The 57671-nt window shown below is 59.6% G+C and carries 56 protein-coding genes and 1 pseudogene (1 of these 57 running past the window's edge); 35 read left to right on the forward strand and 22 right to left on the reverse strand.

All coding sequences use genetic code 11. From position 1 onward, the window contains the following. Window positions 1-129 precede the first annotated feature (129 nt). Together QMG56_RS06085 and QMG56_RS06090 are read right to left on the reverse strand one after the other, a co-directional pair. Window positions 130-1037: pseudogene (locus QMG56_RS06085) on the reverse strand (IS3 family transposase); the annotation flags it as partial. A gap of 31 nt (window positions 1038-1068) precedes the next feature. Further along, window positions 1069-2091 carry a TonB-dependent receptor gene (locus QMG56_RS06090; protein ID WP_281821699.1) on the reverse strand — a complete coding sequence of 341 codons (1023 nt, stop codon included), beginning with the start codon at window positions 2089-2091 and terminating at the stop codon, window positions 1069-1071. A gap of 649 nt (window positions 2092-2740) precedes the next feature. Here QMG56_RS06090 and QMG56_RS06095 point away from each other — a divergent pair. The 3 genes from QMG56_RS06095 (at window position 2741) to QMG56_RS06105 (ending at window position 6601) form a co-directional block, all read left to right on the forward strand. Continuing rightward, window positions 2741-3496, forward strand: a complete 756-nt coding sequence (locus tag QMG56_RS06095) for an IclR family transcriptional regulator (protein WP_281821700.1) — start codon at window positions 2741-2743, stop codon at window positions 3494-3496. A 263-nt stretch (window positions 3497-3759) separates the two neighbouring features. Further along, the gene (locus tag QMG56_RS06100) at window positions 3760-5094 is read left to right on the forward strand and encodes an MFS transporter (RefSeq protein ID WP_281821701.1); all 1335 of its coding nucleotides are present in this window, start codon (window positions 3760-3762) and stop codon (window positions 5092-5094) included. A 145-nt stretch (window positions 5095-5239) separates the two neighbouring features. Next, a complete protein-coding gene (locus tag QMG56_RS06105; RefSeq protein WP_281821703.1) occupies window positions 5240-6601 on the forward strand; it encodes a DUF4185 domain-containing protein in 1362 nt (453 codons plus the stop codon). A gap of 83 nt (window positions 6602-6684) precedes the next feature. Here QMG56_RS06105 and QMG56_RS06110 read toward each other — a convergent pair whose 3' ends face one another. The 4 genes from QMG56_RS06110 to QMG56_RS06125 all read right to left on the reverse strand — a co-directional run bounded on the left by QMG56_RS06110 (window position 6685) and on the right by QMG56_RS06125 (window position 9865). Beyond that, the gene (locus tag QMG56_RS06110) at window positions 6685-7458 is read right to left on the reverse strand and encodes a hypothetical protein (RefSeq protein ID WP_281821704.1); all 774 of its coding nucleotides are present in this window, start codon (window positions 7456-7458) and stop codon (window positions 6685-6687) included. Between the two features lie 871 nt (window positions 7459-8329). Beyond that, window positions 8330-8707: a cytochrome c family protein gene (locus QMG56_RS06115; protein ID WP_281821706.1), complete on the reverse strand. Its 378-nt coding sequence runs from the start codon at window positions 8705-8707 to the stop codon at window positions 8330-8332. A gap of 196 nt (window positions 8708-8903) precedes the next feature. Further along, window positions 8904-9455 (reverse strand): hypothetical protein, encoded by a 552-nt coding sequence (locus QMG56_RS06120; protein WP_281821707.1) that lies wholly within the window; start codon window positions 9453-9455, stop codon window positions 8904-8906. A 185-nt stretch (window positions 9456-9640) separates the two neighbouring features. Continuing rightward, window positions 9641-9865 (reverse strand): hypothetical protein, encoded by a 225-nt coding sequence (locus QMG56_RS06125; protein WP_281821709.1) that lies wholly within the window; start codon window positions 9863-9865, stop codon window positions 9641-9643. A gap of 139 nt (window positions 9866-10004) precedes the next feature. Here QMG56_RS06125 and QMG56_RS06130 point away from each other — a divergent pair, with 139 nt between their 5' ends. From QMG56_RS06130 to QMG56_RS06170, 9 genes are all read left to right on the forward strand, one after another. Then, window positions 10005-11117 (forward strand): sensor histidine kinase, encoded by a 1113-nt coding sequence (locus tag QMG56_RS06130; RefSeq protein WP_281821711.1) that lies wholly within the window; start codon window positions 10005-10007, stop codon window positions 11115-11117. Between the two features lie 18 nt (window positions 11118-11135). Next, window positions 11136-11879 (forward strand): LytTR family DNA-binding domain-containing protein, encoded by a 744-nt coding sequence (locus tag QMG56_RS06135; RefSeq protein ID WP_230188800.1) that lies wholly within the window; start codon window positions 11136-11138, stop codon window positions 11877-11879. A 155-nt stretch (window positions 11880-12034) separates the two neighbouring features. Further along, entirely contained in the window at window positions 12035-13090 is a 1056-nt protein-coding gene (locus QMG56_RS06140; protein ID WP_230188799.1) for a substrate-binding domain-containing protein, read from the forward strand. A 4-nt stretch (window positions 13091-13094) separates the two neighbouring features. Beyond that, window positions 13095-14489, forward strand: a complete 1395-nt coding sequence (pstC, locus tag QMG56_RS06145) for a phosphate ABC transporter permease subunit PstC (RefSeq protein ID WP_281821712.1) — start codon at window positions 13095-13097, stop codon at window positions 14487-14489. After that, window positions 14486-15754: a phosphate ABC transporter permease PstA gene (pstA, locus tag QMG56_RS06150; RefSeq protein ID WP_281821713.1), complete on the forward strand. Its 1269-nt coding sequence runs from the start codon at window positions 14486-14488 to the stop codon at window positions 15752-15754. The genes pstC and pstA overlap by 4 nt, the downstream gene beginning before the upstream one ends. A gap of 1 nt (window position 15755) precedes the next feature. After that, window positions 15756-16547: a phosphate ABC transporter ATP-binding protein PstB gene (gene pstB / locus QMG56_RS06155; protein ID WP_230188796.1), complete on the forward strand. Its 792-nt coding sequence runs from the start codon at window positions 15756-15758 to the stop codon at window positions 16545-16547. 17 nt (window positions 16548-16564) lie between these two features. After that, the gene (gene phoU / locus QMG56_RS06160) at window positions 16565-17260 is read left to right on the forward strand and encodes a phosphate signaling complex protein PhoU (protein ID WP_281821714.1); all 696 of its coding nucleotides are present in this window, start codon (window positions 16565-16567) and stop codon (window positions 17258-17260) included. Window positions 17261-17271: 11 nt separating this feature from the next. Beyond that, the gene (gene phoB / locus QMG56_RS06165; RefSeq protein WP_230188794.1) at window positions 17272-17970 is read left to right on the forward strand and encodes a phosphate regulon transcriptional regulator PhoB; all 699 of its coding nucleotides are present in this window, start codon (window positions 17272-17274) and stop codon (window positions 17968-17970) included. A gap of 107 nt (window positions 17971-18077) precedes the next feature. Beyond that, complete coding sequence (locus QMG56_RS06170; protein WP_281821979.1) at window positions 18078-19922, forward strand: AsmA family protein; 1845 nt, start codon at window positions 18078-18080, stop codon at window positions 19920-19922. Here the strand turns inward: QMG56_RS06170 and QMG56_RS06175 are convergent. Then, on the reverse strand, window positions 19919-21316 hold the full coding sequence (locus QMG56_RS06175; RefSeq protein WP_281821715.1) for an OprO/OprP family phosphate-selective porin: 1398 nt from the start codon (window positions 21314-21316) through the stop codon (window positions 19919-19921). The two genes, QMG56_RS06170 and QMG56_RS06175, sit on opposite strands and share 4 nt — an antisense overlap. Window positions 21317-21502: 186 nt before the next feature. Between QMG56_RS06175 and QMG56_RS06180 the strand changes: the two genes are divergently transcribed. Further along, the gene (locus QMG56_RS06180) at window positions 21503-22564 is read left to right on the forward strand and encodes a hypothetical protein (protein ID WP_281821716.1); all 1062 of its coding nucleotides are present in this window, start codon (window positions 21503-21505) and stop codon (window positions 22562-22564) included. A 38-nt stretch (window positions 22565-22602) separates the two neighbouring features. Here the strand turns inward: QMG56_RS06180 and QMG56_RS06185 are convergent, their stop codons facing one another. Both QMG56_RS06185 and epsC read right to left on the reverse strand, forming a co-directional pair. Beyond that, on the reverse strand, window positions 22603-22962 hold the full coding sequence (locus tag QMG56_RS06185) for a DUF2794 domain-containing protein (protein ID WP_281821717.1): 360 nt from the start codon (window positions 22960-22962) through the stop codon (window positions 22603-22605). Continuing rightward, on the reverse strand, window positions 22962-23672 hold the full coding sequence (gene epsC, locus QMG56_RS06190; protein ID WP_230188790.1) for a serine O-acetyltransferase EpsC: 711 nt from the start codon (window positions 23670-23672) through the stop codon (window positions 22962-22964). Before epsC ends, QMG56_RS06185 begins: the two co-directional genes overlap by 1 nt. Window positions 23673-23832: 160 nt before the next feature. Between epsC and QMG56_RS06195 the strand changes: the two genes are divergently transcribed. Then, entirely contained in the window at window positions 23833-24618 is a 786-nt protein-coding gene (locus tag QMG56_RS06195; protein ID WP_230188789.1) for a sulfite exporter TauE/SafE family protein, read from the forward strand. A gap of 40 nt (window positions 24619-24658) precedes the next feature. Next, a complete protein-coding gene (locus QMG56_RS06200) occupies window positions 24659-25594 on the forward strand; it encodes a hydrogen peroxide-inducible genes activator (RefSeq protein WP_281821718.1) in 936 nt (311 codons plus the stop codon). Here QMG56_RS06200 and QMG56_RS06205 read toward each other — a convergent pair. From QMG56_RS06205 to pgsA, 3 genes are read right to left on the reverse strand one after another with little or no spacing between them, the layout of a single operon-like run. Continuing rightward, window positions 25591-26046: a molybdenum cofactor biosynthesis protein MoaE gene (locus tag QMG56_RS06205; RefSeq protein WP_281821719.1), complete on the reverse strand. Its 456-nt coding sequence runs from the start codon at window positions 26044-26046 to the stop codon at window positions 25591-25593. The two genes, QMG56_RS06200 and QMG56_RS06205, sit on opposite strands and share 4 nt — an antisense overlap. Further along, on the reverse strand, window positions 26043-26303 hold the full coding sequence (locus QMG56_RS06210; protein ID WP_230188786.1) for a MoaD/ThiS family protein: 261 nt from the start codon (window positions 26301-26303) through the stop codon (window positions 26043-26045). The genes QMG56_RS06205 and QMG56_RS06210 overlap by 4 nt, the downstream gene beginning before the upstream one ends. A gap of 7 nt (window positions 26304-26310) precedes the next feature. Further along, window positions 26311-26862: a CDP-diacylglycerol--glycerol-3-phosphate 3-phosphatidyltransferase gene (gene pgsA / locus QMG56_RS06215; RefSeq protein ID WP_281821720.1), complete on the reverse strand. Its 552-nt coding sequence runs from the start codon at window positions 26860-26862 to the stop codon at window positions 26311-26313. A gap of 187 nt (window positions 26863-27049) precedes the next feature. Between pgsA and QMG56_RS06220 the strand changes: the two genes are divergently transcribed. Further along, window positions 27050-28366 (forward strand): MFS transporter, encoded by a 1317-nt coding sequence (locus QMG56_RS06220; RefSeq protein ID WP_281821721.1) that lies wholly within the window; start codon window positions 27050-27052, stop codon window positions 28364-28366. Between the two features lie 3 nt (window positions 28367-28369). Here QMG56_RS06220 and QMG56_RS06225 read toward each other — a convergent pair whose 3' ends face one another. Beyond that, window positions 28370-28558 carry a hypothetical protein gene (locus tag QMG56_RS06225; protein ID WP_230188783.1) on the reverse strand — a complete coding sequence of 63 codons (189 nt, stop codon included), beginning with the start codon at window positions 28556-28558 and terminating at the stop codon, window positions 28370-28372. 96 nt (window positions 28559-28654) lie between these two features. Next, entirely contained in the window at window positions 28655-29167 is a 513-nt protein-coding gene (locus tag QMG56_RS06230; protein WP_281821722.1) for a S24 family peptidase, read from the reverse strand. A 487-nt stretch (window positions 29168-29654) separates the two neighbouring features. Here QMG56_RS06230 and QMG56_RS06235 point away from each other — a divergent pair, with 487 nt between their 5' ends. After that, window positions 29655-29828, forward strand: a complete 174-nt coding sequence (locus QMG56_RS06235) for a hypothetical protein (RefSeq protein WP_281821723.1) — start codon at window positions 29655-29657, stop codon at window positions 29826-29828. A gap of 228 nt (window positions 29829-30056) precedes the next feature. Here QMG56_RS06235 and aspS read toward each other — a convergent pair whose 3' ends face one another. Continuing rightward, a complete protein-coding gene (aspS, locus tag QMG56_RS06240) occupies window positions 30057-31841 on the reverse strand; it encodes an aspartate--tRNA ligase (protein WP_281821981.1) in 1785 nt (594 codons plus the stop codon). Between the two features lie 181 nt (window positions 31842-32022). On the opposite strand from aspS, the gene rnd reads away from it, so the two are divergent. The 4 genes from rnd to QMG56_RS06260 all read left to right on the forward strand — a co-directional run bounded on the left by rnd (window position 32023) and on the right by QMG56_RS06260 (window position 36324). Then, complete coding sequence (gene rnd / locus QMG56_RS06245) at window positions 32023-33264, forward strand: ribonuclease D (RefSeq protein WP_281821725.1); 1242 nt, start codon at window positions 32023-32025, stop codon at window positions 33262-33264. Between the two features lie 3 nt (window positions 33265-33267). After that, complete coding sequence (locus QMG56_RS06250) at window positions 33268-33561, forward strand: I78 family peptidase inhibitor (RefSeq protein ID WP_281821726.1); 294 nt, start codon at window positions 33268-33270, stop codon at window positions 33559-33561. Window positions 33562-33706: 145 nt separating this feature from the next. After that, on the forward strand, window positions 33707-35593 hold the full coding sequence (htpG, locus tag QMG56_RS06255) for a molecular chaperone HtpG (RefSeq protein WP_281821727.1): 1887 nt from the start codon (window positions 33707-33709) through the stop codon (window positions 35591-35593). Between the two features lie 191 nt (window positions 35594-35784). After that, entirely contained in the window at window positions 35785-36324 is a 540-nt protein-coding gene (locus tag QMG56_RS06260; RefSeq protein ID WP_281821728.1) for a cytochrome c family protein, read from the forward strand. Window positions 36325-36379: 55 nt separating this feature from the next. Here QMG56_RS06260 and QMG56_RS06265 read toward each other — a convergent pair whose 3' ends face one another. From QMG56_RS06265 to QMG56_RS06295, 7 genes are all read right to left on the reverse strand, one after another. Next, on the reverse strand, window positions 36380-36625 hold the full coding sequence (locus QMG56_RS06265; RefSeq protein ID WP_281821729.1) for a hypothetical protein: 246 nt from the start codon (window positions 36623-36625) through the stop codon (window positions 36380-36382). Between the two features lie 10 nt (window positions 36626-36635). After that, window positions 36636-37118, reverse strand: coding sequence for a TspO/MBR family protein (locus tag QMG56_RS06270; protein WP_281821730.1), 483 nt, complete (start codon window positions 37116-37118; stop codon window positions 36636-36638). Further along, window positions 37115-38326, reverse strand: coding sequence for a geranylgeranyl diphosphate reductase (locus QMG56_RS06275; RefSeq protein ID WP_281821731.1), 1212 nt, complete (start codon window positions 38324-38326; stop codon window positions 37115-37117). The genes QMG56_RS06270 and QMG56_RS06275 overlap by 4 nt, the downstream gene beginning before the upstream one ends. Next, window positions 38323-39672 (reverse strand): BCD family MFS transporter, encoded by a 1350-nt coding sequence (locus QMG56_RS06280; protein WP_281821732.1) that lies wholly within the window; start codon window positions 39670-39672, stop codon window positions 38323-38325. The genes QMG56_RS06275 and QMG56_RS06280 overlap by 4 nt, the downstream gene beginning before the upstream one ends. Beyond that, the gene (gene chlG / locus QMG56_RS06285; protein WP_281821734.1) at window positions 39660-40568 is read right to left on the reverse strand and encodes a chlorophyll synthase ChlG; all 909 of its coding nucleotides are present in this window, start codon (window positions 40566-40568) and stop codon (window positions 39660-39662) included. The genes QMG56_RS06280 and chlG overlap by 13 nt, the downstream gene beginning before the upstream one ends. Before the next feature lie 77 nt (window positions 40569-40645). Further along, window positions 40646-42067, reverse strand: a complete 1422-nt coding sequence (gene ppsR, locus QMG56_RS06290) for a transcriptional regulator PpsR (protein WP_281821735.1) — start codon at window positions 42065-42067, stop codon at window positions 40646-40648. Between the two features lie 34 nt (window positions 42068-42101). Then, window positions 42102-42998, reverse strand: a complete 897-nt coding sequence (locus tag QMG56_RS06295) for a B12-binding domain-containing protein (protein WP_281821736.1) — start codon at window positions 42996-42998, stop codon at window positions 42102-42104. Window positions 42999-43220: 222 nt separating this feature from the next. Between QMG56_RS06295 and bchF the strand changes: the two genes are divergently transcribed. The 14 genes from bchF to hemA all read left to right on the forward strand — a co-directional run. Then, complete coding sequence (bchF, locus tag QMG56_RS06300) at window positions 43221-43748, forward strand: 2-vinyl bacteriochlorophyllide hydratase (RefSeq protein ID WP_281821737.1); 528 nt, start codon at window positions 43221-43223, stop codon at window positions 43746-43748. Continuing rightward, entirely contained in the window at window positions 43745-45028 is a 1284-nt protein-coding gene (locus QMG56_RS06305; protein ID WP_281821738.1) for a ferredoxin:protochlorophyllide reductase (ATP-dependent) subunit N, read from the forward strand. The genes bchF and QMG56_RS06305 overlap by 4 nt, the downstream gene beginning before the upstream one ends. 139 nt (window positions 45029-45167) lie before the next feature. Continuing rightward, window positions 45168-46760: a ferredoxin:protochlorophyllide reductase (ATP-dependent) subunit B gene (bchB, locus tag QMG56_RS06310; RefSeq protein WP_281821739.1), complete on the forward strand. Its 1593-nt coding sequence runs from the start codon at window positions 45168-45170 to the stop codon at window positions 46758-46760. After that, entirely contained in the window at window positions 46750-50439 is a 3690-nt protein-coding gene (locus tag QMG56_RS06315) for a magnesium chelatase subunit H (RefSeq protein WP_281821740.1), read from the forward strand. Before bchB ends, QMG56_RS06315 begins: the two co-directional genes overlap by 11 nt. A gap of 12 nt (window positions 50440-50451) precedes the next feature. Then, complete coding sequence (bchL, locus tag QMG56_RS06320) at window positions 50452-51345, forward strand: ferredoxin:protochlorophyllide reductase (ATP-dependent) iron-sulfur ATP-binding protein (protein ID WP_281821742.1); 894 nt, start codon at window positions 50452-50454, stop codon at window positions 51343-51345. Further along, on the forward strand, window positions 51345-52031 hold the full coding sequence (bchM, locus tag QMG56_RS06325; protein WP_281821743.1) for a magnesium protoporphyrin IX methyltransferase: 687 nt from the start codon (window positions 51345-51347) through the stop codon (window positions 52029-52031). The genes bchL and bchM overlap by 1 nt, the downstream gene beginning before the upstream one ends. Continuing rightward, complete coding sequence (locus QMG56_RS06330) at window positions 52028-53455, forward strand: BCD family MFS transporter (RefSeq protein ID WP_281821744.1); 1428 nt, start codon at window positions 52028-52030, stop codon at window positions 53453-53455. Before bchM ends, QMG56_RS06330 begins: the two co-directional genes overlap by 4 nt. A 24-nt stretch (window positions 53456-53479) precedes the next feature. After that, the gene (gene puhA, locus QMG56_RS06335; protein WP_281821745.1) at window positions 53480-54256 is read left to right on the forward strand and encodes a photosynthetic reaction center subunit H; all 777 of its coding nucleotides are present in this window, start codon (window positions 53480-53482) and stop codon (window positions 54254-54256) included. Beyond that, entirely contained in the window at window positions 54253-54903 is a 651-nt protein-coding gene (gene puhB, locus QMG56_RS06340; protein WP_281821746.1) for a photosynthetic complex putative assembly protein PuhB, read from the forward strand. The genes puhA and puhB overlap by 4 nt, the downstream gene beginning before the upstream one ends. Further along, on the forward strand, window positions 54900-55385 hold the full coding sequence (puhC, locus tag QMG56_RS06345; RefSeq protein ID WP_230188760.1) for a photosynthetic complex assembly protein PuhC: 486 nt from the start codon (window positions 54900-54902) through the stop codon (window positions 55383-55385). Before puhB ends, puhC begins: the two co-directional genes overlap by 4 nt. Continuing rightward, a complete protein-coding gene (locus QMG56_RS06350) occupies window positions 55385-55678 on the forward strand; it encodes a hypothetical protein (protein ID WP_375713649.1) in 294 nt (97 codons plus the stop codon). Before puhC ends, QMG56_RS06350 begins: the two co-directional genes overlap by 1 nt. Then, window positions 55675-56736, forward strand: coding sequence for a magnesium-protoporphyrin IX monomethyl ester (oxidative) cyclase (gene acsF / locus QMG56_RS06355; protein ID WP_281821748.1), 1062 nt, complete (start codon window positions 55675-55677; stop codon window positions 56734-56736). Before QMG56_RS06350 ends, acsF begins: the two co-directional genes overlap by 4 nt. Next, window positions 56733-57536, forward strand: coding sequence for a putative photosynthetic complex assembly protein PuhE (gene puhE, locus QMG56_RS06360; protein WP_281821749.1), 804 nt, complete (start codon window positions 56733-56735; stop codon window positions 57534-57536). The genes acsF and puhE overlap by 4 nt, the downstream gene beginning before the upstream one ends. A 19-nt stretch (window positions 57537-57555) precedes the next feature. Continuing rightward, window positions 57556-57671 carry the 5' end (the start) of a 5-aminolevulinate synthase gene (gene hemA, locus QMG56_RS06365; RefSeq protein ID WP_230188756.1) on the forward strand. It continues 1105 nt past the right edge of the window, so 116 of the gene's 1221 nt are visible here — the first part of the coding sequence; its start codon is at window positions 57556-57558; the stop codon falls past the right edge of the window.

The following is a 57671-nucleotide window of genomic DNA, read 5'->3' on the forward strand; positions in this document are numbered from 1 at the left end:
GCAGGAGCCTTCACCGATTTTTTCAAGGAGGATTTGGGCTTCATCTTCGTTCCTTCGTCACTACGACGAAGCCCAAATCCTCCTTAATTCACAACCTCAAATCTGTGCCATTGGCGCTGACGCCGGACAGCTGATGCGGACCTCGGCGTCGCGCAGCACGTTGGTGAAGGCTTGCGACGTAAATTGGCTACCCTGATCGGTATTGAAGATCTCTGGCCTGCCGAAGCGGGCCAGTGCCTCCTCCAGCGCCGCGACACAGAAGCCAGCGTCCATCGTATTCGACAGCCGCCAAGCCAGCACCTTGCGGGTTGCCCAGTCCATGATCGCCACCAGGTAAAGGAAGCCCCGGCGCATGGGGATATATGTCACGTCGGCACACCACACATGGTTTGGCCGCTCGATTGCCAGCTTGCGCAGTAAATACGGATAGATCCGGTGCTGCGGGTGCGGATCACTTGTGCGCGGCCGCTGGTAGATCGGCGTCAGGCCCATCTTCGCCATCAACCGCCGTGCCCGACGGCGACCGATCTCGTGTCCGGCACGGCGTAGGTGCCGCGCCATCTGGCGGCTGCCGTACCAAGGGCACTCCATGAAGGTCTCGTCGATCACCGCCATCAGCGCCAGCGTCTCGCCCGTTTCCGGCACCGGCGCATAGTAATAGGACGAGCGGCTGATCCGCAACAGGCGGCATTGCGCTGCGATCGACAGGCGGTGGTGAGCAGCTTCAACCATCGCCCGCCTCCGGTCCACGCTCATCGACCGAAGGCTTTCGATAAAAAATCCCGCTCCACGACCAGTTGCCCGATCTTGGCGTGCAACTTCTCCACCTCGCTCTCACTGACAGCCTTGGTCGCATCGCCGGCGCCGGAGAAGGTGCCGGCCATTCCGTCGATGGCCTGGCGCTTCCAGGACGCAATCATCGTGTGGTGAACGCCGTGCTTGGCTGCCAGCTCCGCCAGCGTCAGGTCCCCGCGGATCGCCTCCAGTGCGACCTTAGCCTTGAAATCCGCGCTGTAGCGCTTCCTCGTCGTCTTCATTCCCATACCAATCCATCAGGTCGGGATTAGCTTAGCATCCTGTCCAGAAAACCGGCACCACCTCAAAGCCAGCGTTGATAACTGCGCTATACTGTTGCTGCTTCCCGTTGCCATGCCCGGCACCGATCTCGTCAGCCTGCAAAAAGCCGGAGCCAAATCCGAGGCGCGGATCCACGTTCGATGAACCGAACACATCCCGGTTTTGATATAATGCACCAAGCTTCACCGAGAAGGTTTCAGAAGGCTTCCACAAGGCCGACAGTCGCCCGCCCGTTGCCGTACCCGAATTGACGTTCTTTTCCCCGGAAACGACGTTGTCTATGTAACCAGGATCGTGCCGCGTAAACGCACTGGCACGAATTGCGAAAGTTTCTCCGAGAGGGAGGTTGATCGCTCCGCGGACATTATATCCCAGCGCCTGACCGGCACCACGAATTGTATTTGTCCCGACCGCCACCGTGCCTCTGACTTCCTTTAGATCAGGATCGGTGGTGATGTATTTTACGAGACCGCCGATGCTGCTCGCGCCATAGAGTGTACCTTGCGGGCCGCGCAGGACCTCGATCCGCTCCAAGTCGCTTGGGTCCAGATCTGGTGCTGAGCCGAAAAGACCACTCTGCCCTGTGGATGAACCGTAAGGAGCATCATCAACCGTGTAGCCGATGACGGGATTTCCGGTGACAGGACTTGTTGTTATGCCACGGATTGTCAATCGTGCGCGATTGTTCTGAAATTGAACGTTTACGCCAGGAACATTCGAGAAAAAGTCCTGCGCTCTGGTCTGGTTCTGATCAATCAGGGTGCTGGCACTGACGGCAGTAACGGGCACTGGTACATCCCGTAAACGCTCTTCGCGTTTCTGGGCGGTAACGATGATATCCCCACTCTCTAAAGCACCGCGGGCAGACTGGCCTGCCGTCTGCTGAGCGGACGCATATGCTGGCACAAGCGCCAGTCCAAGCGCGCACAATCCGCTGGTGTGCGTGCGCGCAATGGTGGCGAGCCGTGCACTGTTGGTCTGCGTAGCCGTCTTTCCCCGCATGTAAGCGTTCATGATGTATCTCCCCAATATGACCACCCCTGGCCGGCTTGGTGATGAGGCAGCTTCGGTTGCGCCGTATTGTGCGGCTTCAGGATTTTTTAGCTGTCCGAAGGCGTGCGACCACCAATATTGAGAATAAATCACATTAATTGCGTGTCATCAACCAGTAATATTCCGCTATAACCACATATATGAGAATTAATGACATTTTCTTCTGCGTGGCAGGTCTAGTAAACGCACTCGTGAAACAGACGGTTGCGCCCAAGCAGCGCTAGCTTGCGTTCCTGATAGTCTGTTTCGGGTCGATGCCTCGCAGCTCGTAGGCACGCCGGACCGCCCATTGATATCAGCCACTTAGAGCGAATAAAAAGGCGTATAAATTCGAAATTATTCACATTATACGAGAATATGGCGGGAGCAGATTGCTTACATCAGAAGGATTTCTCTTAACGCCAGGGTCGATGACAAGCGTTTGTCTGGGCCAAAACCGAATTTTGAATATTCGTCGGTACGTTTAAATTTTTGCCGCTGCACACAACCGAATAAATCAACAGAATCTGAAACTTATCGGAGAACCATGCCCCCGTTTTAAAAAATAAGACAAGTTAGAAACCGAAAATCGGCGCCCATCTCAGGAGACGTCATAAAGGTCTGCAGGAAAATGAGTACACTAAGCAAGATATTGGAAATCCTGGATTTCTTCGGCCCGGATTCTCTTCAGGTAAGCGCTGAAACTATTTTAGAACGGACAGGTCTGTCGAAAGCTACGGTCTACCGGCACGTGAGAGATCTTTGCGACGCTGGCCTCATAACCCGGGTGGGCAGTGGCAATTATAGCCTTGGGCCACGTATCATCGAACTGGACTGGATGATGCGGCAATACGACCCTATTCTCATCGCAGGACGGGAGGCGATGCACCAACTCGCTGAGGAAACGCGTCTCGCAGTGTTTTCCAGTGTGTTTTACGACGACCGGATCATCAACACTTACATCGTTGAACCTACGGAGAGCTTTGCATTCCATTTCGGACGAGGCCAGCCCATACCTCTATTCTCCGGCGCGCAATCAAAAGTCCTCCTTTCCTATCAAAAAGGTCGGCGACTCCATAAACTGTTCGAGGAGAAAATTGCCGGCAACGCCAATCATCCATATCATGACTGGTCATGGCAGGAATTTTTCCGGGCCACCAAAAAGATACGCAAGGACGGATATTGTGTTACCAGTAACGAACTGACAGGCGGCCTGAAAGGCATTGCCGCCCCCATCCTTCGGCCTGGAACCAAGGAAGCAGTTGGGAGCATCTGTGCGGTGGGGACGGAAGAAATGTTTGCCCTGTTGCGCGATGAATCTGTCATCGGAAGAGTCACCGAAACGGCTGATCGCATTGCCATAAATCTGGCGACTACAGCGTTCTAAGTCCTGACCGCTGACTGCTCCGTTAGATAAGCACTCCGACCTGTCCTTGGGCGCACATAGATTCGAGACCGCATAAATAGCCGGAATTTTGAACATAATCTCATAAAATGCGTATAGGTCATTTTATATGCTTTATCGTAGGATTTTTTTGTGATTAAATCGCATTATACAAGATTACTCGAAGCCCGCCAGCGATTGGTGGGCTAGCGTGGTGCGCGGGATTTGAAGTGGGGGTGACATAGTGCGCTCTCGGGGAGCAGAGCATGACGAACACCCTGACGGAACCATCGACGACCACGAACGCCTATCGGTGGTACGTCGTCATGCTCCTTACATTAGCCTATGTTTTTTCGTTCATCGACCGCCAGATATTATCGCTGCTTATCGAAGAAATCAAAGCAGACCTCGCCATTTCGGACACACAATTCAGCCTGCTCAGCGGGCTGGCATTTTCGCTATTCTATGCGATCATGGGTTTGCCGATCGCCTACTTCGCCGATCGCTTCTCGCGCGTACGTATCATCGCCGCGGGCATTGCTTTCTGGAGCTTGGCCACTGTCGCATGTGGGTTAGCCAGAAACTTCGCGCACATGTTTGTCGCTCGTGTTGGAGTCGGCGTCGGTGAGGCCGCACTGACACCTGCAACCTATTCGATGCTCAGTGACATGTTCCCACGAGAGAAGTTGGGTCGTGCACTGGGGACATACTCGATGGGCGCTTTTTTGGGCGGAGGGCTGGCCTTTCTCGTCGGCGGCTATGTCATCGCCCTCCTCAAGAGCACGCCGCTGGTGGACGTCGGCCTGCTTGGCACTATTCGCTCCTGGCAGTTCACGTTTTTTATCGTCGGCATCCCTGGCCTCCTGATCGCGCTCGCTGTGCTGATGACCATTCGCGATCCGCGGAGCCAAGCAGTGGTATCGACGGCACACTCCCCTGCGATCGGAGACGGGCTTCGGTTCGTCCGGGCACATGCCGGAACTTTCTTTTTCTTGTTCATCGGCTTTTCGTTCTTTGCGATGTGCCAATATGCGCTGATGAACTGGACGCCAGCGCTGTACATCCGCAAATTTGGGCTTAGCGCGACCCAAACCGGCTATCTTCTCGGCAGCATTCTGCTGGTCTGCAGCACTTCAGGCGCATTCTGCGGCGGCTGGCTGATAGATTTCCTGCAAAAGCGTGGTCGCACCGATGCAGCGATGCTCAGCGGGATCATTGGAGCGGCGTTCATGCTACCGTCGGCGGTCGGTGCGGCTCTGGCGAACAATTTGCAGCTATCTGTCGCGCTCCTCGTGCCGGCGATGTTTTTCTCATCGTTCCCGCTATCCACCTCAGCCGCGTCGATTCAGGTGCTGGCCCCGAAGCACCTTCGCGCGCAGATCGCCTCCTTCTTCCTCTTGGTCTCCAACATCATCGGCATGGGTATCGGAACGACACTAGTCGCACTGGTCACCGATCGCTATTTTCAGGACGATCGCGCTGTCGATTCTTCGCTGGCGATCGTGATCGGCGTAGCGGCAACCGCCTGCCTGCTGTTGCTCGGATTTGGCCGCAGATATTATCGCGCCAGCTTGGCAGCGTCGGTAAGCCGTGGGAGCTAGGAAACGCGCCTTTACTCGCTTCACTCAGCGCCATCCAGAAACGGGCGCGGAAGAACCTGTTCCCCGTCCCATGATGTCCCCAAAAGATCCGTACCACGCTGAATTTTGAATGAGATACCATCAGCCATCTGTGAGGATAAAGTCCATGCACTCTACATCGGATCGCACATGCAAAGTCGATTTTGAGTCGGATCGACGCAATATTCTAAAGCAGATTTTATCGTTGGGCGTAGGCGCAGGCTATGCGGCACACGCGTCCGGCAGCCTTGCCTCTGGCTTCCACGCTTCAGACGTCAAGGCTGCTATTCGGCGCGATGAAACCACTGCCCGGCTAGGCGGCATGGGCCATGGGTATCAGATGTCCTGGGGTGCCCAAGATCGCCAGTATGTAGCGGTGAATGGTGGCACCGGCTGGGCCGAAAAGCCGAAGAGTTTATATTACTCACGACTTTGGACCATTGACGGCAACTTGCAGAACGCCACGTTTTCCGATGTAAGCAACTATCCCGATTTGAACGAAATTTCACGTTCGGGGCAACTTCCCCGTTATGTCGGTGGCGGGCTGCTTGCGGTGCGTGGGCGCATCTACCATTTTTTAAGCACGCTCGACCGCGCCAAAGATCGCCCTCGGCATTGGACCGGATGCAAGCTCATTTACTCTGATGATGGGGGACGCACTTGGCACAACCAGGATGGTACCTCCCCCGTTCACTGGGAAGACTGGGAGGAGCAGTCACGCGATCGCTTGGCATTCTTTAATGAACCGGACGGCTGCTTTTCGCTGCTCTCGATCTTGCAGATGGGCCGGGATTACAGTGCCAACCGCGATGGCTACATATACGCCTATGGGGTCAACGGGAATATTGACGGGCGGATGAACGAGCTCGTGATGTTCAGAGTGAAAGTCGACAAAATCCTCGATCGACACGCCTATGAATTTTTCGCCGGCTCTGCAGGCGATGGCACGCCGCGCTGGATCAAGGACATCGCGGCACGGGCAGTCGTTCACAGTTTCCCTCGCGGCTGGATCAACCGCACGAACCTCATGCCGGGCGATCTCGTCGTGGAAGCGTGGCTTCCAAGCGTTGTCTTCAATGAGCCGCTTGGTCTTTATATGATGGCCAGCGCAGGCATAGGTTGCGCACCGGACGGCACCGAGTTCGGCAAACCCAGCTATCTGGGGTTCTGGGTCTCGACAACGCCTTGGGGGCCTTGGCGCCAGATACATGAGGACACGGCATGGATGCCCGGCGGCGATCGGGAAGCGCGCGCTTACCTGCCGAGAATTTCCCCCAAATGGATTTCTGCGGATGGGAAGTCATTCGCATTCGTTTGGTCTGACATCAAGGGCATCAGGGAGTTTGCCCGCGATGAATCCCTATTCACCGCCGCACTCGAGAAAGCTGCTACTGCAGAAGAACGCAATATGGTGTCGTTGGATTTTCTCCGGCGATATATGCCGGGGCTTTCCTTCAATGTTCAGCGTATCGACTTAGTTGTAAGTTGACTGCGAGCCTGCATATATCGCCGTTGCGGTGCGGCCTTCCTCGATAGCGCAGAAGATCGTGGAAATGCCCGCACCCCATCGGTTCACTCTTCGCCCTGATCCAATTTCATGGTTACAGTGCCATCCTTGTTCACCGTGGTGAGCGAATTTTCACGATCGCAAAAATACTCGGTCATCCGATAGTCATCGTTTCGTTTATATCCAAAAGCAAACTGGTACGGCTCCAACAACCTCTTGGGATCATCGATGGTGATCTGATCCTCGAGCAAGTCGGGTCCGTTAAGCTTGATGCGTTCGGTAATCGTCATTTCATCGCTGTGTGGGATGTCAAAGAAGGTAACGTCCTCACGCACACCCTTGGTGGTAACCACAAGCGTATCCCCTTCCCAATGTCCGGTAGAAAAACCATAATAGGAAGGCGCATTGTCATCCGGGGCCGGCATCGGCACGTCGAGGAAGATTCGCCGCGTCTGAGTCAGGAATTCGGCGAGCACAGTGACCTGACCCGGTGTCTGCAGAATTTGCAGCGGAAATGGAGCATACATGACCGCAGGCATCCCTTCCGGGAGGCATAATGTGCTTGAGTCCACGAGAGGTGTACCCGCCTTGAGTTTCGCCTCACGTTCGGCTCGAAATGCCTTCCACTGAGTTGAATATGGCTCCTTCAACTTGGGGCCACCGTTCGGCACTACGTACTCACCAAAAAAGTCATCGTTTGTGAATTTCTTCGTGTAGTTACGCCACACCCCGTTGATATTTGGGGTTTGTGCGTTGCTTTCAGCCATGGCGGGAGAGATAGACGGTGCACCGAAGCTCAAGGCAGCCAGAAGAGCAAATTTCGCGATCTTCATCTTCATACTCTCTCTCCGTGCTTTACCATGTAGCTCACGCTCCCACCATTTCTTTGCAGAGCTTCGTTCTGGTCGAACATTGCAAAATGGGAGACTGCCGATGGCCCTGCTACACCTGCCATGCGGAGCACGGCAGCCAACTCAACCTTCTTGCGCATTACTATCTTCCACCTTCGACACGGCATTGGCACCTTGCAGAACAAAGCGCCCATTCGCCAAACTCAAGTGACCCTCTATTTCCTGGATTGAGCCATCCGCGTTTCGTTCAGAGAGTTCACCCAGCGCCCCTCGCAACCAGGCCATCCACCCTAAGGGAAGACAAGCCAACTTGCGAAATAAATCACCCGCAGCACGCCTTGGCAAGCATGAATTATGCATAAAACTCTATATGAGAGAATTTTATGGCAATATTCCGATTTTTCGCTCCATCTTAAGCGATGACGATGAGCCTATTAGAGCAGTCATTTCCGGCAAAAGAAACGTTACGGGCTGGGCTGTTCTTATCTAGCCCTGCAGCTAAGCGTGTGCATGCGCCGATTTTGGCCGGTCACCAATATTGTTGTGCTACGTTACGGGGACGGAATGGCTTTGCAACAGTGTCGAAATAGGGAGGCTCGGCCATTCAGGGCACGGAAGCATCGACAGCCTGATGGTCAGAACCGGCGCAGCCCGCATATCTTGCCATTATGTCCACTGAAACCATCGACTGCAGCGCGCGCTGAAAGCCAATTTGGTCGCCCGGCATGCGCTTGGCTCGCCGGCCGCGACACAATTGCCGCTATCCGGCCAAGCGAAACCGCAAGGTCTATTTCGCCGGCAAGTACGCCATCTAGGGACGGAGCAACATCGTCGAACGCATGTAGCCCGACCCGTTTGTCTACTTCCCGGACAATGTCGAAAGATAAGCAACAATGTCAGCGCGCTGTGGCGCGACAGGGATCGCAATCACCATCCGAGTACCCGGCACGAGCTTGTTGGGCGCCGTAAGGAACGTGTCCAAGCTAGCCTTTGACCACACGATTGGCGCTTTCTTCATCGCGGGAGAATAAGGAAAGTCGCTCTGACTTCCAGCTTTCCGTCCTACAACCCCCAGAAGATTGGGTCCTATGGTGCCCTTCTTCCCCGGCTCTACCACATGACATATCGAACAGCGTTGCTTGAACAGAGCCGCACCCTTTGCAGCGTCCTGAGCTGAAGCCGCGGTAATCGTGCAGGCGACCGCAGTCATTGCCAACGCAGCTTTAAGAACGATCATGTGACACTCCCAATTTATGCTCTGGCATACCGAATTTAAGCCTTGGTTATCCGTGGCGAGAGATTCTCGTCAGCATTTCGGCCATGCTTCTCCGCCTCTCGATACAATCATCAAGATGAATATCAACTGTCGGACGATTCTACGATCACGGAAAAAGACACTCCGCACCCTGAAATAAATCAGGAGGGCCTTAGGCTCAATTAGGCGCCTTTGACGTATCCACCTTCTCTACCCATTCTGGATAGAAACTCGGCTCGCGATTCGACCAACCGGCGGCCGTAGCTGCTGCTTCGCTAATCGACTGCAGCAATACTCGGCGCTTTTCAGGATGAAGATGCGGTAGGCTGGCCGCCGCGCAAAATGCCCCGGGCAACCATGGGCGCGCACCTGCGCCGATCAGGCGCTCGTACAGAAAACGATAAGCCGAAAAGCTGATCAAACGGTCCTGCCCAAGATCGAACGCAGACACTGTGACGAGGGGTGCCATGAAAGGTTCGACCTGATCCAGGCCACTATCGTCAGGAACCATCGATTTGATCTGGTCCAACCGATCGTAGATACGCACCTGTGCCCGGATACTCGCCGCTTCGACGACATCACGCGACCACAATTCCATAGCGTCGCGACGGTGCAAGCCAACGTCCAGGGAACGACGGATATAGCGCTGGGTGGAGGAAGGAAAACTTGCGAACTCGCGCATTTCAGCAAGGGCCATTTGCCCATCAGCGGGTTTTGCATTCGTATTCATGTGCATGCCTCCAACCAGTTTAGGCCCAGACAAGCAGATCATGCGCCTCCCATAGTTACCGAAGGCTTAAGCGCATGTTCCACCGACATTCATATCCGAACATTCTTTTATGGCCGGATGGTGGCAAGGGATCAGATTTTGAATGTCGGCGCAACAAAATAATGCTGCAGTGCAGCAATGCGCAATTAGCGGTTGGCACTCTTATCGGTATCTTCTGGAAAGCCCGATGAAGGAACTGGGTCGCCCTTGTCACTGGGATGAGTTATCGACGGCGCATCCGATGCGTCCATGGAATCCTCAAGGGTCTCATCGAGATTTTCCTCGGTGGTCATCGGCCGATCCTGCGTATCGCTGGCGCGATCCTTGCCGTGTTCCTCATCGGCATGAACATTTGCGGTTACCGTTGTCATAGCGCTCTCCTTATTCTGACCGAACAACGAACAGGCGCACCGGCTGTTCCCCCACTTTATCGACCAACTTGCGCGGCATTTCGACGGGCGCCCAGTTGAACCCACGACAGGTTAAGGCTTGGCCACTAAGACAAAGCTCATGACACCTTATCCTGATGAGGACGAACGGGGCATTTCGCCGATCGTCGCACTCTATTCCATTCTCGGCTTTTGGCTGTTCTATATCGGCTTGGTGACGCTCCGGTCCTTCGTTATGGGATTCGAGGCTCAAGGGGCGATGGCGGGACGCCGGATCATCGTCACCGTGATAGGAATCGTGGTGACCTGGGGACTCTATCTGGTTATCCGGCGGTTTGACACGGCGACATTGACCAAGCGGACTTTGGTCGCGTTCGGGGCTGCCATACCCTGCTCGATATTGATCGCGCTAGCCAATTACTACGTATTTTATTTCTACGATCCGGCAGGCATTTTCCCAGACCTGGCCAAAGAAAAGATTCATTCCGAACAAGGCTACGCGCTGAAGGAAATCGCGGAATTCGCCATTGGCCGCTATTTCTTTCTGTCGGCATGGGCCGCACTCTACCTGGCTTTCTCCTATGCGGCTGAAGTGCGCCGCGTGGAGCGCAGGGCCGCACGGCTTGAAAAGACCGCGCAGCAGGCCGAGCTTCGTTCCTTGCGCTATCAGGTAAATCCGCACTTCCTGTTCAACACGCTCAATTCACTGTCCAGCCTGGTGATGAAGGACCGACGCGATGAAGCCGAGCAGATGATCATGTCGCTCTCCAACTTCTACCGTGCCAGCCTGACTGGCGATCCGCTGGAAGATGTGCCGCTGTCCGAGGAAGTGCAGTTGCAAAAGCTGTACCTCGATATCGAAGCGGTGCGGTTCCCCGACAGATTGCGTACGCTGATCGATATTCCGCCGCATGTCATGAATTGCTGCGTCCCCGGTCTCATTCTGCAGCCACTCGTGGAAAATGCCATAAAATATGGCGTCTCGCGCACGTCCCGCCCAGTGACCATTGCCATTTTCGCACGAGAGGAAGACAATATGCTCATGGTCAGCGTCCGCAACGATGGCGATGTCCTTCCGGAGGATCATGATCGCGGCAGCGGTATCGGTCTTGCTAACGTTCGCGATCGCCTTTCGGCACGCTTCGGCGCGAACGGGCGGATCAATGCTCGCGCACAAGAGGGCGGCGGCTTTCTGGTGGAGCTGACGCTCCCCATCGTACGACGCGCCTGCTGAAAGCGAGAGAAAGAAACCATGCAGATCCGGACCATGATCGTCGACGATGAGCCGCTGGCCATCGAACGCTTGCAGATGCTGTGCGCGCGCGAACCGAGAATCTCACTCGTCGGCACTGCCGGCGATGGAGAGGCAGCACTGCGCATGGTGGAGGGGTTGCAGCCCGATCTGCTCATGCTCGACATTGCCATGCCTTTGCTGGACGGCATCGGCGTTGCGCGCGCTGTGGGCAAGCTGGGCTTCCGCCCCGCGGTTATCTTCGTGACTGCATTCGAGGGATTTGCGGTCGAGGCTTTCGATCTTGCCGCCATCGATTATCTGTTGAAGCCAGTTGCCCATGACCGACTTGTTCGCGCCATCGATCGCGTAGAAAGCGTGCTGACGGCAGCACACGACGCCCCTGCCCCGCCATCGGACGTCGACCAGGGTGATAGCTGGGCCGAGGAATTCTGGGTTCCACATCGGTCCGAGTTGATCCGCATCGGTACCGACCAGATCGACCGCATCGAAGCCGAGCGCGACTATATGAGGCTGCATGTTGGGGCGCGGAGCTACCTATTGCACCAGACCATCACATCGCTGGAGCGGCGGCTGGACCCGGCGCAGTTCATCCGACTGCATCGCTCCCACATCGTCCGCCGCGAACATATCGACAAGTTGCGCCATGACGGCAGTGGCGTGTGGTTCGCTTGCCTTGCGCAAGGCGACGATATCCGGATCGGTCGCACCTATCTGGCCAACGCAAAGGCGATAGCGCGTTAAGCGCTGAATAAAATTTGGCCGTTTTGCTGGCTTCTGGAGCATTGTCATCAAACTGCAACGCAACTGTCACAATGGCGCGATGATCCGTCGCTAGGGCGCTGCCACGAGAAGGTCGCACCGGGGATTCGCGGCATCGTCTTTTGTGGAGGCTCCAAGTGAAGCAAATCGTTCGTCTCGCCGTTTCGGCGTTTGCGCTGTCGGCTACTCTGTCGGCATGTCAGGACAAGGCGGGAGGCGAGTCCGCCGGCCGCGATCAGATCCGCGCTGTGGGCTCGTCGACCGTCTATCCCTTCGCTACCGCCGTTGCCGAACAGTTCGTCAATGCAAACCCCGGCATGAAATCGCCAATCATCGAATCGACCGGTACAGGCGGCGGCATGAAGCTGTTCTGCGCCGGCGTCGGCTCGCAGTTCCCCGACATCGAAAACGCATCGCGCCGGATGAAGAAGTCCGAATTCGAAATGTGCGAGAAAAACGGCGTCAAGGAAATCGTCGAAATCCAGATCGGCGTCGATGGCCTGGCCTTTGCTGAATCGAAAAAAGGTCCCGGCCTGAAGTTGACGCCGGAGACCGTTTACAAGGCGCTGGCTGCCAATCCTTTCGGCAAGGGTCCGAACACGGCGCAGACGTGGAAGGATGTCGACCCGGCCCTTCCCGCCATCGCCATCTCCGTCTTCGGTCCGCCCTCGACCAGCGGAACACGCGATTCCCTCGCCGAGTTAATCTTGGAAAAGGGTTGCCAGTCGGACCCCGCCATGAAGGCGCTCAAAGACAGCAACGAAGACCAGTATAAGGCAGCCTGCACCAAGGTTCGCGAAGACGGCAAATATGTCGACTCCGGTGAGAACGACAACTTGATCGTACAGAAGCTGGGTGCCAATCCCAACGCAGTGGGCGTGTTCGGCTATAGCTTCCTCGAAGAAAATCTGAACTCGCTGAACGACATTCCGCTGAACGGCGTCGATGCCACTTATGACAATGTCGCGAGCGGCAAATATCCCGGCGCGCGTCCGCTCTACATCTACGTCAAGAAGGCGCATATTCAGGCGATACCCGGTCTGAAGGCCTATCTCGACACCTTCGCCGCCTCGTGGAACCCAGGTGGCCTGCTTGCCAAGCGCGGCATGGTTGCTGCGACAGATGCGGTTCGCAGCGCTGCTGCCGAAACCGTCAAGTCGTTGCCGGTGCTGAACGGCGCAGACCTGAAATAAGATCGTGACAGGTCCCGCCATTCTTTTGCTGCTGCTCGGCCTGGGCGTAGCGGCCTGGGTCAGCGCCCGTTCGCGCGCCACGCGATTGCAGACCGCCGCCAATGCGGGGCCAGCACGCGGCGCGATGCATAGCTTACCAAGCTACCATGGTTGGTATGTTGCGCTGTGGACATTGGTCCCCGCGCTGCTGTTTCTGGCCGTGTGGACCAATGTCATGCCGGGCCTCGTCACGGAGGCCGTGCTGGCTGACCCGGCCGCACAAAGCTTGCCGAGCGACAGCTTCGGACGGGGCGCGATCCTGAGCGAAGCGCGTAACATCGCCAGCGGCAAGCAGGCGATGGCTTTCAACCCGGCGGCTCAAGCGTTGGTAGAACCCTATCGGGCAGCGACCAGCAAGTTCGGGACCGGCGGCGTCGTTCTCGCGCTGATACTGGCCTTCGCTGGCGGCGCTTTTGCCTTCACTCGCATCCGCCCCGATTTCCGCGCGCGGACACGGGTCGAACGGCTGGTCATGGCGCTGCTGCTCGGCGCGTCGCTCCTTGCTATCGTCACCACGGTGGGCATTGTGGCTTCACTGTTGTGGGAATCGCTGCGCTTCTTCTCGATGGTCAATCCGTTCGAGTTCCTGTTCGGCACGAAATGGTCGCCGCAATCCGCCGCCATGGGCTTCGGCAATGAAGGCGCGTTCGGTGCGGTCCCGCTGTTCTGGGGAACGATCTTCATCGGCGCCATCATCGCAATGGTCGTCGCAATCCCGCTGGGCCTGATGAGCGCGATCTACCTGACGCAATATGCGCGGCCCAACACCCGCAAGTGGATGAAGCCGATCCTTGAGGTACTCGCGGGCGTCCCGACGGTGGTTTACGGTTATTTCGCCGCGCTCACCATAGCCCCTGCCCTGCGCGACTTTGCGGTGGCCGTCGGGATCAGCGGCGCATCTTCCGAAAGCGCGCTTGCCGCGGGGTTGGTGATGGGCGTGATGATCATCCCCTTCGTCTCTTCCATGGCAGACGACAGCATTGCAGCGGTGCCTCAGGCCATGCGTGACGGATCGCTGGCGATGGGCGCGACCACCAGCGAGACGATCAAGCGCGTACTCATCCCCGCCGCGCTGCCCGGCGTCGTCGGCGGTGTATTGCTGGCGGTCAGCCGTGCAATTGGGGAGACCATGATCGTGGTGATGGCCGCTGGCCTTGCCGCTAACATGACCCTCAACCCCTTCTCCAGCGTGACGACAGTTACGACCCAGATCGTCCAGTTGCTCACGGGCGATCAGGAATTCGACAGCGCCAAAACCCTTGCGGCGTTCGCCCTCGGGCTGGTGCTCTTCATCGTCACGTTGCTGCTCAACATCGTCGCCCTTCGCGTCGTAAAGAAATATCGGGAGGCCTACGAATGAACGCGCCTTCGACTACACTCGCCAGCCCCACGCGCAACCCCACCGACTGGAAGGGCGCCGCGATGCAGAAGCGGATTGCTGCCCGCTATGCGGCAGAACGCCGGTTCCGCCTGCTGGGCATGGGCGCGGTACTGCTGTCAGCCGGGTTTCTGGCGTTCCTGCTGTTCACCATGATCGGCAATGGCGCGCGAGGCTTCACGCGCACCGAAATCGCTCTGCCGATCGATTTCCAGACAGCGCCAATCCTGATCGATCCCGCTACGGTCAATGCTCAGTCACTGGCAGGCGCGAACCTTCAGGCTATCACAGCGCAGGCCGCCGATAAGGCCCTCGGCGCAGGGGGCGATGCATTGATCTCACCCAATGCCTGGCTGACCGTCCGCGACGCGATTCTGGACAATCCGAAGGTCCTTTCGCAGAAAATCACGCTGTCCCTACCGGCTTCCACCGGTATCGATCTGGCAGCCAAGGGCGATGCCAGCGAAACCGATGAAGCGGCCTATGCGCGGCTCCGGCAATCGGGCGTCGTATCCACTGGCTTTAACAGTGCCTTCCTCTCCGCCAGCGATGCAACCGATCCCACACAGGTCGGCATCTGGGGTGCGTTCAAGGGGTCATTGTTGACGATGCTCGTCACGCTGCTGCTGAGCTTCCCAATCGGTGTCGCTACGGCACTGTATCTGGAAGAATATGCGCCGAAAGCGTGGTGGACGGACATCATCGAAGTATCGATCAACAACCTTGCAGCCGTGCCGTCGATCATATTCGGTCTGTTGGGTCTGGCGATTTTCCTTAACCTGCTGGACTTCCCGCGCTCTGCCGCGCTGGTCGGCGGCATGACGCTGGCGCTGATGACCATGCCGGTCATCGTGATCGCCGGGCGCAACGCGATCAAGGCTGTGCCGCCTTCCATTCGTGATGCCGCGCTGGGTGTCGGCGCATCCCCGGTGCAAGTCGTATTTCACCATGTCCTCCCGCTCGCGCTGCCCGGCATCCTGACCGGCACGATCATTGGCATGGCCCGCGCGCTCGGGGAAACTGCGCCGCTGCTGATGATCGGCATGCGTGCCTTTATCGCAACCCCACCGGGCGGCATAACGGACCCCGCGACTGTCCTTCCCGTACAGATTTTCCTGTGGTCGGACGAAGTTAGCAAGGGTTTCATTGAAAAGACATCGGCAGCGATCATAGTGCTGCTGGCTTTCCTGTTGGCGATGAACGGTCTCGCCATCTATCTTCGCAACAAATTCGAGAAGCGCTGGTAATATGCTGACTGAAGAACAACAGGCGCTAAAGCCCAATAATCCGAAGATGACGGCGCGTGACGTCAACGTCTTTTACGGGGCCAAGCAAGCGATCAACAAGGTGTCGATCGACGTCGACATGGACAATGTAACGGCCTTCATCGGCCCGTCCGGTTGCGGCAAATCGACATTCCTGCGGACCCTGAACCGCATGAACGACACCGTCGCCAGCGCCCGAGTCGAGGGGGAAATCACGCTGGATGGCGAGAACATCTACGCCCCTTCGATGGACGTGGTGCAGCTTCGCGCGCGGGTTGGCATGGTCTTCCAGAAGCCCAATCCGTTTCCGAAATCGATCTACGAAAACATTGCCTATGGCCCGCGCATCCATGGCCTTGCCAGCGCGAAAGCCGATATGGACGTGATCGTTGAAAAGTCGCTGCGCCGGGCAGGTCTCTGGGAAGAGGTCAAGGATCGGCTTAACGAAAGCGGCACAGCCCTATCCGGTGGCCAGCAGCAGCGCCTTTGCATCGGCCGCGCGATTGCCGTGGAACCGGAAGTCATCCTGATGGACGAGCCTTGCTCGGCACTCGACCCCATCGCAACGGCGAAGATCGAGGAACTGATCCATGAGCTGCGGGGTCGCTATGCGATCGTGATCGTCACGCATAACATGCAACAAGCGGCGCGCGTGTCGCAGCGAACGGCGTTCTTCCATCTGGGAACGCTGGTAGAATATGGCGTAACATCCGACATCTTCACTAATCCGAAGGCAGATCGGACACGGGATTATATCACCGGCCGCTACGGCTGACCGGGGGAGAGAGAATAATGGTTGAACATACGGTCAAGGCTTTCGATCAAGATATCGATACGCTCCGCGGCTTGATCGCGGAAATGGGCGGACGCGCGGAAGCGAGCCTCGACAACGCGATGATGGCGCTGCTCCGCCGTGACAAGAACATGGCGCGCCAGGTCGTGCTGGACGATCCAAAGATCGACGCGCTGGAGGAACAAGTCGAGCGACTGGTGGTGCAGACCATCGCCCTGCGCGCGCCGATGGCGAACGATCTACGCGAAGTGGTCGCGGCGCTGAAGATCGCGGGCGTCGTCGAACGGATCGGCGACTACGGAAAGAACATCGCAAAGCGCGTGCCCTTGATCGTCGAAAATCGGAAGCTGGAACTGATGTCGCTGCTCCCCTCGATGGGGCAAATTGCGGGCGAAATGGTGCACGATGCACTTAACGCCTTTGCTGCGCGCGATGCTGACCTTGCGATTGCCGTCATCGAGCGCGACAAGGTAGTGGACGATTTCTACAATAGCATCTTCCGCACGCTGCTGACCTATATGGCCGAAAATCCAAAGATGATTTCGGAAAGCGCGCATCTGCTGTTCGTAGCCAAGAACATCGAACGGATCGGCGACCATGCGACCAATGTCGCGGAGATGGTCTATTATGCGGCAACCGGCCAGTATCTGCCCGACCGCGAGCGCGGCGAAGCCCCCGAAGACGCGGCCAAATAAGGACAACTGCCATGGCGCGAGCCAAAATGTTGCTGGTGGAAGACGACGCGGCCCTTGCCGAACTTCTGATCTGGCATTTCAAACGCGAAGATTTCGATGTCGCGCACACAGTCGACGGCGAAGAAGCGCTCATCATGGCGCAGGAGGAAACGCCTGATATCGTCCTCCTTGACTGGATGGTCGAAAGCCTGTCCGGCATCGAAGTCTGCCGCCGCCTTCGCCGCATGAACGGCACAGCCAATGTACCGATCATCATGCTCACCGCACGCGGAGAGGAAGAGGATCGCGTGCGTGGTTTGGAAACCGGTGCCGACGATTATGTAACGAAGCCCTTCTCGCCCCGCGAGCTGGTCGCGCGTGTCGGCGCGGTATTGCGTCGCGTGCGCCCTGCACTGGCGGGCGAAACCTTGTCCTTCGCGGATATCGAGATGGACACGGTCGGCCACAAAGTACGTCGCGCCGGTCAGACCGTCTCGCTTGGCCCCACGGAATTTCGGCTACTCAAGCATTTTCTGGAGCATCCGGGCTGGGTCTTCTCGCGCGAGCGATTGCTCGACAGCGTCTGGGGACAGGACAGCGATATCGAACTACGTACCGTCGACGTGCATATCCGTCGTCTCCGCAAGGCAATCAATGGCGAGAGCCATCGCGATATCATCCGCACAGTACGCTCGGCGGGCTATGCGCTGGATACCGACGGCCCCAACTGATCCGCGATTGAACCGCTAACGGAACGAATTTTCGTTTCGTGCGTCCTTATTTCATGCGCCTGCCCAAGCGGCGGGTCCAAGAGGGGCGAGGACTTCAATTGCGTACTATGTCATGGTGGGCGAAGGGCCTGCTCATTATTGGCACATTTGCGATTATATTGCTCATCGCACTGGCCGCCTTCCCTTGGGGAGTCCTGCGCGAAACCATAGAACACCGTTTATCTAAACGGTTGGGCCGACCTGCCCAAATCGCAGCAATGGAGCGTGCTGATCGCTTCTCCTTCCATCCCGAAGTTATCGCCCGTGGCATCACCATACCCCAGCCTGCATGGGCCGGAAAAGGCGGTCTCGCCCGAGTGGCGCAAGCACGGTTGCAGTTCAACGCACTCTCCCTTCTGACCGGAAAAATGTCTGTCGAGGCGTTCGATGTGGACGGCATGACGCTGACGCTCATTCGCGACAAAAACGGCCGCGAGAGCTGGAACGATGGTGACACATCGGACGGCGACGGGCAGCGCCCCCAGTTCTCGCGCCTTAAAATCGCCAATAGCCGCGTCCTGTATCGCGATGCAAAACGCGGCCGCAGCTTCGACCTGAAAGTCGAAGCCGATGTACGCCGCGGTCTCGCCATGCGGGGCACTGGGCAGTTAAAGGGCAATCCCGTCACCGTGTCCGTCGATGGCGGCCCCATTGCGGGCGATGCCGCCAGCAAGACATGGCCCTTCCGTGCGCAGATAAAGGGCCAGGCGGTCGGTGCCACCTTTGAAGGGACAATGGATCGCCCTCTCGACGTCGGCCACCTGACTGCCAGCGCCACGGCTTACGCCAACGATCTGGCGCTGCTGGATGTCATCATTGAGGCCGGGTTGCCGGGAACCCAGCCTGTGAAACTTGCCGCCAAAGTCCGCCGCGACACGCCCGACTGGAAGATCGCCAATTTGCGTGGAACGATCGGACGATCCGATATCGCAGGCAATGCGACGATCAAAAAGCGCGACGGTCGAACACGGATCGACGGCGAAGTAACCTCACGGCAATTTGATTTCGATGACCTGGCAAGCGTCGCTGGAAAGGCGCGCGGCAGGGCCATGGAAGCAAGGTTCGGTGACCGGCTTGTGCCTGCTACTGCCATCGATCTAAAGAACGTTGGCAAGACCGATGGAAAGCTACGGCTAACCGTCGGGAAATTGCTATGGCCTGGATCTTCCCCCTTTCGCAGCCTGCGTGCCACCCTGATGCTCGAGAGATCGCATCTCGTTATGGACCCGTTGGAATTGGGCCTGACGCGCGGCCGGTTCGCGGGCCGCTTGTCGATCGATCAACGTCAAGGCAAATCCATCGCGTCGTCCCCTATGTTGAATATCGCGATGAATGTGCGCGATGCCCGGCTGATAGACTTTTTCCCCCATGCGCAAATCGACGGACGACTTGAAGGAAAACTGCGCCTGGCCGGGCGTGGACGCACCATCCGTGGCGCCATTGCACGATCCAACGGCGTGGTCGCCCTCGTCGCGCGGGATGGCAAGATCCCTGCACGCACAGCGTCTCTGCTCGGTCAGGACGTAGGCCGTGGCATATTGACGGGGAAAGACGAAATGGCGTCCCTTCGCTGCATCATTGCACGGCTGGATGTGCGGAATGGGGTCATGCGTACCAATCCCGTCCTGATCGACACGACACGCGCACTTACAAAGGCGAATGGTACAATCACACTGAATGATGAACGAATGGCGCTGGCGCTTACCGGCGCACCAAAGACGCGAAGTATATTGCGGCTGGACGGATCGGTTCCAATACTGGGAACGATCAAGCAGCCCAGCATAGTGGTACCGAAGGAAACAAAGTCGGTCGGCAACGTGGTAAAAATGGTTGGCCGGGCCATCGCGGGAAAGCAGGGACCGACCGCATCGGACACCGATTGCCATGCTATGGCCGCAAATGTCTTGCGCTAAAAGTCGAGTTCCGCGCGTAGGCTCACCGTGTCTATACCGTAGTCGGCGCGTGTACCGGCCAGAATGGCTGCGTCGGCATAGTCCAGATGAGCGTAGTTCATGTTGAAGCGCAGATAGTTGATCGGAGCCCAGACAAGTGCGGCGATGTAGGCATTCTGCGTTCCGCCAACTATCGCACCGTCATTCAGATCGAGATAATCATACCGTATAGTAAGCTGTACAGCGCCAAGCCCGCCCGCCGTTACAGGGTTCTTTGGATCGGTCCGGCCGAAAATGCCGTCGGCCAGCGGTCGGCTGTCTCCTTTGGTCAGGAAATACCCCACTTCGGCATAGGCGCCGAAAAACTGCGGATCGGAAAGCCCCGACCGGACGCTGCGTAGCCAATGGCCTTCGCCTGCGAAGCTGAAACGCCCCTGGCTACCCGCCACTTCGAAACCGTAATGCCGCTCGCCCGTGGCGTTGATGGCGGGCGTCGAGAGGAAGCGGCTGTTCGAACTGTGGATATAGGGGCGCTGGCGATAACGGACCGGGGCAGCGGCCAGGCGGTTGAAATCGCGCCAATGGTACGAACCGCCAAAGTGAAGTTGCATATCGCCGACCTTCGGCATGACCACGATACGACCGTCCAGTCCGATGCTGTTGTTTTCGTCGCCTCCGGTCACACCGTCGCTGCTGTTGGTGAGCGAGTCAGCGCTGTCCGAAAAGATACCCCCCTGCACCAGCACCGCTTTGCCACGATACTGCGCCGAAAGGCCGAGGCGCCGCTCAAACGCGAAGGCATCGGTAAAAGCCGCGCGTTCCATGACCGAACCGGTAGTGTCCCCGGTTAACTCGTCTAGAGACTGGAACTCGTTCTGATTACCCAAGGTGATCAGCCATTTGCCACGCTCATAGGTTATGAAGGTGTCGACCAGATCGATGCTGTTATCGGATAATTCGGTTTCCAGCTTATACCCAAAACCACCGCCAAGAGTGCCTTCGCCGCCCAGCCGCAGGCGCCGCAGCTCGTTGGAATATCCTTTGGAAAGATCGGCCACATCCTTAGGCACCGATAGATAGCTGGCATCATACTGGATGCGCCCTTTGACCTTGAAACTCGCGCTACCCAAGCTGAACTGCGGCGACCCTTTCCACTTGATGGTAGTGGTCGGCTTGGCTGGTGCAGCCGCGACGGCGCTAACCGGCGCGGAAGTCGCCGACGGTGCAGATTGCGCCGCAACCTGCTGCTGCGTGCTGTCGAGCCGTGCTTCGAGGCGTTCGACCTGTGCCTTCAATGCCGACAGTTGCGCGCGCAGATCCGCCGCCTCCTGCGCAGTGAGCGCCTGAGCCGATGCAATGCTCGGCATTGCAACCATCACGAGCGCGGAAGCGACAGTCCAGGGTCGATAGGTCATCGGAACTCCGTGATTCCCCGCAGGGTCGCTTGTGTGATTGATCGAGCGAGCGGCAGTTATGACAATTATGTTTCAATTGCGCGGACTTTTTGTTGCTGTTTTGTGACAAAACGACGAGTCCGTATTGGCGTATTGCGATGGTAATACAGTTGGTGTAATTTATCTTTCGAATTTCAGGAGAGCGCAATGTACAGCGAGAGTGACCTACAAGCGGCTGTGGAAGCGGGCGCCATCAGCCAAGAGGCAGCCGACGCATTGCGCAGCCATGCGGCCGATAGGCGCGCCAGTCCCTTGGTGGACGAAGAACATTTTCGTTTGCTAACAGGATTTAACGACATCTTCGTGGCAATTGCCAGTGTCATTCTGCTGGTTGCGGTAGGCTGGCTCGGACAAGATATCAGCGGTGGCCTGGACTCAGGTAAACCGACGGTTCTTGCCGGGATACTTGTTACGCTGGCATCGTGGGGACTGGCCGAGTATTTTACCCGCGTGCGCCGTATGGCGCTGCCCAGCATATTACTTTTGCTCAGCTTTGCCGGCGGCTTTGCCTTCACCTTGTTTGCCGCCGCATTTCGATTGTTTCCAGATGCAGGATCGCGGATCGGCGCCCTCATCACAGCAGGCATCGCGCTGGCCACTGCCGTGGCGATCTGGGTGCATTGGCGACGGTTCATGGTGCCGATCACGGTGGCAGTGGGTGCCGCCGCAATGGCGGGCGTTGCCATTACCCTGACGCTTTCAGCGGCTCCCGACATCGGGGACACGATTTTCTGGGTCGTGATGGCGGCAGGCGTTGCAATCTTCGCTTTCGCCATGTGGTGGGACATGAGCGACCGCGCCCGCACTACGCGTCGGTCGGACGTGGCGTTCTGGCTGCATCTGGCGGCTGCCCCGATGATCGCCCACAGCCTGTTCCGCTTGCTTGGTGTGCTAAGCGGCACAGTTACGGCAGGTACGGCGGTCGCCGTTATTGGCCTGTACATCCTGTTCGGACTGGTCGCGCTGGCGATCGACCGTCGCGCCTTGCTGGTGTCGAGCCTCGCTTATGTGCTCTGGGCCTTGAGCGCTCTATTTCGGCAGGCGGGCGCAGTGGAAACATCCTTTGCGCTCACTGCATTGGTCATCGGGTCGGCCCTACTCCTGCTATCGGCATTCTGGCACAAAGCGCGCAAGCTGGTAGTCGAAGGATTGCCGCAGGACATAAGCGGTCGCCTGCCGTATCTCGACCGCGATGTCGTAACCGTCTGAATGCCACCTGCCTTCCCGCTTCCGCCGGGAAGGCAAGGCTATTCCTCGACCAACTTCATCAGTTTGCGTTCGACCGGGGCAAGCACCGGACCAAGATCCGCACCGCGCTTGAGCACAGCGCCCGCTTCCCCGATCAGCGCCCACATGCCTTGACGGTTACGGAGCGAAGGCCGCTTTTCTATCCGATATTCCGGTCGCTCCGCCGCACGGCGAAAAGCGGAAAAGACCGCCGCATCCTTCCCCATATCGATGGCATAGTCCCGCCAATGCCCAGCCGACACCATACGACCGTAAAGGTCCATGATCCGCGTCAATTCCTGTCGGTCGAACAATGTTTGCGTGGGTAATCCGCCCTGCGGGAACGGCGTGACATTACCGGGATGAAACGTGCTGCTCATCAGGCGCAGCCACGCTCCTGCACAGCATCATCCGAATCCGGCTTGCCCTTGCCCTGCTCCGCAATCAGCGCCGCCAGACGCTTTTGCAGTTGCTCGATCTCGCACTGCATCAGTTCCAGCTTTTGCGTCGCGGGATCGAAATTATCGCTGCAAGGGGTACCGTAAGGCAGAAAATCCCGTTGATAGGCGGTGACATCGACTAGCATCTGTCGTGCGGGAATGCCCACCATAGTGGCAGCCTCGGGCACATTCTTCGTAACCACCGCATTGGCGCCGATCCGCGCACGCGGCCCGACTGTAACCGGCCCAAGCACCTGCGCGCCCGATCCGATGATGGTGCCATTCCCGATGGTCGGGTGCCGCTTGCCCGCGATGCCGTTCGCCGGATCCGTGCCGCCCAGCGTCACATTCTGGTAAATGGTGACATCGTCGCCGATCTCGGCAGTTTCACCGATAACGGTAAAACCGTGATCGATGAACAGATTTTTGCCGATCTGCGCGCCGGGGTGAATGTCGTTCGCGGTGAGGAAACGCGACATATGATTGACGGCGCGCGCAAGAAAAAATAGCTCAGCTCGGTACAACCGATGTGCGATACGGTGAAACGCCAGCGACCAGACACCGGGATACAGAAGAATTTCTGCACGCGACCGGGGGGCAGGATCACGGGACTTCACCGAATCCAAATACGTAATGAGACGATTGAGCATAGAACGCCCTTCAACCTGAACCGATATACAGAATAGGCGTTCTTGTTGCGATATTCCAGATGCAGACCGTTTTTGCCTTCGCCAGACCCAAGAGAAACTTGTTTGGCGATCCGATAAAAGCAAAGCAATGCGGTAGACAATAACGGCATGAGGGGCATGAATGATCGATTCGATCCTGGCAATGGGGGCTACCCACGCGGACGCCATTTGGCCGTTCGTACTCGTCGGCTTTTTCGCGCAAATGGTGGATGGGGCCCTAGGCATGGCCTATGGCGTGATTTCCAGCACCTTGCTGCTCGCCCTTGGTGTCCCCCCTGCGGCAGCATCTGCTGGCGTCCACGCGGCTGAAACCTGCACCACCGGCGTTTCAGCGATCAGCCACATTGCCCATCGCAATGTCGATTGGAGCCTGTTTCGCCGTCTGGTCGTTCCCGGCGTGATCGGGGGCGTGCTGGGTGCCTATGTTCTTTCAAACATCGACGGCAACGTCATCAAGCCATTCATTCAAGTCTATCTTCTGTCCATTGGGGTCTATCTCATTTGGCGGTCTCGTCATGTATTGCCCCAGCACAGCAATCCGAAAATCGTAGCTCCGCTGGGTCTCGTTGGCGGGTTTCTGGATGCGAGCGGCGGCGGAGGCTGGGGTCCGGTGGTCACCTCCAACCTTCTCATTCAGGGGTCCAGCCCGCGTCACACCATTGGCACAGTGAACAGCGTCGAGTTTATTCTGACACTCAGCATCTCGATCACCTTCTTCCTCAACGTCGGTTGGGAGGCCTTCACTGTCGCGACATCTGGCCTGCTGATTGGCGGCGTGGTGGCTGCGCCTTTGGGCGCAATGTTGGCGCGGCATGTGGCTCCCAAGATATTGATGACTTCGGTTGGCATCATTCTGACGCTCACGTCGTTGTTCGGCATTGCCAAGTGGCTTGGATATATCGGCTAGAGCGATTATATTTCCCTCATCAATCGAGGGAGCCAATCATATGTCGAGCTACATGCCGACTCTGAAGCAACTGCAATATCTGGTATCGCTCAAGGAACAGGGGCATTTCGGCAAAGCCGCCGATGCCTGTTTCGTGACCCAATCGACATTATCGGCTGGCATCCGCGAACTGGAATCGCTGATCGGGGTGACACTGGTTGAGCGTACCCGGCGTGTGGTGCGATTTACGGCTTTGGGCGACCGCATCGTGGAAAAGGCACATCGCGTCCTACGCGAAGCCGAGGAACTCGCCGGTATCGCTCAGGCCGCCGGCAAGCCGCTATGCGGCGAATTGCGGATGAGCGTCATCCCCACCATTGCACCTTTTCTGCTCCCGCAACTGCTGCCGAAGCTGCGCGCTGACAAGCCCGAACTCAAACTTTATCTGCGCGAAGAGACGAGCGGCCAGGCGATCGAATCCCTTCGCCATGGCCAGGTCGATTGCGTGCTGCTCGCCTTGCCCTATGCGACCGGCGACGTGGATAGCGAGATACTGTTCGCCGATCGCCTCTTCGTAGCTTTCCCAAAGGACGATCCACGCGATCCGCCCGAGCATATCGACGCAGACATGATCGACGAAGCGCGACTGCTGTTGCTGGAAGATGGCCATTGCTTGAAGGATCACGCCCTCTCCGCCTGCAATCGCCCCGAACTACGCGCGGAAGCCACGATGATGGGCACTTCGCTCCACACGCTGGTGCAGATGGTGGATAATGGGCTGGGCCTGACCATGCTGCCGGAAATGGCGATCACCGGCGGAATATTGGAGAATACGCAGATCGTCGCGCGACCGCTCAACACCGACAATGCGCAGCGTCAGATCGCTCTCGTGTGGCGCAAGAACAGTCCGCGCGACAAGGAGTTTCGGATGCTCGCCGAGATACTGCGCGAAGCCGCTAAAGCGCCGCGCAGGCTACGAAGCAAAGTCGCCGCTTAAGGTGTCGGCGATAGCCATTCTGATGCTTTGGCGTCGTCCTCCGCTTTCGCTTCGACCCAGCTTTCGCGCCCGTCCGCGAAGCTTTCCTTTTTCCAGAACGGTGCGTGGCTCTTGAGCCAGTCGATCAGGAAGGCGCAGCTTTCCAGCGCAGCCTTCCGATGGCGCGACGCCGTTCCCACAAAAACAATGCGGTCGCCGGGCCGTAAGGTGCCAACGCGATGGACGATGCGGATACCCAACAGGGGCCAGCGCGCCATTGCGTCCGCTGCGATCCGCTCGACCTGCATCTGGGTCATGGCCGGATAGTGATCGAGATGGAGCGTAAGCAAGTCTCCCTCCCCCCGCACAATCCCGGTAAAGCTGGCCACCGCACCGCCGCCCAGTGCTTCCAGCGCCGCCAACTCGACGGCGGCGTCGAAGTCGTCGGTCCGGACGGAAGCGGTGATGCTCATCCCCCGGTTACGGGCGGGAACAGCGCCAGTTCCCGTGCATCGCCAATCACCGTGTCGAGCGGCACGAACCGCTGATCGAGCGCCGCTCGCAACCGCGTCGGCTGGCCCAAGGCTTGCGCGTAGCCACCGCCGCGCGCCGCCAGGCTTTCGATCAATGCTGCGATGCTAGTGTCCCGCGCAGGAGTGTCGATCCGCTCGCCATCGCGACCGATGCCATCGCGCACCCAGGCGAAATACAGTATATCCAAGCCCGCCACCGTCGGATCAGTCCATATGCTTCAGGCCGACGCGCAAATAATCCCAACCCGTCACCGCGGTCAGGATCGCGGCGGCCCACAGGGTTGCGATGCCGGTCCATTGAATGAAGGGATAGGTCGGCAATGCACCGGCAAGGATCAACGCGCCGAAACATATAAGCTGAAACGTCGTCTTCCATTTCGCTAATTGCGAAACCGGGACGGACACTTGCAACCCCGCCAGAAACTCGCGCAATCCAGACACGGCGATTTCGCGCAGCAGGATCACCAAAGCCGCAATGATGTGGATACCCGTGATGTCCCGCGTCGCAACCAGCATCAGGATAACTGCTGCGATCATGATCTTGTCGGCGATCGGATCGAGAAAAATACCCAGTCGGGAGACCGCGCCGTTGGCGCGCGCCAGATAACCGTCGAAATAATCGGTAATGCCCATCAGGCAATATAATGCAAAGGCGAAGGCATATCCTGCCTGCCATTGCGGCCACCACAACAGGCCGACCAGCAACGGCACGGCGAAAATGCGCGAAAGCGTCAACAGATTGGGCAGCGTTAGCATGTCACTCCGCCTGCCACAGCCGTCTCCCGGTGACAAGCGGTCGTGGCGTAACTTCAGCGCGGACCCATCATATCGCCCTTGTAACAAGGTTCGACTTATCGCAGCGAAGCAGACGAGGTTGGACAGCGGCATTGGCAGCGGCTAGACCCCGCCTCAATTAGCGCAACAGCGAGAAGTCATCGCCTTTATGCAAGCCTCGGTCAGGCTCCTTACCAAGCGGCGGTTCCTTCCGCTGTTCGTCACACAGCTTTTGGGCGCCTTTAACGACAATCTGTTCAAGAACGCGATGGTCCTGTTCGTGGTCTATTCCGTCTATAATGACGAGAAGGCCGAGACGTGGTTCAGCGCAATCGCGACCGGCATATTCATCCTTCCCTTCTTCCTATTGTCCGCCTTGTCAGGGCAGCTCGCCGATCAGCGGGATAAGGCCCGCATCATTCGCATCGTCAAAGCCGCGGAAATCGGCATCATGACTGTGGGTGCGATCGGGCTGGGGCTCGCATGGATGGGCATAACGATCCACAGCATCGCCATTCCGCTGATGCTGCTGGCTCTGTTCGCTATGGGGATTCATTCGACATTCTTCGGACCGATCAAATATGCCATCCTGCCCCAACATCTGCACGACGATGAAGTGCTGGGCGGCACCGGCCTGGTCGAAGCCGGAACCTACATCGCCATTCTTGCGGGCACCATTTTGGCCGGTCTCATTTCGGTCGAAGTCGCTGCGGCTGTCGTCATTATGACAGCAATAGTGGGCTATTTAACAGGTCGAGAAGTGCCGCCCGCGCCACCGATGGGACGCTGCGATCCAGTGGATTATCACTTCATCCGCGCATCTATCAAACTGGTGAAAGGCACGATGCACGTTCCGCGCCTGTATCTTGCGATCTTATCGATCAGCTTCTTCTGGACCATCGGATCTATCCTTTTCATTCAGTTTCCGCCGCTGGTCAAAAATGTGCTCACCGCCGACAAGGCGGTCGCCAGCCTGTTCCTTGCTATTTTCTCGATCGGCATTGCCATCGGCTCGGTCGCGATCAATCGGCTGCTCAAGGGCGATGTGTCGGCAAAATATGCACCTGCTTCCGTAATCGGAATGGGCGTTTGTTTGATGGGCTTCCATTTCGTGTGCGCCAACTGGGCCGGTGCGACCGACGGGCAGTTACTATCGCTGGCGGATTTTCTCAAACACCCTGATGCCTGGGAACTGACAGGCGCGCTGTTGGGCGTGGCGACGTTTGGCGGCATGTTCGTTGTGCCGCTCTATGCGTTTTTGACGACGACCGTTGAAAAGTGCGAAGCCGCGCGCACCATCGCCGCAAACAACATCGTGAATTCTGGCGCCATGGTGATTGGATCGTTGGTGGCAGTGGGCCTGACGATGCTGGGGTTGGCGCCCGTCAACCAGTTGCTTCTTGCTGCGGCCTTATGCCCCATCTCGGCATGGCTTGCCTGGCGGCTGCACAGTGCCTGCCGCGATGGGCAGTGCATAGTCCACTAAGTTCTACGCTATGAAGCTGTAGAAAGCGGTAAAGAACGCCGCAAAGCTCAGGCCAAACAGTTTCCAGTCCTGATCGTCGGATTTCACCGGCAGATCATGCTTGGGCATGACCAGCACATGCGGCGGAAGACTGGCCCGAAATGGATGTCGGGCAGATTCGGTAGTCAGGACAAGGGCGCGACGTTTTCTCATGATGCGGTGTTAACGCATCATTTACCTTTTAGCCCATGGTTAAAGAGGGTTAACATTCACTCGTCCCGGTCTGGCACAACCGATACGTGCCGCCTCCTAGAAGCGATCCTCAAATAGCGCGACGATTGGGTAGATATTCTCGACCTGACTGCGGTGGATATGCATTTCCACATCGTAGCGGTGCTGGAGCAAAGTGATCTGGTTGCGATCCCGCTCGATAAGCTTCGCCACCGTGACCACCTGTTTACCATCGTTCGTGTTCAGCGCGACGAAAACATCGCCCCCGATCGCAGCAGGCCTGACCTTGTCGATCAATACCATCTCACCTGCACGAAAGCGCGGCTCCATGGCGTCGCCCGGCATATACGCCGCGAAGAAACGCTCTTTATCCATCACCGCCAATTGCGGAATCTGCTGCGTCTTGCTGTCTTCAAGATTGGCAGCGTAAAATTCGAAATCCGCCGGAACGGTCATTTGCGCATCTGCAGATGCGTCCGCGAGCATACCCAAGGCAAACACTGAAATGGTCGCCGAAGGTTGCGCCATGAAGGGCTGTCGCATGTCAGCTACACGCGGCGCAACATCGTCTGGATCGGGCGTGGGAAACACGGCACGGATTTTCGCAAGCGTCGGGTCGACAAAGTGTAATTGACGGTTGGCTGAGGATAAATCCGTGTCAATGTGGACGGCGAAAGCCCCGCTTTCCGCGCGATTTCCGTAACGGACCATCCCGTTGCGCTGACGATGCGGCCTATCAGCTCCCGCGCTTTTTCCTGTTCGACATCCTGCATATCCAAAACCGGCTCTGTTTCAGCAGATGCCGTGCCCTTCCTTTCGCTTTGAGATATCGAAAATGCTATCATCGGTAAATTAGCCTCCAAAATGCACATTTCGATATGTGAAAAGTGCCATTATGTCTCAGGATGAACCATTTTATACGATTGAAAATAAGCATGTTTTTTCCGTAACGCATCACAGCATAGTTGTATCCAAAATGAATGCAAATAAAATTGCTTTTCCGCAAGTCTCCGCTCAATAAAGAACCGGCGCAATAAAAGGATCCGCTTGCGCACTTTCGACAGCCGGAGACCATGGAATGAAACATGATTTCGAGGCTTGGAAAGGCCACGAAGATCCGTTGGACTGGCCGAAATCGGAAAGCGATTCCACGGATATAGTCATTCAGCGCCTATCGCGCCTTGCGGGACCGGCGGCTCTGATTGTGGGATATCTTGCCACTTATGCGCTGTGGCGTTACTTTTTCACATGAAGTAGCGCATCGTCTGCTTTAACATTTTCATATAGCTACCCGATATTTTATAAAGGCTTGGTACCAGCCTTCATCCGCGGAGCCACGCTTACCATGACACCGCACGCAGTGCCATGCTCCGCCATGCGCCTTAACGGCTTAAACGCACAGCCAATCGCCTCCCGCTACTGCCCATCGCGCAATAGGATGTGCACAAAGGCATAGACCATGCCGTTTTTTGTACGCGCCTTAGGCCTTGGCTGGTGCCTCGATCACCCGGATATTGAGTTCACGCAGTTGCTTTAGCGCGGCGGGGCTAGGCGCACCCATCAACAAATCCTCCGCGCGCTGGTTCATCGGGAACAGTGTAACTTCACGCAAGTTCTGCGCACCCACCAGAAGCATCACAATGCGATCCACACCCGCAGCCATGCCACCATGCGGCGGTGCGCCATACTGAAACGCGCGATATAGACCGCCGAAACGGTCTTCGACATCCGCTTGCGAAAGGCCCACGAGTTCGAACGCTTTCACCATCAGTTCTGGCGACTGGTTACGAATCGACCCCGATGCAATCTCATATCCGTTGCAGACCATATCGTACTGATACGCCTTGATCGTCACCGGATCCTGCCCGTTCAACGCCTCCAGTCCCCCTTGCGGCATCGAGAACGGATTATGCGCAAATTCGATCTTCTTTTCGTCCTCGTCATATTCGTAGAACGGAAAATCAACGATCCAGCACAATTCGAAGCGATCCTTGTCGATCAGGTCGAGTTGCTCACCCACACGGATACGCGCCAGCCCGGCCAGCTTCGCCGCTTGGCTTTCCTTGCCGGCTGCAAAGAACACGCCGTCATTAGGGCCAAGGCCCAGCGCCGCGATCAACTTCGCGGTTGCTTCCTCCCCATGGTTCTTGGCGATGGGGCCGCCCGGCACGCCGTCCTTGATGTTGATATAGCCCAGCCCGGAATAGCCTTCGCCGCGCGCCCAGTTATTCATATCGTCAAAGAACTTGCGGCTGCCAGCACCTGCGCCCGGCGCCGGGATCGCGCGGATCACGTTGCCACTCTCGACCAACCCGGCGAAGATGCCGAAGCCCGACCCATGAAAATGTTCGGTCACATCGGTAATTTCGATGGGGTTGCGCAAGTCGGGCTTGTCGCTGCCATATTTCAGCATCGCTTCGGCGTGTGGAATACGCGGGAAGCTGCCCGCAGGCGTCACCGGCTTGCCCTCGGCAAATGCCTCGAACACCTGCGCGATTACAGGCTCCATCGTGTTCCACACATCTTCCTGCGTGACGAAGCTCATTTCCAGATCGAGCTGGTAGAACTCGCCCGGCAAGCGGTCGGCGCGCGGATCTTCGTCGCGGAAGCACGGCGCAATCTGGAAATAACGGTCGAACCCCGCCACCATCAGCAATTGCTTATACTGCTGCGGCGCCTGCGGCAGTGCGTAGAATTTGCCGGGATGAATGCGGCTGGGAACCAGAAAGTCGCGCGCGCCTTCGGGGCTGCTGGCGGTCAGGATCGGCGTGGAATATTCGGTAAAGCCCGCGCCTTCCATCCGGCGGCGCATGTCGGACACGATCTTCGTACGTGTCACGATGTTGGCGTGCAGCTTTTCACGACGCAGATCCAGGAAACGGTAACGCAAGCGGATATCTTCTGGATACTCCTGCTCACCTGCCACCGGCAGCGGCAATTCCTGCGCTGAGGATTGCACCGTCACGCTGTCCGCCACCACTTCGATCGCACCCGTAGCGAGGTTCGCGTTGGTAGCTTCCGCCCCGCGGCTGACAACGGCACCGTCGATCGTCACTACCGATTCGAGCCGCAGCCCCTCCAGCACCCGTAACGGCTCACTGCCCGCCCGCGCGACGATCTGCGTCAGCCCGTAATGATCGCGCAAATCGACGAACAACACACCGCCATGGTCGCGCTTGCGATGCACCCAGCCGGACAGGCGGACGGTCGCGCCCACGTCGCTTTCGCGGAGGGCAGCGCAGGTGTGGGTGCGATAAACGTGCATGGCTTCGATTTCTTTCAACGCTTTAGAGCAAACCAACGATCTAAAGTGATCGATCCAATGGAATTGGACAACAACCACTCTAGGCAAATGACAAACCCGTGGATCGGGGCTATGGCCGAATATGTCGATACCGACGCGCCCGCCAGGGAGCGGGCCAGCCCATAATAAGATCGAAGACCATATGCAAATTCATCCGCTGATAAGCGACAGTAAGACCCTCGCCGAATTTTGTGAACGCATCGCCAAATCTCCCTATATCGCCGTCGATACGGAGTTCATGCGCGAAAACAGCTATTGGCCCGACCTGTGCCTGCTGCAAGTCGCCGACCCGCATGAGGCCGCCGCGATCGACCCAAAGGCTCCCGGCCTCGACATGACCCCATTGCTCGACCTCATGGTCGACAATCAGGACGTACTGAAGATTTTCCATGCCGGCGGGCAGGATTTGGAAATCATTCACAACATGACCGGCAAGACGCCCTATCCCATGTTCGATACGCAGATAGCGGCCATGGCGTTGGGTCTGGGCGAACAGATCGGTTACGGCAATCTGGTCGATGCATGGCTCGGCATCACGCTCGACAAGGGCGCCCGCTTTACCGACTGGGCACGCCGCCCGCTCGACAAGCGGCAGATCGACTACGCCATCGGCGACGTCACCTACCTCATTCAGATTTTTCCGATGATGCTGGCGGACCTGAAAAAGACCGGGCGCGGCGGCTGGCTCGATCAGGAAATGGAGCGGATCAGCGACCCCTCCAACTATGTGAATGAGCCATCCGAATCCTGGAAGCGCGTTCGCATCGCCAGCCGCAAGGCCGACGTATTGGGTCGTCTCAAGGCGCTCGCTGCGTGGCGAGAGATCGAGGCGCAGGACAAGAACCTGCCGCGCGGCCGCATCGTCAAGGATGAGACGCTGGCCGACATCGCCTCGCATCCCCCACGCAGTCAGGACGATTTGGTCAAGGTGCGCGGACTATCTGCGGGCTGGAAGAACAACGACATCGGCACCCGCATGATGCAGGCGCTGGCCAATGCCAAGCCGCTCGACCGCGACGAGATGCCCGAACGCGATCCCAAAAAGCCGGGTCTCGGCAAAGACGGCGCGCTGGTCGCCGACCTGCTCAAGCTGCTGCTCAAGATTCGCTCGCGCGAGATCAACGTCGCTTCTCGCCTGCTGGCGCGAACGGACGATCTGGATGCACTGGCTGCGGGCGAACGCGACGGGCTCTCCATTTTGGAAGGCTGGCGCTACGAGCAATTCGGCCGCGATGCTGTCGATCTGGTTGAAGGGCGCGTTGCGTTTGCGGTGAAGAACGGTCGGCTTAAAATGACTCGCACCCTCGCCTCGGTAGAAACGCCGCCAACCGAACTGGCCACACCTCAGGCCGTCCTGTCCGAGCCCCCGACCGAAGAGCATTGAACGATGCGCAGCAAAGCTCTTCTGATCCTGATGGCATTGGCTCCGACGGCCTGCATGACCGCCCCCATGACGCCTCAGGTTGCAAGCGGCGGCACTACCTGCACCAACGAAGGCCTTGATCGCTTCATCGGCCAGAGGGCTTCCGCCGAACTCGGCGCGGAAGCCATGAAAACGTCCAGAGCCCGTACCATGCGTTGGGGTGCCCCCGGCATGGCCATGACGATGGACTATCGCGAAGACCGCCTGACAGTGAGCTACGATGAGGCGATGTTGGTCACCTCGGCGCAGTGCGGTTGAGGATAGCCTGAACCTGCTCCATATCCAATCAGCAGGTGCGCTAACCGCTTAGCAGGCGTTCTCCAAACGCTTCCATCCGTTCATCTTGTAAAACGGAAACTGCGCTGCCATTTCCCCGCCGTTCGATACTGCAAGAGGATAAATCATGACCGCCACTACCGCAGGAGCCACTGAGACCCACGCATTCGAAGCGGACGTATCGAAGCTGCTCCACATGATGGTTCATTCCGTTTATTCTGATCGGGACGTCTTCCTGCGCGAGTTGATCTCCAACGCGGCCGATGCCTGCGAGAAGCTGCGCTATGAGGGAATTGCCAACCCCTCGCTGCTGGGCGACGATCCGCAGCCGCGTATCGCGCTCATTCTGGACGCCGATCAGGGCCGCCTTATCATCGAGGACAACGGCATCGGCATGACCGCCGCCGACATGGGCGAGACGCTGGGAACCATCGCCCGCTCTGGGACCAAGGCGTTCATGGACCGGATCACGGGCGATGCGGGCAAGGAAGGGTCGCAGCTAATCGGACAATTCGGTGTCGGTTTCTACTCTGCCTTCATGGTGGCGCGCGAGGTGGAGGTCTTCTCCCGGCGCGCAGGCACGGATGAGGCCGCACGCTGGAGTTCGGACGGTCTGGGCACATACACTATCGCACCGGTGGATGTGGCCGACGCGCCCGCCCGGGGGACGCGCGTTGTCCTGCACCTTCTGGACGATGCCAAATCCTATGCCGAACGCCACACCGTCGAACGGATCGTTAAGGCGCAGTCGGGGCATGTGCCGGTGCCCATCACCTTGTTCGAAAAGCCCGATGCGGAAGGTGCATCCATCGCAGACGGCGCGGCGCTCTGGCTGAAGCCAAAGTCGGAAATCAGCGAAGAGGACTATAAAGATTTCTACCGCAGCGTGGCGGGCCAATATGACGCCCCCGCCCTGACCATTCATTATCGCGCGGAGGGACGCTATGAATATTCCGTCCTGATCTTCATCCCCGAAAACAAACCATTCGATCTGTTCGATCCGGACCGCAAGGGACATATCAAGCTCTATGTGCGCCGGGTGTTCATCACCGACGAAGCGCAAATCCTGCCCCGCTACTTGAGGTTCGTGAGAGGTCTAGTCGATTCGGCCGATCTGCCGCTCAACATGTCGCGCGAGATGATTCAGGACAGCCCCGTGCTGGCGGCGATCCAGAAAGGCGTGGCCGGCCGCGTGCTGACCGAACTGCAGAAGCTCGCCGACAGCGACGCAGACGCCTATCTCAAGCTCTGGGAGACGTTCGGCGCGGTCATCAAGGAAGGGTTGTACGAGGATTTCGAGCGGCGCGACGCCCTGCTCTCCCTTGCTCGCTTCAAGACCACCACATCGGGAGACGGCTGGCGGTCGCTCAAGGACTATGTCGCGGACATCAAGGACAATCAGACCGCCATCTATTATGCGACCGGTAGCGATCTCGACCGGCTTGCGGCGTCGCCGCAGATCGAAGGGTTCCGCGCGCGTGGCATCGAAGTCCTCCTCCTGCCCGATCAGGTCGACAATTTCTGGACGACGATGGGCGTCGATCATGAAGGCAAGCCCTTCAAGTCGGTGACGCAGGGCGCAGCGGACCTCAGTCTGATCCCCTTGGGCGACGATGCGGAAAAGCCCGTCCCGGCAGATAGCGGGGCGGTGAATGACTTCCTTGCCTTCGCCAAGACGGCATTGGAAGGCGCCGTGTCAGATGTGCGCGCATCCGAGCGGCTCACCACCAGCGCCGTGTGCCTTGTCGCGCCCGAGAGCGGCATGGACCGGCATCTTGAGAAACTGCTCGCCAGCGCTGGGCAACTGACGCAGACCGCCCTTCCCGTCCTGGAGCTCAATGCCGGTCATGCACTTATCCGCAAACTGGCGGCAATTGACGATGGAGATGTGCTCAAGGCGGACCTTGCCCATCTGCTGCTGGATCAGGCCCGCATTGCAGACGGAGAGCAGCCCCGGGATGCACAGGCCTTTGCGGAGCGGCTGGATCGACTCATGAGCCGTGCCGTCGAATAGAACTCAAGCGCCTCGCTGAGAAAATACGCAGCCTGCGCGCCCTAGCTTGCTTGACACGACATATGTCAAACTCTCTTGTCTGTCGCATTCCCAACCATGATAATGCGGTGTAAGGAACAATTGACACGTTCGAGAGTCGTAATCGAGCGTTGTCCGCATAACGCGATATAATTCGTGATAGGAGCTAGGGAATGCAGCGTATTTCTTCCAAAGGATTTGGCCGCATGTCGCTGGGCTCGGCCGTCTCGGCCCTTGCCTTGGCCGCATGTTCGGAAAAAAGCAGCACATCCGAAACGGCACAAACCGCGCCGACGGAAACCGCTGCACCCGCCGCCAATACGGCTGCACCAACTGCCGCGCCTGCAGCAGCCGGGAAACCGGATGCCAGCAATGTTGATACGCTCAGCGGAGCGAAGTTCGCTGATTTCACTGGTGACGCTGCCAAGGGCGAAAAGGACTTCGCCACCTGCAAAACCTGCCATGCTATCGAAGAGGGCGTGAACAAGATCGGGCCATCTCTCCACGGTGTCGTCGGTAGGGCCGCCGGGTCGATTGCCGGATTCAATTATACGCCCGCCAATAAGGATAGCGGTATTACCTGGAGCAAAGAAAAGCTGTTCCAGTATCTGGAAAATCCCCAGCGCGTAGTTCCGGGCACGAAGATGGCTTTCGCGGGTTTCAGCGATCCGCAAAAGCGCGCAGATGTTATTGCCTATCTGGCCGCCAATTAAGCCAGACACACCCATTTTACGGAAAGCCCGGTAGTGATGCCGGGCTTTTTTGTGTTCATCGCCGCCGACGCAGATCGGCAAGGTGAACGGGAAAAGAGAGCAGCAACGCAGCGGAAACCCAGTACCACGGCATGTCGGTCAGGGCGAAACGCACCGCCAGCAGCATCAGCACGCCCGGTCCAAGGCGCAGTATTGCGCTGGACACATCCCAGCCGCTCCGGGCCACGAGCCATATCCCCTCGATAACGATGATGAAAAGAACGATGTCGACGGCATGGCCGCTCGCAAACAGGTCTTTCACCGCGCAGCGATCATCCGAACGGCCCGTTCAGCCGCACGATCGTCATGTTGAGATAGCCCGCAAACGTCACCCAGCAAATATAAGGCACAAGCAACAACGCTGCGGCCATCGATCGCGGCCAGGTAAACAGGATCAGCGATCCAACCGACAGCCACAGCAGCATCACTTCGAACAGTGCCCAATCGGGACGATGTAGCCGGAAGAACAACAGGCTCCACAAGATATTGAGAAAGCCGTTCAACGCGAACAGGCCGATCAACTTGTCGGCTTCGTCCCGCGTACGTGTCGCATGCCATCCCGTGACCGCCGCAAGCGCAGTCAGCGAATAGATGATCGTCCAGCCAATTCCATATGCTGCATCCGGTGGCGCCCACCGGGGCATGACCAAGCTACGATACCAAGGGCCGATGTCTGTGATCGTCGCACCTAAAGCAGCCACACCAATGGCAATGGACGCGGCAATCAGGATCGGAAACAGCCAGGCGCGGATCATCGCGAAGCGGACGCCGATCCCAGCCCGAGCAAATGCCGCATATCGCTCAGGAAAATGCGCATATGCGCCATCGGCCTTTTGCGGACCAGTTCCTTGTTCATATACGCATCCCAGGTCAGTTGCTGCACATCGGGATCCTTGCAGATTTTGACGAAGCTTTCACGCCGCTTGTCACTGCTATACCAGAAATACTGCATGATCCCCAGAATCCAGAAGACCCGCCCATGTTTCCGCATGAAGGTTTTACGGGCCTGTTTCAGCGCAGCCGCACGCCCGGTGCTGAGAAAAGCGTCGATGGCTTGCGCGGCGCAACGGCCGCCGAACATCGCGTAATAAATGCCTTCGCCCGATGCCGGTGCGACGACACCGGCTGCATCGCCCGTCACCACCAGATCGCGGCCATTGTCCCAGCGTTTGAGCGGCTTGAGCGGAATTGGCGCACCTTCGCAACGGATCGTTTCGCACGCGTCCAGCCCGGTCTGCTCCCGCAACCGCGCCACCGCATCGCGCAGATCGAAGCCTTTATTCGCGCTGCCTACGCCGATGCTGGCCGTGTCACCATGCGGGAATACCCACGCATAAAAATCCGGAGACAAATGCCCCTGATAGAATATGTCGCAGCGCCCCCCATCGAAATCGGCGGCAGCGGCCAGTGCGGCTTGCGGTGCCCGTATAACTTCGTGATAGGCAAAGACACATGGATTGCGGGCAGCCCCTGCCAATTCGGCACGCGCCACGCCGGACCGCGCGCCATCTGCGCCGATGACGCTGCGCGTATGCAAGCGCAATTCGCGGCCGCCGCGCCGCTCAGTATAGATCACACTGATGCGGCCATCGGCATCGCGCTCTATCCGGTCGAATGTACCTGTGCACCTCTCTGCGCCGTTTGCAACCGCGCGACCACGCAGCCATTCGTCGAATATATCGCGATCGACCATCCCGACGAAGCCGTTGCCTACGGGCATGTCGACTGCGGTATCCGATGGAGCGATCATCCGGGCGGACGTTGCGTGGGCCACCAACAGGTGATCGGGAATATCGAAATCGCGGATCAGCCGCGGTGGGATAGCGCCGCCGCAAGGTTTGATCCGCCCTGCCTTGTCGAGCAGCGCGACACTGCGCCCTGCCCGCGCCAGATCATCTGCTGCGGTGGCGCCCGAAGGTCCGCCACCGATCACCACCACGTCATATTCGCGCATATGGGTCATGTCGCCAACTTTCCTGCAAGCTGTGTGATTGCCGGGCGCGACGGGCGCGCGACGTGGAACGCCAACCATGCAGCGCCGAGGAACAGCATCGCCTCCACTCCGAACACCATCGTGAACGCGCGCTCGGTCGATCCGCCCAAAGCGCGGGCGACATCGACGCCGACTGCGCCGGTCAATCCGCCCAGACCAAAGGCTATGGCCTGTGCAGCGCCCCACACGCCCATGCGCACGCCTTCGCGCGGGCCAGTATCTGCGCCGCCACCTGCACCCGCCAAGGCCATCATCGTGCCGATCGCAGCGACCGCAAACATTCCGTTGGCAAAGCCCAGAAACGCGACATTCGCGGCGAGCGGCCAGCCCTCGCCCGCCCGCGCCGCAATGGAGAGGCCGAGCAGCGCCATCGCCGATCCAAGGCATCCGGCGAAAATCCACAAGCGGAGCGCCGCGGGCGAACGCCCGAAATAGCTGCCGCCGACACCGACAAGGATCATACCCGCCAACACGCCACCATGCTGCACACCCGATAGCTGAGTCGATTGCCCGGGCGTCATGGCGAACAAGAGGCCCGCAAAGGGTTCCAGGATCAGATCCTGCATCGAATAGGCCAGCATCGAGAGGAAAATGAACAGCGTGAACCGGCGGGCATCGTCATCCGCCAGAATGTCTGCAATGGCAGCGCGGAAATCGGGCGTGGGTACATCGCGACGTCGCGCGACGGGTGCAGCTTCACCTTCAATGCCCCAGATCGCAATGATCGACAGCAGAAAGGCCGACAGCGCTACACCACCCGAAACCATCGCAAGGCGAGGTAGCGAGAAGGGGTCAAGGAGGCTGCCAGCGACCCCCGCCGTGATGACGATGCCGGAAATCATCATGATCCAGGTGATCGATGCCGCCGCTGCCCTTCGTTCGGGCGCAACGCGCGTGGCCAGCAGCGCCAGCAGTGAAGTCCCTGCCGCGCCGACACCCGCGCCGATCATCGAAAATGCCACGACCATCAGCAAATAACCCGACACCTGCCGACCCGCGAGCAGCGTCAGCACGTTGACCGCCAGCAGCGCGCCAAGCGCCAACATTCCCATACCGCCGATGATCCATGGCGTCCGCTGACGCCCCTTGTCGGACTTATGGCCCCATGCAGGGCGCGACAATTGGACGGCATAATGCCACGCTACAAGCCCTGCAGGCAGCGCAGCGGGCAGCGCATATTCGACCGCCATCACGCGATTGAGCAGCGATGTCGCCAACATCACGATGGCGCCAATGGCACTTTGCACCAGCCCCATGCGGACGATGCCAACCCAGCCGAGCGGAGGTGCGGGCTGCACGACCCTCACAGCCCCCATGCTCCACCCAGACCGAAAGCCGACGCCAACATGCCAAATACATACAGCGTCGTGCCGGTGGCATTATACCATGGCGTGTGCTTGAGCGGATCGCGCAGCAGGCGGATCATCAGCCCCAATTGCCCCACCAGCAACGCCGCCACGATAGCGGCAACGACCGCATGCCCCCATTGCGCCAGCAGCGCCACGACGATCACTTGCGGCACAGCCATGATGATGCAGGCCAGCCGCGCCGCCGGGTCCACTCCCATAACAGCCGGCAGCGACCGTATCCCCATGGCACGATCGCCTTCTACTGCCTTGAAATCATTGAGTGTCATGATGCCGAATGCCCCTGCACTATACAGCGTCAAAACGATGAGTACCGGCACCGAGGGCAAGGAACCCGCCATGACCGCGGCCCCCGTAAACCATGTCAGCCCTTCATAGGTGAGCGCCACCACCGCCGGTCCCCAGATGCCGCTTACCTTAAGTCGCGCAGGGGGCGCGCTATAGGCCCAGGCGCACAGGACACCCAGACATGTCGCCGCGAACACCCACGGCCCGGTCGCCCATGCCACGATCAGCGACAGCAGCGAGCCGATGATGGCGATCCGCAGACCCCAATTGCCAGCAATCCGCCCCGAAGGGATCGGCCGCTTCGGCTCATTGATCGCATCGACATGCCGGTCGAACCAGTCGTTCACCGCTTGGCTGGTCCCGCACACCAGCGGTCCTGTCAGCAAAATCCCTGCGCAAAAGAACGGCCAGCGTTCGGATATGGGCGCGCCGGAGGAGACGACGCCACACATAAACGCCCAGATCGGCGGAAACCAAGTGATAGGTTTGAGTAATTCCAGCACGTCGCGCGGAGCCGGAAGGGGTGTCGCCGAGGCGGTGGGGAGAGTCTGCGCCATATGTGCAAGCTATGCCTGACACACCATGTCGTCAAACAAAATTGACACTTATAATATGGAAAACGACGCGCAGCGGATCAGTTGCTGGCAGGCACCAGATTGCCCAGGCCATGCCGGTGCAATTTCGAATAGAGACTCTGTCGGCTCAGCCCCAGTATTTCCGCAGCAGAAGCCCGATTGTCGGAGGTGAACGTCAATGCCGCCTCGATACACAGACGCTCGATCAGGTCGGTACTTTCGCGCACGATGTCCTTGAGCGGCATCCGTCCGACCAGTTCGGTCAGTTGATCGACCGAGCGCGGCAAGTCCCGCTCGACCGGTGCCAATGTCCGCACCCGGCGCCCGACATTGCGGATCGTGAAGCCAAAGCAAATGCCATCGTCCATCGGCGCCATCACGCCCGACACTTCGACTTCTTCCTGTCCGCCTGCTGACCCACGCACAATCGTTGCAACATTGCGCACCGATCCATGTTCGCGCAGTTGATTGACGATCAGGTCGAGATCGATTCCGGGACGCCCCAGCCAAGAACCCAGATTTTCGCCCGCCACCCGGTCCGCCACTGGCATTTCGCTCAATTCGACGAATGCTTCGTTGGCGGTCAGAATGTTGAGATCGCCATCCGCCAAAACGAACGCATCGGGCATCCGCTCGACGATATTGCCCAATATCGCATCCTGCTTGGTCGGCTCCCGTGCGCCATCGACCACTTCGATGCGCACCAGCACAAGTGCGGTGCGGCCCTGCCGGAAAAGCCGCGCGGAAAATTGCGCTTCGATCGTGCTGTTGGCCAGATGCCCCATCACGGGCGCAACGTCATCGACGACACCAGCGGCACCCAGATGCGCGATAAAGGCTTCGCGGTCTGCGGCATCCAATATACTGCTGACAGGCTGATTGGACAGTCCGCCTTCCTTCACACCCAAAAGGCGTTCGGCGGCAGGATTGGCCTCGGTAATCCGTCGCGTGCCTGCATCGACGATTAACACAGGTTCGGATGCCATATCGAACAGCAAGCGATAGCGCGCTTCGGCCTGACGCAGCCGCACATAATCGCGTTCAAGCGATTGCTGCGTCTGGAGCAAGCGCTGCTGGATAGCCGCCGCGCTCAACATATCGCGACCGATTGCGATGGAGCGCCCACCTGTGCCGGTGCCGGACAGCATATACCGCACCGGAATTTCGCCTGCACCCGTCGGATGGTTGACTTGCCGCCACTGCATCGCATGGCCGTGCGTCAGTAATTCGGCGATCTTTTCGCGGCTTTCGCTACTGACGGTATCGATCCATGCCTTCCCGACCCAATCGGCGAAGCCATATCGCAGCAATTCGGGATTGGAGACCGCAACGTCGAGAATGACGCCCTTATCGTCCAGCACAAAGGCCACATCGCCCACCGATGCAAGCAATGCAGACGTGACATCGCCCGACAACATCCCAGACAGCGCATCGGGGAACGCAAATGCACTCGTCAGGGCGTTAGGATTGTGCCTGTTCATCGACGCGGTGCTTAGCTCCCGAAAGACAACTAACTCAGTAAGTTGCCTCCCTTTCATGGGTAGCAACCAATTTCCCCGCCAGCTTGACCGCCAGCTTTGCATCAGGGGCAGTACCGTCAGCACCCACTTGTGCCGCGAGGTCAGGATTATTAACGAACGTGGGCCCTCCAACCATTATGCACAACCGCGGATTGCGAGATACGCTCCGAAGCCCCTTTATGGTCGTGGGCAGCGCTCCGATATGGTAATCATAGCCAATCGTCAATCCGACAAAATCGAACCATTCTTCGCTTACCCGGCCCAACAGTTCGGCAGTGGTCACCTCGCTTAACCGGTCGGTTATCCAAGAGTCGCGGATAAACATTTCGTCCAGCAGCAGCGCGCCGAAGCTATGCTTGTCACCGGGCATCGACGCGATCAACGCGCGGCGCCCTCCGGCGGCACATTGACGGGCAGCGGGCGTTCGTGCGGAGATTTCGTGGACGATTTCCTGCAGCCGCCACAAACCCATTGTTACTTCAACGAAATCACATTCGTCTCGCTTCCAATATTCGCCCAGCAACCGCGCCGTCGGCGCCAGCAGATCGACCATCAGCGTTTCCACTGACACGCCACGAGCGAGGATCGCTTCGACGCGATCCAGCAGATCGGCTGCCTCCACGCGCAAGGAAAGCGGCGCAAACGCTTCAACTTCATCCTGCGTGATGGTGTCCATGCCATCGACCGGAACCAGGGGAGGCGCATCGGTTGCATGGGCGACGAGCAACCGCGGAATTATTTCGCCCTCGATCAGCTTCGTAATGGAAAAGTCATGGTCGTGACCCAGGCGGACCTGAAAGGCCGGAAGGCTTTGTGCGCTGTCTATACGTCGCTGGAAGTCACCGCGGTTAGCGGGTTGCGATGACCTTGCCAAACCAAGCATCGACGACATCCCGGACTCTCCTAGCCAGGCGACAGCCTTGTTGGCTGCAAGCTCGAGTTGCCCGTCTGGCTCCCCTGCCGACTCGAATGGTATGCCTGTTAAGCGAACTTGACAACAAGGAACGATGCCGCACCGCAGCATGTGTAAATATTTTTGGATGTCTAATTTAGTTGACACTTTACACGACGCTGACCTACTCTTCTGCCATAACGAAAGCAGAGGCGGGAACGGATGCGGTCGGACACCCCATCACTGGAAAGGCAGACGGAGCGTACCATCGTCCCGCTCTACACGCCCGAACAGCGCCGCCGCCGGGACGAGTCCCGCTGGACGCTGGTGCAGGGGATATTGGCTCCCGTCCAGTTCCTGATTTTCCTCGTTAGCCTGGCGCTGGTCCTGCGCTACCTTTCCACCGGCGAAGGTGCCAGCGCTGCCGCGCTCTCCATCGTGGTCAAGACTATCGCGCTCTACACCATCATGATCACTGGCTGCATCTGGGAGAAGGTCGTCTTCGACAAGTGGCTGTTCGCAGAGGCGTTCTGGTGGGAAGACTTTTTCAGCATGTTCGTGCTGGCGCTGCACACGGCGTATCTCGCCGCGCTTTTCCTCGGTTGGGGGACGGAACGCGAGCGGATGCTGATCGCGCTGGCCGCTTATGCCACCTACGCCATCAATGCGACGCAGTTCATCCTGAAACTGCGCGCAGCCCGCCTGCAAAGTGCACGTGACGCCGGTAACGCCGCGATGGTGACCGCATGACCCCCGCGCTTCCTGCCGCTGTCCCGGCCAGCACCGATTGCGCGCCGGTCCTGCGTCAGCGCGGACAGCGCGAAGTGTTCTGCGGCCTCACCGGCATAATCTGGCTGCATCGCAAGATTCAGGACGCTTTCTTCCTCGTGGTCGGATCGCGCACCTGCGCGCATCTGCTGCAATCAGCGGCGGGCGTGATGGTGTTTGCCGAACCTCGCTTCGGCACCGCAATCATCGAGGAACGCGATCTTGCGGGCATGGCCGATTGCAACGAGGAACTGGACCGCGTCGTCGACCGCTTGCTGACGCGCCGCCCCGATATCAGGATGCTGTTCCTTGTCGGCTCCTGCCCGTCGGAAGTCATCAAGCTGGACCTCTCGCGCGCTGCGCAGCGCCTGTCCGGCAAGCATAGCCCGAACGTCCGCATCCTCAATTATTCGGGCAGCGGCATCGAAACCACCTTCACCGAAGGCGAAGACGCCTGCCTCGCCTCACTGGTGCCGGAGATTCCCGCAGAACCGGCCAATGCCGCGCCTGCCTTAATGATCGTCGGTGCGTTGCCCGATGTGGTCGAGGATCAATTCCTGCGCATCTTCGCGCAGCTCGGCATCGGGCCGGTCCATTGCCTGCCTGCGCGGAAATCCGCCGATCTGCCCCCGGTTGGACCCAATACCCGCTATCTGCTGGCACAGCCGTTCCTTGGTGAAACCGCCCGTTCGCTCGAAGATCGCGGCGCGCAACGGCTCGATGCGATGTTCCCCTTCGGCGCGGAAGGCACGACGAGTTGGCTCCACGCCGCTGCCCAAGCCTTCGGCATCGAAGAAATGCATTTCCGCAGCGTCATCGCGCCGGGCCGCGAACGCGCCAAGCGCGCCATCGAACATTGCCGCGAAAAGCTGGCAGGCAAGAGCATCTTCTTCATGCCCGACTCACAACTCGAAGTACCGCTCGCGCGCTTCCTGAGCCAGGAACTTGGCATGGTGCCGATCGAAGTCGGCACGCCCTACCTCCACCGCCGCCATCTGGCGCAGGATCTAGCGCTGCTGCCCAGCACCACGGTTATCAGCGAAGGTCAGGATGTTGATCGTCAGCTTGATCGCGTACGCGCCGCGCAACCCGACATCACCGTTTGCGGCCTCGGCCTCGCAAATCCGCTGGAGGCCGAAGGGCTAACGACCAAATGGGCCATCGAACTGGTGTTCTCACCCATTCACGGCTTCGATCAGGCTGGCGATCTGGCCGAGTTGTTTGCACGACCTCTGCGCCGCCGCGATGTGTTGAGGGTGTGAGGATGATGGTTCAGCACATTCTCTCCTCCGTTAGGGCTGAGCTTGTCGAAGCCTTTCACTTCCTTGTTACTCGTCTGCCTGAACGAGAAGGAAAGCCCTTCGACAGGCTCAAGGCGAACGGAACAGAGGCGGGTGCAACATGCAACTGACCGTCTGGACATATGAAGGCCCGCCCCATGTCGGGGCCATGCGGATCGCCACCGCGATGGAAGGTCTGCATTATGTCCTGCACGCGCCGCAAGGCGACACCTATGCCGACCTCCTCTTCACGATGATCGAACGGCGCGGCAAGCGCCCGCCCGTCACCTACACAACCTTTCAGGCGCGCGACCTCGGCAAGGACACTGCCGAACTCTTCCAGACAGCAGCCCGCGAAGCCTATGCCCGTTATCAACCGCAAGCGATGATCGTCGGCGCTTCCTGCACCGCCGAACTTATTCAGGACGATCCGGCGGGGCTCACTGATGCAATGCGCCTGCCCATCCCGGTCATTCCGCTCGAACTGCCCAGCTATCAGCGCAAGGAAAACTGGGGCGCGGCCGAAACCTTCTATCAGATCGTGCGCAAGCTTGCCGACAAGGATCTGCGCCCCGCTCCCCGTGAAAACCGTCGCCCACGCGCCAATCTGCTCGGCCCCACGGCGCTGGGTTTTCGCCATCGTGACGACATCATCGAGATCACGCGCCTGCTCGATAGCATGGGCATCGACGTCCATCTCACCGCACCGCTGGGCGCTTCGCCCGCCGACATTGTGCGGATCGGAGAAGCGGATTTCAACATCCTCCTTTACCCCGAAATCGGCGATACCACTGTCCGCTGGCTGGAAAAGACCTTCGGCCAAAAGACTGTCCGCACTGTCCCCATCGGCTATGGTGCGACCAAGGATTTCATCCGTGAAGTCGCCGCAATCGCGGGCGTCGATGCAGCCCTAGCGCTGGATGACTCCCGCCTCCCCTGGTGGAGCCGCTCGGTCGATTCGACCTATCTTACCGCAAAGCGCGTCTTCATCTTCGGCGACGCCACCCATGCCATTGCCGCTGCCCGCGTAGCGCGCGACGAACTGGGTTTCACCGTTGTCGGCCTCGGCTGCTACAACCGCGAATTTGCCCGCGACCTGCGCGATGCGGCCAAGCTCTACGGCGTCGAACCACTCATCACCGACGACTATCTGGAAGTCGAAGACGCCATCGCCGCGTTGCAGCCCGAACTGGTGCTCGGTACGCAAATGGAGCGCCACATCGCCAAGCGCCTGCGCATCCCCTGCGCCGTCATTTCCGCGCCGGTCCATGTGCAGGATTTTCCCGCGCGCTACAGCCCGCAAATGGGGTTCGAAGGCGCGAACGTCCTCTTCGACACCTGGGTCCATCCGCTCGTCATGGGACTGGAAGAGCATCTGCTCACCATGTTCCGCGACGATTTCGAATTTAGCGACAGCGCGGGTGCCAGCCATCTGGGCCACGGGCGTGTCGCCCTGGCCACCCCCTCCCCGTTCGTCCCGAGCGAAGTCGAGGGACCGATACCGGGCGCAGCGGAAAGTCCCTCGACTACGCTCGGGACGAACGGCGGTTTGAATGGAGTTTGGTCCGCCGAAGCCGAAAAGGAATTGCTGAAAATCCCGTTCTTCGTTCGGGGGAAAGCGCGTCGGAATACCGAGCGTTTCGCCACCGAGCAGGGTCTCGCCGCTATCACGCTCGAGACACTCTATGATGCGAAGGCCCATTATGCGCGCTGAAGCTTCCTCCCCCACGCCCCCCGTCCGCGTTGTCATCGTCACGCTGGACAATCACCTGTCGGGTGCCGTCCGCCGCGCCGAAGCACAATTTGCTGCAGCGGGCCAGAACATCAGCATCGGCTTCCACGCCGCCGCCGACTGGGAGGAAAAGCCCGAAACGCTGGCCGCTGCCCGCGCCGACATTGCGCGCGGCGACATCATCCTGTGCACCATGCTGTTTCTGGAAGACCACATCAACGCCGTCCTCCCCGATCTGACCGCACGCCGCGAAGACTGCGATGCGATGGTCGGCCTGATGTCCGGCACCGAAATCGTGAAGCTGACCCGGCTGGGCGATTATCGCATGGACAAGCCCGCCAGCGGCCCGCTCGCACTGCTCAAGAAGCTGCGCGGATCGTCCAAGCCCGGCGCCAGCTCCGGCGCGAAACAGATGACGATGCTGCGCCGCCTGCCCAAGATCCTCCGCTTCATCCCCGGCACCGCGCAGGACGTGCGCGCCTATTTTCTGACGCTGCAATATTGGCTGGCCGGGTCGGACGACAATATGGTCGACCTGATCCGCGCGCTGATAGGGCGCTATGCCGCCGGGCCGCGCCAGCCGCTGCGCGCCATGATGAAGGCCGTGGCCCCGCGCGAATATCCCGATGTCGGTGTCTATCACCCTGCGCTCAAGCAGCGGATGAGCAAGCTGGCATCCGACCTGCCGATGAAGCGCAACGCGACCGGCACCGTTGGCGTCCTGATGCTGCGCTCCTATGTGCTGGCCAAGGATGCGGGCCATTATGATGGCGTGATCGCAGCGCTCGAAGCGCGCGGCCTCAATGTCATTCCCGCCTTCACCGGCGGTCTGGATGGACGTCCCGCCATCGAAACGCTGTTCATGCGCGACGGTCATGCGACGGTCGACGCCGTAATAAATCTCACCGGTTTCAGCCTGGTCGGCGGCCCTGCCTATAACGACGCTGCCGCTGCCGAGGATATCCTCGCACGGCTGGACCGCCCCTATATCGCCGCGCATCCGGTTGAGTTCCAGACGCTGCAAAGCTGGGGCGCGAACCGTCAGGGGCTGCTGCCGCTCGAATCCACCATGATGGTCGCCATTCCCGAACTGGACGGCGGCACCGTCCCGATGGTGTTCGGCGGACGCTCGGACGGATCGGACACCCCCTGCACAGGCTGCACACGCGGCTGCGTCTTCCCCGCGGGCGGCGATGTTCGCGCCATGCAACCCTGCAGCGAACGCGCCGAAACCCTTGCGGGCCGCGTCCTCAAGATGATCGAACTGCGCCGCGCCGAAGCCGCCGAGCGCCGCGTAGCCATCGTCCTCTTCAACTTCCCGCCCAATGCAGGCGCAGCAGGCAGCGCGCAATTCCTCGCCGTGTTCGAATCCCTCCACGCCACGCTCCGCCGCCTCGCCAGCGAAGGCTATATGGTCGATGTCCCCGCCAGCGTCGACGCGCTGCGCGATGCGATCCTCAACGGCAACGCCGCCCGCTATGGCGCGGATGGCAATGTCCATGCACGGGTCAGCGCGGACAGCATCGTCGCTAATGAAACCTACCTTGCCGATATCGAACGCGAATGGGGTCCGGCCCCCGGCAAGCTGCAAGCCGATAGTGCATCGGTGCATATCCTCGGCGCGCGCTTCGGTAATGTCTTCGTCGGTATTCAACCGGCCATCGGCATCGAAGGCGATCCCATGCGGCTGCTGTTCCAGGGGCGTTTCGCCCCGACCCATGCTTTTGCGGCCTTCTACCGCTGGCTGCGCGAAGATTTCCGCGCCCATGCCGTGTTGCATTACGGCACGCATGGCAGCCTGGAATTCATGCCCGGCAAGCAGACGGGCCTCAGCGCAATGTGCTGGCCGGACCGCCTGATCGGCGACTTGCCCAACATCTATCTCTACGCCGCCAACAACCCGTCCGAAGGTGTGCTCGCCAAGCGCCGGTCGGGCGCGACACTCATCAGCTACCTCACCCCCGCACTCATCAATGCAGGCGTCTACAAGGGGCTGGCCGACCTAAAGGCATCGGTCGATCGCTGGCGCGGCGCGGATCACGATGCCGATGACATGACGGCCCTTGCAGACATCATCGCCGAGCAAGCCGCTGCCCTCGACCTAGACGGCACCGACATTCCCGCCCTTGCCGCCCGCCTCTACGAAATCGAGCGCGAACTCATCCCGCAGGGTCTGCATGTCGCAGGTTCAGCCGCCACCCGCGAAGAACGCATCGAAATGCTGCTTGCCTCGGCCAGCACGCGCGAAACCCCGATCGATCGCGACACGGTCATTGCCATGATGGATGGCACCATCGCCGCCGACACACCGCTGCTGCAGGAACTCGCCGCACTCGACATCGCGCTGTCGTCCAATGGCGAACTCGACGGGATCGTCGATGCACTCAACGGCAAATATATCCGCCCGGTATCCGGCGGCGATATCCTCCGCACCCCCGACATCCTCCCCACGGGCCGCAACATCCACGGCTTCGACCCCTTCCGTATCCCCTCCGCCTTTGCCGTGCGCAATGGCGCGGAACAGGCACAGCGCCTGATCGAGCGCAGCATGACGGACTCGGGCCATCTGCCCGAGACCGTCGCGATGGTCCTGTGGGGCACCGACAATCTCAAGAGCGAAGGCGCACAAGTCGCGCAGGCGATGGCGCTCATGGGCGCCCGCCCCCGCTTCGACGGTTACGCCCGCCTTGCCGGGGCCGAACTGATCCCGCTCGCCGAACTTGGTCGCCCCCGCATCGATGTGATCGCCATCTTGTCCGGCGTGTTCCGCGACCTGATGCCGCTCCAGACGCGGATGCTCGCCCAAGCCGCCCTCCTCGCCGCGCAGGCCGACGAACCGCTGGAGATGAACTTCATCCGCAAACATGCCCTCGCGCATCAGGCCGAACATGATTGCGACATCGATACCGCGGCATTGCGCGTCTTCTCCAACGCGGAAGGTGCCTATGGCGCCAACGTCAATCTGATGATCGACACCGGCGCATGGACCGATCCCAACGAACTGGCCGACAGTTTCGAACGGCAGAAGGGCTATGCTTATGGCGTGTCCGGCGCGCCGGTGCGGCAGGCCGCGATCCTGGCCTCCGCGCTCAAGACCGTCGATTGCGCCTATCAGAACCTCGAATCCGTCGAACTCGGCATCACCGCCATCGATCAATATGTCGATGCGCTGGGCGGCATCAGCCGCGCCGTCACCCGTGCCAAGGGCGGTGCCACCGCGCCGGTCTACATCGGCGACCAGACGCAGGGCGTAGGCAAAGTCCGCAGCTTGCAGGAACAGGTCGCTCTGGAAACCCGCACCCGCATCCTCAACCCCGTCTGGACCGAAGGGCTGCTCCGCCACGGTTACGAAGGCGTCCGCCAGATCGAGGGGCATGTAACCACGACGATGGGCTGGTCCGCCACCACCGGCGAAGTCGATCCCTGGGTCTATCAGCGGATCAGTGAAACCTATGTGCTGGATGCCGCCATGCGCGAACGCATCGCGGCCCTCAATCCCAAGGCATCGGCGCGCGTCGCCAATCGCCTGATCGAAGCATCGGAACGCCAATATTGGACGCCCGATGCGGCTACGCTGGCGGCGCTCCATGCCGCCAGTGACGAACTGGAAGACCGCCTCGAAGGCGTCGTGGCTCAAGTCCCTCAAAAAGTCGCGGCGTAAGGATAAAACAACATGGCATTACTCGACCCCCCTTCAAAACTGCGCCTCGACGGTGACGGCAGCGTTCAGGTCCAGATGGATCCCAACGACCGCATCGGAAACGCCAAGGTATTCGCGGTGTACGGCAAGGGCGGGATCGGCAAGTCGACCACCTCGTCGAACCTGTCCGCTGCCTTCTCGCTGCTTGGCAAGCGCGTGCTGCAGATCGGCTGCGACCCCAAGCATGACTCGACCTTCACGCTGACCAAAAAGCTGATGCCGACGGTGATCGACGTCCTCGAAACCGTCGAGTTTCACGCCGAAGAATTGCGCCCCGAAGATTATATGTTCGAAGGTTTCAACGGCGTGATGTGTGTGGAGGCCGGTGGCCCGCCCGCTGGCACCGGCTGCGGAGGCTATGTCGTCGGACAGACTGTCAAGCTATTGAAACAGCATCACTTGTTGGAAGAAACCGACGTCGTAATCTTCGACGTGCTGGGCGATGTGGTATGCGGCGGCTTTGCGGCCCCCTTGCAACATGCCGAGCGCGCGGTGGTCGTCGCCGCCAATGATTTCGACAGCATCTTCGCGATGAACCGCATCGTCGCCGCCATCAAGGCGAAGTCGAAGAATTACGATGTGCGCATGGCCGGCGTCATCGCCAACCGCTCCGCCGCCACTGACGAGATCGACCGCTTCAACGAAGCCACCGGACTCAAGCGCCTTGCGCATTTCTCCGATCTCGACGCAATCCGCCGCAGCCGCCTCAAAAAATGCACGCTCTTCGAAATGGACTCGACGCCCGAAGTCGATGCCGCCTGCCTCGAATATAAGCGCCTTGCCGCGCAAATGTGGGCCGGGTGCGATCCGCTGGACGCGCAGCCGATGAAGGATCGCGAGATCTTCGAATTTCTGGGGTTCGAATAATGGCCACGGCTACCTACGCTTCCTATCGCAGCCGCCTCGAAACCTATTTCGACCGCACGGCCAGCAAGACCTGGGAACAGCTCACGTCCGACGCCCCGGTCAGCGGCATCCGCGCCACGGTGCGCGCCGGTCGCAACCGGATGCGTGACACGCTGCTTTCCTGGCTCCCAGCCGACATGACGGGTATGCGCCTGCTCGATGCCGGGTGCGGCACTGGCGCACTCGCGGTCGAAGCGGCACAGCGCGGCGCGCATGTGGTCGCCATCGACGTGGCAGGCAGCCTGGTCGACATCGCCAAGCGCCGCGCGCCAAAAGGGCTGTCGATCGACTGGCGCGTGGGCGACATGCACGATCCAGCGCTTGGCACGTTCGATCATGTCGTCGCGATGGACTCGCTGATCCACTATCCCGCCTTCGATATCGTCGATGTGCTGAAGGGTCTGTCGGAACGCACCGACGGCTCAATGCTCTTCACCTTCGCACCGCAGACGCCGTTGCTGATGGCGGCGCTCGGCATGGGTCGGCTTTTCCCGCGCAGCGACCGTTCACCAGCGATCCTGCCCGTCAAGGAACGCCTGCTCCGCACCCTGATCGTCAACGCGATGCCCACTACCCGGTTGGGCCGCGATCTGAAGGTACAGGGCGGTTTCTACACCAGTCACGCCCTGGAGGTCGTCACGCTATGACCACGAGCCGTACCCACGCATTCTGGAACAAGGTCGGGCTGAAGTTCCTGCCCTTCGCCGATGCGGCAACAGCGGAGTTGCCCTTGGGCCGCCTGCTGCGCCTGTCGCTGTTTCAGGTGTCCGTGGGCATGGCCGCCGTACTGCTGAACGGCACCCTCAATCGCGTAATGATCGTCGAACTGGGCATGTCGGCGACGCTGGTCGCGCTGATGGTGTCGCTGCCCTTGGTGTTCGCGCCGCTACGTGCACTCATCGGCTTTAAGTCGGACACCCACACCTCAAAGCTGGGGTGGAAGCGGGTTCCTTACATCTGGTTTGGCACCTTGCTGCAATTTGGCGGCTTCGCAATCCTCCCCTTCGCGCTGCTGGTGATGACGGGCGAAGGCCATGGTCCAGCCGTATTCGGCCATGCCGGCGCGGCGCTGGCTTTCCTGATGGTCGGCGCGGGAATGCACACGACGCAGACCGCCGGATTGGCGCTCGCCACCGACCTCGCCCCAGCCGCCGCTCGCCCCCGCGTCGTCGCCTTGCTCTATGTCATGCTGCTGCTCGGCGTGATGATCAGCGCGCTGATCATCGGTCAGTTGCTGAGCAATTTCACCCCCACCCGTCTTGTCCAGATCATTCAGGGCGCGGCGCTGCTGACCGTCATCCTCAACATGACGGCGCTGTGGAAGCAGGAAGCCCGCAACCGTCAGGCCACTGCGCAGCAGGATCACCGCCCGACCTTCCGCGAAGTCTGGTACCTATTCATCGTCCGCCCCACCACCAAGCGCCTGCTGGCTGCCGTGGGTCTCGGCGCTGCAGCGTTCAGCATGCAGGATGTGCTGCTCGAACCCTATGGCGGTCAAATCCTCGGCCTCTCGGTAGGCGCAACCACTTCGCTGACCGGCCTGTGGGCGATGGGTATGCTCGGCGGCTTCTCGCTCGCCGCGCAAAAGCTCTCGACCGGTCGCGACCCGCACCGCCTTGCCAGCATCGGCGCACGCGCTGGCATCTTCGCTTTCCTCCTCGTCATTTTGGCAGCCCCGCTCCAATCGGGCGCTATCCTCGCCATTGGCGGCATGCTCATCGGCTTTGGCAATGGCATGTTCTCGGTCGGCACCCTCACCGCCGCGATGGCCATATCGGATGAAGGCAAGAACGGCCTCGCGCTCGGCGCATGGGGGGCGGTGCAGGCGACCTGCGCGGGCCTCGCCATCGCCATCGGCGCTTTTGCCCGCGACATCATTTCCAGCGCCGCCGTCAACCGTGCACTGGGCGACGCCTTTGCCGCCCCCGCCGCCGGCTACGCCTTCGTCTATGTCGCCGAAATACTGATGCTGTTCGGCACCATCGCCGTCCTGCGCCCGCTCGCCCGCCCCACCATCAAGCAATGGGACGGAGCGCAACAGCGCTTTGGCCTCAGCGAATTTCCAATCTGACGGCCCAAGAAAGGGAAACTGGTCATGAACCCGCAAATCACCCAAGGAATCGATGTAGCGTCGCTGACGCTCTATGCGTTCTTCCTCTTCTTTCTTGGCCTCGTCTTCTATCTCCGCCGGGAGGACCGACGCGAAGGCTATCCGTTGGAGGACGAAATGTCGGGCCGCATCGACACCCCCGGCGGCCCCCTCTCGACTGCCAGCCCCAAGACGTTCCGCATGCCCTTCGGTCATGGCACCGTGACGGTCCCCAATAACAAGCGCGATCCCCTCGATATCAAGGCTTACCGCACCGATCGCTTCGGCGGCGCACCGATTGCCCCCACCGGCAACCCGCTGATCGACGGCATCGGCCCGGCAGCATGGGCCGACCGCGCCAAGCGCCCCGATGTCGATTATGAAGGCCATGCCCGCATCGTGCCCATCAGCGCCGCGCCCGGCTTCACCATCGCAAAGGGCGATCCCGATCCGCGCGGTATGGCCGTACTGGGTGCCGACGGTCAGCTTGCCGGGACGGTCCAAGACATCTGGATCGACAAGGCCGACCGCCTGATCCGTTACCTTGAAGTCGAAGTCGGCGGGATCGCAGGCAAGCATGTCCTCGCCCCGATGATGATGGCCATGATCAACAAGAGCCAGCGCACCGTCACCATCGACGCGCTCCTCGCCAGCCAGTTCGCCGACGCACCCGTTATCGACGCAGCGGACACGATCACCCTCTACGAAGAGGAACGCGTCCAGGCCTATTTCGGTGGTGGCTATCTCTACGCCACCCGCGAACGTCAGGAGCCACTGCTGTGAGCGAATATGAGAATGAGCCGATCCCCGGCCTTCCCGGCAATCTGCCAGCGGGCGAACATATCGTGTGGCAGGGCGCACCCGACTGGCGCATCCTGGCCCGCACGGCGTTCCATACGCGCCTGATCGCCGGATATTTCGGCGTCCTCACGGTGGTCGCCTTGGTCGAGGCTATCCGCGCCACAACCGCTTCACCGACGCACTTCATGGGCGTCGCAACGACGATCGTCGTGGGGATTGCAGGTGTCGGCTTATTGCATCTGCTGGCATGGGGAACGGCCCGCACGACGATGTACACGCTGACCAATCGCCGCGTGGTAATGCGCATCGGCATGGCCCTGCCCAAGTGCATCAATCTGCCGCTGGGTCAGGTCGGGCGCGTGGATTTGAACGTCCGGGCCGACGGTTCGGGCGACTTGCCACTCACCCTCACCAGTGCACAGCGGTTGGGTTACGCAGCCCTGTGGCCCCACGCCCGTCCGTGGAAGATCTCCACGCCGCAACCGATGCTGCGCGCCATTCCCGACGCCACCAATGTCGCAGCATTGATCGCCCGCACCTGCCTTTCGGCTAATCCCGGCGGCGCAATGGCAACCGTGGAAGCGCCCACCGCATCGATCCCCCATTATGGAGAGGCAGCAGCCGCATGAGCGCCACCCACAGCCATGAAGGGATGCTGCCCCGCGGCACGCTGATGATCGCAGGCGCGCTCGTCGCCTTTGCCCTTACCGCGACGACCGCCGTCCGCGTTTTCCACATTCCCCCGGTCGCTTCGCCCGTCGCACTGCGGACAGCCGAACATATCGCTCCGGTCCAGACCCGCAACATTCGCTTCATCGACCGGAAAGACGGTGCGGTCGTCATTCAGGACAGCGACACCGGCGCGACGGCTTATGTCATAGAGCCGGGCATGAAGACCGGCTTCGTCCGTGCGGTCATGCGCGGATTGGCCCGCGACCGGATGATGCGCGGCATTGGCTCCACGCCGCCATTCACGCTGACACTGTGGAAAGACGGTCAGTTGTCGCTGACCGACACCGTGACCAAGCGCACGACCGAAATGACCGCATTCGGCACCGACAATCGCGCCGCCTTCCTCATCCTGCTCGCCAACGCAGGCAAGACGCAGTGATGGCCTTCCGCCGCTCCAGCTTCGACACCGCCTGTCGCATCGAAGTCGAACATAGCGACGCGCATCTGCACGCGCATGTGGAGTTGGCGGACGGCATAGCCATGCATCCGGGCGACAAGGTGCGCGTCCATGGCGAACCCATCAGCGTCGGTTTTGGCGAGCGGCGCGTGTTCGACCGCATCGCCACGGTCGAACGCGCCAGCCTGATCGAACGGCTGTGGACCAAAGTATCGGGGCATTTCGAACTGTCCGAACTGTATGAAGTCAGCTTCACTTCGCGGAGGATCTCATGAACGCCATCACCCCCATCGCGGCCGCCGAAGCGATGGAAATCGCCCAGCAGGACACGATCCTCGCCCCGCGTTTCTACACCACCGATTTCGATGCCATCGACCGCATCGACGTATCGCCGGTCCGCGCCGAGTGGGACAAGCTGATCGCGGAAATGGCCGCCGATCCCAACAAGCTGCACTTCAAGCGGACGCAGGCATTCGACGGTGTGATCGAGAGCCTGCCCGATGGCGTGCGGCAGGAATTTGTCGACTTCCTCGTCAGCTCCATGACGTCGGAATTTTCAGGCTGCATCCTTTATGCAGAAATCGCTCGCCGTGCGAAGAACCCCGACATCAAACAGCTTTTCCGGCTGATGAGCCGCGATGAAAGCCGCCACGCCGGCTTCATCAACGATACGCTGAAGGACTCCGGCATCGGCATCGATCTGGGCTTCCTGACCAAGACCAAGAAATACACCTATTTCCGGCCCAAGTTCATTTTCTACGCGACCTATCTGTCGGAGAAGATTGGCTATGCGCGGTACATCACGATCTACCGCCACCTCGCCCGCCATCCGGAGCTGCGCTTCCACCCGATCTTCAACTGGTTCGAAGAATGGTGCAATGACGAGTTCCGCCATGGCGAAGCCTTTGCGATCCTGCTGCGCACCGATCCCAAGCTGCTAAGCGGCGTCAACAAGCTGTGGATCCGCTTCTTCCTCGTCGCCGTATACGCCACCATGTACGTCCGCGATCACAACCGCCCCGCCTTCCACAAGGCGCTGGGTGTCGATCCGACCGAATATGACCATAAGGTCTTCTCGCTGACGTCCGAAATCACGCGGCAGGTTTTCCCGGTGGTGGTAGACAATGAAGGTCCACGCTTCCGCCGGGGGTTGGAACGGATGCGCATCCTTGCCGCGAAGATTGACGATGCAAAGGCGCAGGGTGGCATCATTGGCGGCATCAAACGCGCAGCCCTGACCGCGCAAGTGGCCGTCGCTTTCCTCAACCTCTACCTCACCCCAGTCGTCGCCAACGAAGCGCCCGCCGATGTGCGCCTCGCGCCCGTCTGGTGAGCATAGCCCCGCTCTTCTTCGCCCTCCTGATGTGGTTCATCGGCACGGCGGCGGTCGTGTGGCTGGACAGCCGCCCGCAACACACCTTCGCCACCAGCTTCCGCCTGTCCGGACTGGTGGCGCTGGCAGCGGCGGTGGTGGTGTGGTTCACCGCCGGAGAGCAGGACGCGCATGGCGCCTATGTCGGCTTTGGTGCGGCCATCCTGATCTGGGGATGGCACGAAATGGGGTTTCTGATGGGCTTCGTCGCCGGATCGCGCCGCGATCCACTCCCCGAAGGCGTGACAGGCTGGCCGCGCTTCCGCATGGCCGCCGCCACGGTAATGCACCATGAAATCGCGCTGGCGTTGACGGCCTTGGCACTGTTCGCAATAACCTGGGGCCAATCGAACCAGTCCGCGCCGCTCACTTTCCTGCTGCTGTTCCTGCTGCGCCTCAGTGCCAAGTTCAACCTGTTCCTGGGCGTGCCGAACCTGTCGGACGAAGTGTTCCCCGCGCATCTCGCCTACCTCAAAAGCTATTTCCGCAAGCGCAGGATGAACGCACTCTATCCCTTCTCGCTGATCGGCACCGGCGCCATTGCCGCATGGGCATGGATTGCTGCGGAAAACGCGCCGTTCGGCGGCGAGGCAGCAGTCACCGCCACCTTGCTTTTCGGTCTTGCAGCGCTGGGCATCATAGAGCATCTGTTTCTCGTGCTGCCACTGCGCGACGCGAAACTTTGGACGTGGGCTTCTTCGGAGGCTCCGTCTTCCAGGACGACTGCAACAACCGCGGCGAAGACCGCTATAACAGACTAGACTATCGGAGGGCATGCACATGGATTTCGAAGCATTTTTCACCGGCGAGCTCGATACGCTCAAGGGGGATGGACGCTACCGCATTTTCGCGGAGCTGGAGCGCAAGGCCGGGGCCTTTCCGCAGGCGCATCATCA

The organism is Sphingobium sp. BS19 (assembly GCF_027925545.1).
Lineage (GTDB): Bacteria > Pseudomonadota > Alphaproteobacteria > Sphingomonadales > Sphingomonadaceae > Sphingobium.

Coding starts and splice junctions, on each gene's coding strand:
- QMG56_RS06130 (WP_281821711.1), top strand. CDS start 10,005: ATGACACCTTATCCTGATGAGGACGAACGGGGCATTTCGCCGATCGTC.
- QMG56_RS06330 (WP_281821744.1), top strand. CDS start 52,028: ATGACCACGAGCCGTACCCACGCATTCTGGAACAAGGTCGGGCTGAAG.
- QMG56_RS06260 (WP_281821728.1), top strand. CDS start 35,785: ATGCAGCGTATTTCTTCCAAAGGATTTGGCCGCATGTCGCTGGGCTCG.
- QMG56_RS06125 (WP_281821709.1), bottom strand. CDS start 9,865: ATGACAACGGTAACCGCAAATGTTCATGCCGATGAGGAACACGGCAAG.
- acsF (WP_281821748.1), top strand. CDS start 55,675: ATGAACGCCATCACCCCCATCGCGGCCGCCGAAGCGATGGAAATCGCC.
- QMG56_RS06235 (WP_281821723.1), top strand. CDS start 29,655: ATGAAACATGATTTCGAGGCTTGGAAAGGCCACGAAGATCCGTTGGAC.
- QMG56_RS06280 (WP_281821732.1), bottom strand. CDS start 39,672: ATGGGGGCTGTGAGGGTCGTGCAGCCCGCACCTCCGCTCGGCTGGGTT.
- bchF (WP_281821737.1), top strand. CDS start 43,221: ATGCGGTCGGACACCCCATCACTGGAAAGGCAGACGGAGCGTACCATC.
- aspS (WP_281821981.1), bottom strand. CDS start 31,841: ATGCACGTTTATCGCACCCACACCTGCGCTGCCCTCCGCGAAAGCGAC.
- phoB (WP_230188794.1), top strand. CDS start 17,272: ATGGCGCGAGCCAAAATGTTGCTGGTGGAAGACGACGCGGCCCTTGCC.
- QMG56_RS06250 (WP_281821726.1), top strand. CDS start 33,268: ATGCGCAGCAAAGCTCTTCTGATCCTGATGGCATTGGCTCCGACGGCC.
- QMG56_RS06225 (WP_230188783.1), bottom strand. CDS start 28,558: ATGAGAAAACGTCGCGCCCTTGTCCTGACTACCGAATCTGCCCGACAT.
- chlG (WP_281821734.1), bottom strand. CDS start 40,568: ATGGCGCAGACTCTCCCCACCGCCTCGGCGACACCCCTTCCGGCTCCG.
- htpG (WP_281821727.1), top strand. CDS start 33,707: ATGACCGCCACTACCGCAGGAGCCACTGAGACCCACGCATTCGAAGCG.
- QMG56_RS06315 (WP_281821740.1), top strand. CDS start 46,750: ATGCGCGCTGAAGCTTCCTCCCCCACGCCCCCCGTCCGCGTTGTCATC.
- bchB (WP_281821739.1), top strand. CDS start 45,168: ATGCAACTGACCGTCTGGACATATGAAGGCCCGCCCCATGTCGGGGCC.
- QMG56_RS06195 (WP_230188789.1), top strand. CDS start 23,833: ATGATCGATTCGATCCTGGCAATGGGGGCTACCCACGCGGACGCCATT.
- bchM (WP_281821743.1), top strand. CDS start 51,345: ATGGCCACGGCTACCTACGCTTCCTATCGCAGCCGCCTCGAAACCTAT.
- ppsR (WP_281821735.1), bottom strand. CDS start 42,067: ATGAACAGGCACAATCCTAACGCCCTGACGAGTGCATTTGCGTTCCCC.
- QMG56_RS06200 (WP_281821718.1), top strand. CDS start 24,659: ATGTCGAGCTACATGCCGACTCTGAAGCAACTGCAATATCTGGTATCG.
- puhA (WP_281821745.1), top strand. CDS start 53,480: ATGAACCCGCAAATCACCCAAGGAATCGATGTAGCGTCGCTGACGCTC.
- QMG56_RS06350 (WP_375713649.1), top strand. CDS start 55,385: ATGGCCTTCCGCCGCTCCAGCTTCGACACCGCCTGTCGCATCGAAGTC.
- QMG56_RS06175 (WP_281821715.1), bottom strand. CDS start 21,316: ATGACCTATCGACCCTGGACTGTCGCTTCCGCGCTCGTGATGGTTGCA.
- QMG56_RS06180 (WP_281821716.1), top strand. CDS start 21,503: ATGTACAGCGAGAGTGACCTACAAGCGGCTGTGGAAGCGGGCGCCATC.
- pstA (WP_281821713.1), top strand. CDS start 14,486: ATGAACGCGCCTTCGACTACACTCGCCAGCCCCACGCGCAACCCCACC.
- QMG56_RS06090 (WP_281821699.1), bottom strand. CDS start 2,091: ATGAACGCTTACATGCGGGGAAAGACGGCTACGCAGACCAACAGTGCA.
- QMG56_RS06110 (WP_281821704.1), bottom strand. CDS start 7,458: ATGAAGATGAAGATCGCGAAATTTGCTCTTCTGGCTGCCTTGAGCTTC.
- QMG56_RS06220 (WP_281821721.1), top strand. CDS start 27,050: ATGCAAGCCTCGGTCAGGCTCCTTACCAAGCGGCGGTTCCTTCCGCTG.
- QMG56_RS06185 (WP_281821717.1), bottom strand. CDS start 22,962: ATGAGCAGCACGTTTCATCCCGGTAATGTCACGCCGTTCCCGCAGGGC.
- QMG56_RS06295 (WP_281821736.1), bottom strand. CDS start 42,998: ATGTCGTCGATGCTTGGTTTGGCAAGGTCATCGCAACCCGCTAACCGC.
- QMG56_RS06270 (WP_281821730.1), bottom strand. CDS start 37,118: ATGATCCGCGCCTGGCTGTTTCCGATCCTGATTGCCGCGTCCATTGCC.
- QMG56_RS06115 (WP_281821706.1), bottom strand. CDS start 8,707: ATGATCGTTCTTAAAGCTGCGTTGGCAATGACTGCGGTCGCCTGCACG.
- QMG56_RS06120 (WP_281821707.1), bottom strand. CDS start 9,455: ATGAATACGAATGCAAAACCCGCTGATGGGCAAATGGCCCTTGCTGAA.
- QMG56_RS06305 (WP_281821738.1), top strand. CDS start 43,745: ATGACCCCCGCGCTTCCTGCCGCTGTCCCGGCCAGCACCGATTGCGCG.
- QMG56_RS06095 (WP_281821700.1), top strand. CDS start 2,741: ATGAGTACACTAAGCAAGATATTGGAAATCCTGGATTTCTTCGGCCCG.
- QMG56_RS06100 (WP_281821701.1), top strand. CDS start 3,760: ATGACGAACACCCTGACGGAACCATCGACGACCACGAACGCCTATCGG.
- pstB (WP_230188796.1), top strand. CDS start 15,756: ATGCTGACTGAAGAACAACAGGCGCTAAAGCCCAATAATCCGAAGATG.
- QMG56_RS06105 (WP_281821703.1), top strand. CDS start 5,240: ATGCACTCTACATCGGATCGCACATGCAAAGTCGATTTTGAGTCGGAT.
- QMG56_RS06275 (WP_281821731.1), bottom strand. CDS start 38,326: ATGACCCATATGCGCGAATATGACGTGGTGGTGATCGGTGGCGGACCT.
- puhC (WP_230188760.1), top strand. CDS start 54,900: ATGAGCGCCACCCACAGCCATGAAGGGATGCTGCCCCGCGGCACGCTG.
- pgsA (WP_281821720.1), bottom strand. CDS start 26,862: ATGCTAACGCTGCCCAATCTGTTGACGCTTTCGCGCATTTTCGCCGTG.
- epsC (WP_230188790.1), bottom strand. CDS start 23,672: ATGCTCAATCGTCTCATTACGTATTTGGATTCGGTGAAGTCCCGTGAT.
- QMG56_RS06135 (WP_230188800.1), top strand. CDS start 11,136: ATGCAGATCCGGACCATGATCGTCGACGATGAGCCGCTGGCCATCGAA.
- rnd (WP_281821725.1), top strand. CDS start 32,023: ATGCAAATTCATCCGCTGATAAGCGACAGTAAGACCCTCGCCGAATTT.
- QMG56_RS06205 (WP_281821719.1), bottom strand. CDS start 26,046: ATGAGCATCACCGCTTCCGTCCGGACCGACGACTTCGACGCCGCCGTC.
- QMG56_RS06170 (WP_281821979.1), top strand. CDS start 18,078: ATGTCATGGTGGGCGAAGGGCCTGCTCATTATTGGCACATTTGCGATT.
- bchL (WP_281821742.1), top strand. CDS start 50,452: ATGGCATTACTCGACCCCCCTTCAAAACTGCGCCTCGACGGTGACGGC.
- phoU (WP_281821714.1), top strand. CDS start 16,565: ATGGTTGAACATACGGTCAAGGCTTTCGATCAAGATATCGATACGCTC.